Here is a 57,671-nt window from a genome sequence, read left to right on the forward strand (position 1 = left end):
TTTAGCTGGGTAAAAAGTTAGTTCCATATTATCATAAATTATAAAAGTAAGAGTGTCATCGTTTTTTGGCGCTCTTTTTATTTCTTATCTTTGCAACGTTAAAAAAGGACAAAATGTTAAATAATAAAAAAATTGCGGTAGATTTTGACGGAACTATTGTTGATGATGCTTATCCGGCAATAGGGAAACCTAAAATTTTCGCTTTTGAAACATTAAAAAGACTTCAGGCAGAAGGATTTAGATTGATTCTTTGGACATACAGACACGGAAAAACGTTAGAGGAGGCCGTAGAATTCTGCAGTAAAAACGGAATAGAGTTTTATGCAGTGAATTCTAGTTTTGAGGGAGAAGTTTTTGATGCTGAATCACAGTCCAGAAAATTGGATGCCGACTGGTTTATTGATGACAGAAACTTAGGCGGATTTCCAGGTTGGGGAGAGATCTACAATATCATTCAGGAAAGAATCGAATTCCGTGTAGAAGGAAAAGAGGTGCTGGCCTATTCAAAACTTAAAAAAGAAAAGAAAAAAGGACTTTTCTGGTAGAAAATAATATCATGCAGCAAGGTATCAATCGAACAGTTTACCAATCGTAAGTAAATATTGTTATACTGATACATTGTTATATTGTTACATTTATAAATTAAACATGATTCAATTAAAAACAATAGACGAGCTTCGTCTTATGAAAGAAAGTGCCCATTTGGTTTCCAGAACATTAGGAATGTTGGCGAAGGAGATCAAACCGGGGATTACCACTTTATATTTAGATAAATTAGCACATGATTTTATTAAAGATCATGGCGCTGAACCTGCGTTTTTAGGATATGGAGGTTTCCCTAATTCCTTATGTATTTCTCCAAACGATCAGGTTGTTCATGGTTTTCCCAACAACGAAGAGATTAAAGAAGGTGATGTCCTGTCTGTAGACTGTGGTGCTATTCTTAATGGTTTCGTGGGAGATCATGCCTACACTTTTGAAATCGGTGAAGTAAAACCTGAAGTGAAGAAATTACTGCAGGTAACGAAAGAATCATTGTACAAAGGAATTGAGCAGTGTGTAAGAGGAAAGAGAATAGGAGATATTTCCCATGCTATCCAAACCTACTGTGAAAAACAGGGTTATGGAGTGGTAAAAGAACTGGTAGGACATGGATTAGGAAGAAAAATGCATGAAGATCCTCAGGTTCCTAATTACGGAAAACAGGGAAGCGGAAAAGTGATCAAAGACGGTCTTGCTATTGCCATTGAGCCGATGATCAACCTTGGAACTGAAAAAGTAAAATTCCATAATGATGGATGGACGGTAACGACATTGGATAACCTTCCTTCTGCCCATTTTGAACATGATGTAGCAGTAATCAACGGAAAACCGGTATTGCTGTCTACTTTCAAATATGTGTACGAAGCATTAGGTATTGAAAGTGACGAAGAAAAGCCATTCCAACTGGATTTTTAATGAAAAAAGTAGCCAAACTTTTATTAAATACCATTCCGCGTCCCATGCTTATCAAAATGAGTATTTGGGCAAGGCCGCTTATCTATCAGTTTTTTAAAGGAGACAAGTTTTATGATCCTATCGATGGAAAATCATACCGCAAATTTCTGCCTTACGGCTATGGAACCCAACGGGAAAATGCACTGTCGCCGGGAACACTGAGCTTGGAAAGACACCGCCAGATGTGGCTGTATCTTCAAAATGAAACCGATTTTTTCATCAAAAACCATAAAGTGCTGCATATTGCTCCCGAACAGGAGTTTTTGAGGAAATTTAAGCTGATGAGAAACCTGGATTATATTTCAGCCGATCTCTATTCTCCGATTGTCGATGTAAAAGCCGATATTCTTGATCTTCCCTTTGCGGATGAAAGCTTTGATGTTGTTTTCTGCAACCATGTACTGGAGCATATAGAAGATGATAAAAAAGCGATGAGTGAGCTATACCGGGTAATGAAGCCAGGCGGGTGGGGAATTTTTCAGGTTCCGATGAGAAATTCACTGGAAAAAACCCACGAAGATTTCACCATTAAAGATCCTAAAGAACGCCAGAAGCATTTTGGTCAGTACGACCACGTCCGCTGGTATGGAATGGATTATTTTGACCGTCTCAGAAAAGCAGGTTTTGAAACAGAACCGAATTTCTATTCTCAGCAGTTCACCGAAGAAGAAATTAAAAAATACGGGTTAAGAAAAAATGAAATCTTACCCATTGTTTTCAAAAAATAATAAAACGCCTTCAGGTCCTGAAGGCGTTTTTTATGATATAAATACGTTACAATTAATCTGTATGTTAATGAGAAACCGCTTTCAATCCAACCACAGAACCAATTAACGTTGCAATAAAGAATATTCTCCAGAAACTTACCGGATCCTTAAAGAAAAGAATTCCTACGATTACTGTTCCTACCGCTCCAATCCCGGTCCATACCGCATAAGCCGTTCCAATAGGCAGCGTTTGGGTAGCTTTCATAAGCAGAAGCATACTGATGGTAAGAGAAGCCAGAAAGCCTGTAAACCAGTAGTACATTTCAGAACCCGATGTTTCCTTTACTTTTCCTAAACAAGCTGCAAATCCTACTTCAAAAAGCCCTGCGATAATTAATATAATCCAATTCATTGTTGATAATTTTCTCCCGCAAAGATCCGGATTAAAAAGCAGGGAACATTTTACAATTGTTAAAAAATGAATCTATTTTATTTCAGCCCGGATTCGGCTTAAGCTCACCTGTGTAATGCCCAGATAAGAAGCAATATGTCCCAGCTGAACCCTTTTTAAAAGATCGGATTTATCCCTCATTAAATCTTTATACCGTTCCAGCGCTGTCTTAAACTGCCTTGAAATAATCAGCTCTTCAGTTTTCACGAGCTCCCTTTCTGCAAACTTTCTTCCCCAGTTCGCAATATGGATATCTTCATTAAAAAGTGTTTTGAGATCTTCTGTTTTCAGTACATACAAATCACATTCTTCAAGAAGTTCGATATTCTCATAGCCGGGCTTATCCTCTACATAACTTTTCATGGAAACCACCGTTTCTCCTTCGCTGCCGAACCAGAAAGTAATATCGTTATCCGAAGTGGAAGCATAAGCACGAACAATTCCTTTTTTGATAAAACAGATAAAGGTGATTATTTTGTCGGCTTCCATCAGGCAATGTCCTTTAGAATGCGTTGTTTCGGTAATGTATTTCTTCAAGTTCTCTTTAGAAGTTTCAGGAATTTTGTAGATGTTGTCTATAATTTCGTCTATGTTCATGGAGTCTGTGCTGATAATAGGAAAATGTGAATTCCTTTCACAAAAGTATTTCTTTTCAGATATTTTTCAATACGAAAATAGCTAAATAATAAAAAGTTGAAAAAAAATAAAATTTCTTTGGATAAACGTTTAACCAAAAATTAATCTGATAGAATAGTTGAGTTTATATTTAATTCATATTCAATTAATAAAAGAAAACGACGGGTGATTTAATATATTGATTTATAATAACTTAATTTATTTTTGTTTTTGAATTTTAAAAAGGCGCGAAAATACAATAATTTCTTAAACCACCAAAAAAATCAGCTGTTGTTTTGATAGCATTTTATAAAATACTTTTGTACTTAAATAGTTCCTATGAAGCGAGTTTCCATTAAAGATATAGCCAGAATTGCCGGAGTTTCCGTTGCAACAGTTTCTTATGTCCTTAATAAGAAAGAAGGGAACAGAATCAGTGAGGCTACCAAAGAAAAAATTTTAGAAGTTGCTGAAACGATTAACTATACGCCAAACAAAATGGCAAAAAGTCTCAAAACCAGTAAAAGCAGGCTGATAGGACTTATTCTTGCCGATATTTCTAATGATTTTTATTCTACCATTGCTAGAAATATCGAAAATGAAGCGATGAAACTGGGTTATACTCTTTTAATCGGAAGTTCAGATGAAAATCCTGAAAAATTCAAAAAACTGATCGAGCTTTTCTCTGAACAGCAAGTTGACGGGATGATTGTGGCTCCGGTAGTACATTCAGAAACAATACTGGAAAAACTTATTAAAGAAGAATATCCTGTGGTGACCATTGACCGATATCTCAATAATCTGGATATCCCGGGAATCATGATCAATAATAGAGAGATTTCTGAACAGATATGTGAATTTTTAGTCAGTAAAAACTTTGAGGAAATTATATATATTGGGTATGATACCGAACTTCCGCATTTATTAGACCGCGAAAAAGGCTTTGATAAATGCATGACATCATCTGGAATACCATGCGAAAAAATTCTGGTTGGCTTGGAGAATATTACCCTGGAAGTTCAAAATGGAATTGAGAAAGTGATAAAGACTCGTTCGAGAAAAAGGGCTTTGTATTTTTCCAGTAATAAGCTTGCTGTAGCTGGGTTAGGGTATTTAATCAAACATAGCATCAATGTTCCTAATGACATTTCGGTCATTGCGTTTGATGAAACAGAAGCTTACACTCTTTTTCAGACCGAAATTACTTATGTAAAGCAGCCTTTGGAAGAAATGGCTGCAGAAGCCGTGAAAATTCTTGATAATCAAATTAATAATTATATTCCAAGTGGAAAAAAGGTCATCTTTCCTGCAAAATTAATAGAAAAAAAATCAGTACAATAAAAAATTTAGTAATTAAGTTAAACGTTTAATCTTATGATAAAAAATAATCCATATGTAGTATGTTTCGGAGAAGTGCTCTGGGATATATTTCCTGAAGGGACGAGAGCCGGAGGTGCTCCGTTTAATGCAGCGTACAATATCTATAAATCAGGTTTTGATGTCAAAATGTTGAGTAGAGTCGGGAATGATGAATTAGGAACCAAACTGACGGATCAGATTAAAGGATGGGGGCTTACTGCAGAATATATTCAGGTAGATGATGAACATCCGACCAGCACTGTTATTGCAAAAATTGATGAACATAACGAAGCGACGTATGATATCGTTAATCATGTTGCCTGGGATTATATTGATTCTTTACCGGAATATGAAACATTGATTTCCCATGCAGAAGCTTTTGTTTTTGGAAGCCTTTCGGCGAGAAATCCCAAAACCAAAGAAACGCTTATGAAGATGTTGGAATTGGCCAAACTAAAAATCTTTGATGTTAATTTCAGAGCTCCCTACATCGATGTCGACCTTATTAAAGAGCTTTTACACAAAGCAGACATCGTAAAAATGAATAAGGCTGAAATGAGACAGATCATGCAGTATTTCAGCGAAGAATATGTAAGTGAAGATGAGAGTGCTGCTTTTATACAGGATCATTTTGAGATCAAAGAAATAGTGTTGACCAAAGGAAGTAAAGGAGCAAGATATTTTGTGGGAAAAGAAAATTACGGATCTCCGGCTCTTTCCATTGAAATTGCAGACACTGTAGGAAGCGGAGATGCTTTCCTGGCAGGTTTTATTTCCAAACGAGTTCAGGGAAAAGCGCCTGAAGAAATTATGGAAGAAGCCATTGCTTTGGGAGCATTCATCACATCAAAATCGGGAGCCTGTCCGGATTATGAATATGAAGAATTCCAGGCCTTTAAAAATCAAAAGACACCCCATTAAAACAGCAGTTATGGATTCAGCTAAATTTACTGAGAAGAAATATCTTATCGTATTCTCATTCGTTATTTCACTGTTTTTTTTCTGGGCCATTGCCCTTACGATGGGCGACGTTTTGAATAAGCATTTCCAGAATGTACTTTCCATTTCCAAGTCGAAATCTGGATTGGTACAGCTTTCAATTTTCGGAGCTTACGCATTGATGGGAGTTCCTGCGGGAATTTTCATGAAGAAATTTGGGTATAAATTAGGCGTTATTTTAGGATTGGTATTGTTTGCAGGAGGATGCTTTCTTTTTATTCCTGCAGCAGATCAACAATCATTCAATTTTTTCAGGATAGCATTGTTCATTCTTGCGATGGGAATGGCGACGCTGGAAACCGTGGCACATCCATTTGTTGCAGCATTAGGAGATGAAAGGACCAGTGATCAGAGAGTAAATTTTGCTCAGTCTTTTAACGGTTTGGGAGCGATTATAGGTCCATTGTTAGGCGGATTTTTCATATTCGGTTCAGGAGGGCAGGATGATCATTCCTTAGATTCTGTAAAAAGCCTGTATATGTGGATCGGAACGATCATTCTGGTGATTACTGTTATTTTCTTTTTTATTAAGGTTCCTAACTTGAAGGACCCTCATGCTGAAGAATTGGAACTCCTTGATCATGCCACCGGTGAAGATCACCATGACAGCAATCTCAATGCGCCGCTTTGGAAGCAGAGACACTTTATTTTTGCTGTGATTGCCCAGTTTTTCAATATCGCAGCACAAGGTGGAACATGGGCGTTTTTCATTAATTATGGGGTAGAAAAAATGCATCTTCAGGAAATCCAGGCTTCATATTACTTTTCGTTAAGTATGGCGATGATGATGATCGGACGTTTTATAGGGACATTCTTAATGAAATATATTGCTCCCAATAAGCTATTGGCGATTTTTACCATGTGCAATATTGTTCTTTGTCTCATTGTTTCCCAAAGTTTTGGTTGGATATCATTCATCAGTTTGATTATGCTGAATTTATTCTTAAGCATTATGTATCCTACGATTTTCAGCCTGGGTCTTAAGAGATTGGGCAATAAAGTTCAGCAGGCATCATCTTTCCTGGTAATGGCGATGTTCGGAGGTGCAGTTTTCCCTCCAATCATGGGTAAAATAGCAGAAACAGATGTTGCTCATGCTTATTTGCTGCCGATTATTTGTTATGCAGTGATCATCTTGTTTGCGCTGAAATTCTACAAACCTAAAACACTCAAATAAAAGGGTGAAGCAAACTTTTATAATTCCATAAACAGTTACAATGAATATACAATTTGGAGCCTCCCTTCTTTCATGGATCACCCCGGTCTGGACTCCTGAAGCTGGAAAATATGCCATAGAGAAAACGGCAAAAGCCGGTTTTGATGTACTTGAAATTCTATTGCCAGCTTCCATGGAATTCAATGCAGGAGAAGTAAAACAGCAGCTTAAAAACCATGAGCTTGGTGTGGTTTGTTCTCTGAATCTTCCCAAAGAAGCACACATTGCTTTTTATCCAAAAGTGGCAGAAAGGCTAATGAAACAGGCTGTCGATAAAACTTCCGAACTGGAAACTGATTTTCTTTGTGGAGTTCTTCATGGCGGAATAGGTGTTTTTTCAGGAAATCCTCTGACAGAAAACGAAGCGGAAATCATTACCGAAGTCTGGAATAATGTGGCAGATTATGCCAGTGAAAAAGGAGTAAATATAGGCATTGAACCTATCAACAGATATGAAACCTATGTTTGCAACACGGCAGAAAATGTACTGGATCTGATTTCAAAAACCGGAAAAAACAACCTTTTCCTTCATCTGGATACCTTCCATATGAATATTGAAGAAAATAATTTTTATGATCCTGTTATTCTTGCCGGGAAAAAGCTTAAACATATTCACATGACAGAGTCTCATCGTGGTATGTTGGGAGAGGGAACCGTCAATTGGGATGAACTTTTTAATGCGTTAAAAGCAATTGATTTTGAAGGAAATCTGGTGCTGGAAAACTTTTCATCTTCCATCCCGGGAATGCAGCAGATGGTTTCTTTATGGCAGAAATCTCCCCACGATGCGGAAGAATTGGCATTGGGAAGTTTAGCATTTATGAAAAAACATGTAGTGTAAAATGTGTTTAAACTTTTTATTGTAATCCATTTTCAGTAATTCTAATTATATCGTACAATTTCACAATACCTCTCTTGATTTTCAGGGAGGTTTTTATTTGAATTGCAGGATAATTAAAAAAGATCATCATAAAAGTTGTAAACAACTCTCATATTGGGCAGAGACCAAATTTGTTTTTAGTAACTTTGCACTTTGTAATATTATTTTTTATGCACAAAGCAGGATTTGTAAATATAGTTGGAAAGCCCAATGCCGGAAAGTCTACCTTACTCAACCAATTAATGGGTGAGAAGCTGGCTATTGTAACGCAAAAGGCCCAGACTACCCGCCACAGAATTTTTGGAATTTATAATGAAGAGGACTTACAGATTGTATTTTCTGATACCCCGGGCGTTTTAGACCCAAAATACGGATTACAGGAGAAAATGATGGATTTTGTAAAGGATTCTTTACAGGATGCTGACGTTTTCCTATTCATCGTAGACGTTACCGATAAAGCAGAACCATCGGAATTTTTAATTGATAAATTAAATAAAATCCCTGTTCATGTATTGCTGTTACTGAACAAAGTAGATCAGACAGATCAGGCGGGTCTTGAAAAATTAGTTGAAGAATGGCACCAGAGGATTCCCAAAGCGGAAATTCTTCCGATCTCTGCATTGAATGCCTTTAATACAGATATTATTCTTCCGAAACTGAAATCTTTACTACCTGACAGTCCACCATATTACGACAAGGACCAATATACAGATAAGCCGGAACGATTTTTCGTCAACGAGGCTATCCGCGAGAAAATCCTTTTAAATTATGATAAAGAAATTCCTTATTCTGTAGAAGTTGTAACGGAACAGTTTAAAGAAAAAGAAGGAATCATTTTTATAGATTCGATCATCTATGTGGAAAGAGATACCCAAAAAGGAATTATCATCGGACACAAGGGAGAAGCCATCAAAAAAGTAGGAACTGAAGCAAGAATAGATCTTGAAAAATTCTTTGATAAAAAAATCCACCTGAATTTATTCGTGAAAGTGAAAAAAGACTGGCGAAAAAATGACAGAGATTTAAAAAACTTCGGGTACAGATAGACTAAAAATGTCCTGTCTCCCGTTCTATTAAAAGATTTTCATTACCTTTAATCTAAATTTTCAGTAGATGAACTATTTTAACTCAAATTCTAGCTCAGTTCTTAAAGATATTATTTTGTTAGCGGTGAGGGTTTTTGTTGGTTTTGCCATGCTTTCTCATGGATTCCCAAAACTTCAGCTATTATTAGCAGGCGGTAAGATCGAATTTTTCGATTTTATGGGATTGGGGCCTCAGATTTCCCTGATTCTGACAGTTTTTGCTGAATTTGCCTGTTCTATTCTTTTGATACTTGGATTGTTCACCAGAATATCATTGGGATTTTTGATCTTTACGATGATTATTGCTGCTTTCGTAGTACATGGAGCTGATCCGTTTGAGAAAAGAGAAATGGCTTTTATCTACCTGTCTATTTATCTTATGATTATGGCGTTTGGTGCTGGAAAGTTTTCAGTAGACCACATGATAGAGAAAAAGAAACGAGCTTCAGATTGGTAACAACACTGAGTTTACACATATAAAAGAGCATTTAACGATGCTCTTTTTTTATTAATATGTAATATCATTGCTTTAACAGAAAAAAAGGTTCACATAATAGAAATAAAGAATGAAAAACTATACATACTGGAAAAACTGTATTACTCTTTTAGAAAAAGGAGATATTGAAAATGCGACCCATTATGCTATTGATATGGCTTTACAATCAAAAGTATCTCAAGAATTGATAGACAAAATAATGGCGGTCAATCTAAAAGGATATGAAAAAAAGGTGGAAAGCAAAATGAATGAATGTATTGTCCGTGCAAATACTGAAAATGCGCAGGCTTTATGTTTATATTATAGTATAGACAATGGTTGGGACAGCACCATATATATCTGTAAGGACTATACCAAACAAAACAGTCATTGGATTTCTGAAAGTAAGAGTTGGGTTGAAGTTGGAAAAGCCAGAGGTTTTTCAGGAATATATATAAATGATGCCGGGGCAGCCTTTTTTGCGGATGCAGTAAGTGCAGGAATTTGTACACTGCTAATGTTAAGAACTACCATAGCATTTTATCATGTTGCCCAAAAATTCTCAGATTGTGGATTGAAATTGTGCATCACAGCAACCGAAAGTGATTTTGTAAGAGTGGTGTGACACACAGTGTATTGAAATTTCCAATTGCAGCAATTAAATAATCACAACTTTTTGTATTTTATGATTTACTCTTTTCATGACAGTTTAAGTAGCTTATATATCTTAAAAATTCATTAAATTCGTAAAAAATGAATATTATGAAGATAAAGTTGACGATTTGCCTTCTGGCGTTTCTTAATTTCTATGAAGCCCAGGAAAATGTTACTTATCAGAAACCATCTGCTGAAATCCTTAAGCTTGCAGATTACGAAAGACCTCCAAGCGTCTTAATGAACAGTAAAAAAGACTGGGTAGTTTTTACCTATCGTCCCACCTATAAAACACTGGATGATCTTAGCCAGCAGGAAATGAAGCTGGGCGGGCTAAGAATTAATCCTGTCACTAATATTTCAAGTTCTGCAGCATACTCAAATAACCTGAAAGTGAGAAAGATTGCTGATAAGAATGAAATTCAGGTGAAAAATCTGCCTGCTAATCCTAAAATTACGTTCACTTCATTTTCTCCCGACGAGAAAAAACTGGCGTTTACGAATACCACCAGTAAAGGAGTGGAACTTTGGATCGTAGACCTTGAAACGGCAACAGCCAAGAAGATAACGGCTGACAATCTGAATGCCAATTTAGGAAGCCCTTATATCTGGTATAAAGATTCTCAGAATTTACTCATTAAAACACTTCCTCAAAGCAGACCGACTCTGATCGACTCAAGTAAAGATCTGCCGACAGGACCTATCGTTTCTACTGCTGATGGAAAAGTTTCCCAAAACAGAACCTATCAGGATCTTCTGAAAAATCCTCAGGATGAAAAGAATTTCGAAATCCTTACAGCTTCCGAAGTATATAATGTCGACCTGAACGGAACCCTGAAAAAAGTAAAAGAACAGGATATGTATTCCGGATTAAGCCTTTCGCCGGATGGAAATTATCTGATGACGACAACGATTAAGAAACCGTTTTCTTATGTAGTTCCTTTAAACCGTTTTCCTATGACGACCACCGTGTATGATATCAATGGAAAAACCATAAAAGTCGTTAATGAAGTGCCACTGAACGAGATTATGCCGAAAGGATTTTCATCGGTAAGAACCGGAAAGAGAGATATGGGCTGGAGAAGTGATAAACCTGCAACATTAGTGTATACAGAAGCATTGGATGGGGGAGATCAATCTAAAACAGCAGAATACAGGGATGAAATTTTTACCTGGGAAGCGCCATTTAGCGCAGCTCCGAAATCTTTCTTTAAAACAAAGCAAAGATATGAAGATGTAAGCTGGACTAATGATCATTATGCCATCGTTTCGGAAGGCTGGTATGATACAAGAAATACAAAATCATTCCTGGTTGACCTTAATAACGGGGAATCTAAAGTTATTGATGACCGTAATTACCAGGATGTTTACAGCGATCCCGGAAATTTTAATACCACAAAAAATGAATACGGAAGATTTGTTGTGGATATGAAAGGAGGAAAATCATACCTGATAGGAGATGGGTTCACCAAAGATGGGCAGCATCCTTTTATTGATGAAATGGATATGAAAACCCTTACCAAGAAAAGACTGTATACTTCTAACCTGAAAAATGCCAAAGAAAGCATTATTGATATTTTAAATCCGTCAAAAGGAGAAATCCTAACGACCCAGCAGTCTGCAAGCCAGTATCCGAATTATTTTAAAAGAAATATCAAATCCAATAAAACAGAACCTGTTACGAATTTCGCCAATCCTTTTGAAAGCATCAAAGATGTGTACAAAGAAGTGATTACGTATAAAAGAAATGACGGCGTTACCCTGACAGGAACTCTTTATCTGCCTGCCAATTACGACAGAAAAGCAAAAACAGAAAAACTTCCGTTATTGATCTGGGCGTATCCTACAGAATATAAAGACAAAAATACGGCAGGACAAAATACTCAGAATCCGAATGATTTTACCTTCCCGTATTATGGATCGTTTGTCTATTGGACAACCAAAGGATATGCAGTATTGGATGATGCTGCTTTCCCGATTATCGGAGAAGGAAAAACAGAACCTAATGACACTTTTATTCCTCAATTGGTTGCCAATGCAGAAGCTGCGATCAATGCGGTGGATAAGCTGGGATATATTGATAAAAAGAAAGTAGCAGTAGGAGGGCATTCTTATGGAGCTTTTATGACGGCCAATCTTTTGACTCATTCCAAACTTTTTGCCTGTGGTATCGCGAGAAGTGGAGCGTACAACAGAACGTTAACACCTTTCGGTTTCCAGAGCGAGCAGAGAAACTATTGGGATATTCCGGAAATCTATAATGCGATGTCGCCGTTTATGAATGCGGATAAAATGAAGACACCATTGCTTTTAGTGCATGGAGATGCAGACAACAACCCGGGAACCTTTACCCTTCAAACGGAAAGATATTTCCAGGCGTTGAAAAACCTGGGAGCACCAGTAAAAATGGTATTATTACCGAAAGAAGCGCACAGCTATCAGGCGAAAGAAAACATTTTTCACCTTTTATGGGAACAGGATCAGTTCCTGGAGAAGTGTTTAAAGAAATAAATTGTGAAAACCCGTCCATTTTGGACGGGTTTTTTATAATTACAGAATCAAATGCGTTCGTATTTTATCAATACTGCTCAATTCCATAAAATGATCATGCTCCAGACGATCCTCATGCTGCTCATGGCTCCACGTTACATAATAAGGAATATGTGCCGCAAAACCTCCAATCTCAAGTACCGGCAGAATATCTGATTGTATTGAATTTCCCAGCATAAGAAAATGTTCAGGCTTACAGTCAAGGTGTTTTAATAACTTCAGATAATCACTTTCCTTTTTATTGCTCATAATTTCTATATGATGGAAGTACTTCTCAAGACCTGAATTTTTAAGTTTACGCTCTTGGTCCAGCAGATCACCTTTAGTCGCTACAACCAGTCTGTATTTTCCTTTCAAAGCTTCCAATGTTTCAGTAACACCATCCAGTAATTCTATCGGTTTCTGTAGCAGCTCCTGACCGATTTCAATGGTTCTGTTGATCAGCTTCATAGAAGCGGCACCTCCCGAAACCCTGCTTACAGTTTCAATCATACAAAGCATAAAACCCTTTACGCCATATCCGTAGAGATGGATATTCTGCATTTCGGTGGCAAATAATTCCTGAGATACAGAATGCTGTGGCAGAGAATCTTCAAGAAGTACACAAAATTCTTTTTCTGCTGCCTGAAAATAAGGCTCATTGATCCAAAGGGTATCATCTGCATCAAAGGCAATGGTCGTTATTCGATTATTCATTTTACTTTTGTAATTTTCTCCGACAAAATTCACTATAAAAATTCAACCATAAAAGGACATTTGTCCCGGATAAGCTATGTTACGAACCAATCAGTTATTTTTAAACTATATAGAAGATCTTTATGAAAAGCAGGAGCCGAAAGAAGCTATTGTAATCAGGTCCTTTTCCAAAGGGGAAAGACTATTCACTCAGGATGAGAATCCCTCTAAAATATTATTGATAAAAGAAGGGATCACCAAATGTTTTTTCGTTGAAGAAAACGGTAAAGAATATATTGTAGAATTCCTGGGGAAAGGGGAGATTCTCGGAGAAATAGAACTGATCCGGAATATTCCCTGTTTATGCAGTATTGAAGCCGTAACCGATGGAAGTGTTTATTCCGTTTCAATACATTATTTCAGATCTTTGATCAAAAATGACCTCTCATTGAATAATCATCTGCTGGACGTTTTTGCCGAACGTATTGTTAATACCTCGAAAAGAGCATCCTATCAGCAATTATATGCTGCAGAACATACCCTGAACCAGCTTCTTGAACTGCAGGCGCAGCAGGAAATTGAGATTTCAAAAGAAGATATGGCTGCTTATCTGGGAATTACAGTGAGGAGTTTGAACCGGGCTTTAAAAAAGGTAGGGAAATAAAAAATAAGGTGTAATTTTTATACAGTAAATTATTAATAAAATTCTTGCGGATAAAAGGGTGATGTCCCTTATTTTTGTAGGTAAATAAAATCAGAGTCTTAAAAAATGGAAGAGATACAGTTCAGGAATGCAGACCTGAAAGATTTGGAAAAAATAGTGGCAATCTACAATTCTACGATCCCTTCAAGAATGGTAACGGCAGATACGGAAGATGTTTCTGTGGAAAGCAGGAAGCAATGGTTTAAGGAACATAATCCCGAAACAAGACCTCTTTGGGTGATTGAAGATCGTAGCAACGGAATAATAGGCTGGGTGAGCTTTTCTTCATTTTATGGAAGACCGGCTTACAACGGAACTGTAGAAATGAGTATTTATCTGGACGAAAGCTGCAGAGGAAAAGGAGTGGGTAAAAAAGTTCTTCAATATTGTATCGATAATGCCGAAAAACATGGGATTACAACTTTACTGGGATTTATTTTTCTGCATAACGAACCAAGCTTAAAACTCTTCAGGCACTTTGGATTTGAAGATTGGGGAACACTTCCGGATGTAGCAGTATTAGACGGAATAGAAAGAAGCTTAAAGATCCTGGGTAAAAGGATTGATAACAAATAAAAAGCGGCCTTACAAGGCCGCTTTTAGTATTATGAATGCTGCTTAATTCTCTTTGCAGACATATTTAAAAATCGTTTGACAAGGAAAAAGGCTGAAATAGTCAATCCTAATCCCAGAGCAATCCACATTCCAAAAGCACCCATTTCCATGGTAACACAGAAGAAATACCCTAAAGGAATGGTTATCACCCAATAGGCGACAAAAGTGTATATGGAAGGAATTTTCACATCCTGCATACCTCTCAGCATCCCTAAAGCCGTTACCTGAACTCCGTCAGAAAGCTGGAATAAAGCTGCGATGATCATTAGTTTTGAAGCCAGCATAATCACTTCTACCTCTTCTTTTTTAGTAAAGAAAGTAGGAAGGATATTTCTGCCTAAAATAAAGATAACCCCGCAGATGCACATGAAAATAAACGCGATCTTCAGATTGTTGATTCCCATTTTTCTCAGTTCCACAAAATTTTGCTCTCCCAGTTTTCTTCCAATCATTACGGTAGAAGCCACACTGAATCCAACACATAAATTGAAGGTAAATGATGCCATACTTAACGCAATCTGGTGAGAAGCGATATCATGCGCTGAAATCAGTCCGCAGATAAATGCAGCCCCTGCAAAAGCAGTTACTTCAAAAAACATTTGTAAGGCAGTAGGCAAGCCTAATCTTACCATTTTATCAAACATCTTTTTAGAAAATACCTGAATTTTTAAAGAGAAATCTTTAATGTACCGTCTGGTTTTTTCTTCTTTAACCAACACAAAATAAAGGAACACTACCATAAAGATTCTGGATATCAGGGTTGCTAACGCAGATCCTTTGACCCCCATCGGAGGAATACCCCAAAGTCCTTTGATGAAAACGTAGTTTAAAACAATATTAATAACGTTCGCAATGATCGTCGCTTTTGTTACCCCGATCGTATAAGATAATCCTTCAGAAACCTCCCTTAACGTCTGAAATGCCATAAAAGGAATCATACTGATCGCCATAATTCCCAGGAAATGTACGGTATCAGGAATAATTTTCGCCGGCTGCCCGGAATGATAGAGTAGAGGCAGTCCTAACAGCAGTATACTCATCAAAATAATCCCTACGGCCATATTGATGATGAATCCGTGGCTGAATACAGAATTGATGGTAGCGTGGTCATGCTTGGAATGCGCCTCGGAAACCAATGGTGGAATTGCAAAGGAAAATCCTAAAGCAAGGACAAACGTTGAGAAAAACACGGCATTTCCCAGGGAAACGGATGCCAACGCATCGGCACCCAGCATTTTTCCAACGATAATATTATCAAATAAGTTTACCGAAACCTGCCCCACCTGCGTAAGCATCACAGGAAGAGCCAAAGTAAGGCACTCTTTCGTATAGTTTTTATTTAAAAAATTCATGATGGCTCAAAAAAAAATTTGCAGTATAAAGTACTGCAAATTTTTTATAATTTATTTTAATTAATAATTAAATTACTTTCTTACAAAACTTGCAACATCCTCTTCGGAAACGGTATTTCCACCAAGGATAATTAATCTTTCAACAACATTTCTCAGTTCTCTGATATTTCCGGTCCAGGAAAGAGCTTTTAATGCTTCAACAGCTTTAGTATCAAATTTTTTCACAGCAGTACCGTGCTCATCAGCAATCATTCCCGAAAAATGATCAACCAATAATTTGATGTCTTCTTTTCTGTCGTCCAATGGCGGAACGTAGATTTCAATCACAGAAAGTCTGTGATAAAGGTCTTCTCTGAATTTTCCTTCTTCAATTTCCTTCTGCATGTTTTTGTTGGTTGCTGCAATTACTCTTACATCAACCTTTATTTCTTTATCACTTCCCACAGGAGAAACTTTGCTTTCTTGTAATGCTCTCAATACTTTAGCCTGAGCGATCAGACTCATATCTCCGATTTCATCCAGGAAAATAGTACCTCCGTTAGCCTGTTCGAATTTACCTTGCTTATCTTTAATTGCACCGGTAAAAGATCCTTTCACATGTCCGAAAAGTTCAGATTCAATCAATTCAGATGGAATCGCAGCACAGTTCACTTCAATCATCGGACCTCTTGAACGGTCACTCTGATTATGGATAGCGTGGGCTACCAGCTCTTTTCCGGCCCCGTTAGGTCCCGTAATCAAAACTCTGGCATCAGACACCGCAACTTTCTCAATCATATCCTGAATCTTCTGCAGAGCAGGAGAATCACCGATCATCTGATATTTTTTGCTCACCTTTTTCTTCAGCGTTTTGTTTTCCGTCTGAAGATTTTTGTTCTCTTTTTTCAACGTTTCTTTTACCAAAGCATTTTTTACACTGGTAATCAATCTGTTGATGTCGATTGGTTTTGAAATGAAGTCATATGCACCATCCCTTAAGCAGGAAACAGCAGAATCAATATCTGCGTGGCCTGAGATCATGATAAAAGTAGTTTCAGGTTTTAGAGCTAGAGTCTGTTTTAAAAGTTCAGTACCTGATAATTTAGGCATTTTTATGTCCGAGATCACTAATGCGAAATCTTCTTTTTCTAGCTGTTTGTAGCCTTCAAGGCCATCTTCTGCGATAACAAATTCATAGTCGGTAAGTTCATCAGAAAGAATGCTGTGTAATACTCCCGAAATTGCTTTTTCGTCTTCTACAATAAGGATTTTTTGCATAGTTGCAAATTTAGATTTTTTGATTCAATTATTAGCAAAAACTATACCTAAATGTTCTATTTTGAATAATCTCTTCTTCCGAAAATAGCAGAACCCACCCTTACGGAATTGGCACCACAGTCTATAGCAATGGGAAAATCGTCGCTCATTCCCATGGATAAGGTTTTTAATTCTTTTTTATGATTTAATTCATCAAACAGACTTTTCAGCACTGAAAATTCTTTACGAACCTGTTGTTCATCATCGGTAAATGTCGCCATTCCCATTAGTCCTGTAATTTCTACATCCGGGAAATTTCCATTGATGTATTGCTGGTAAAGATCTTTGGCTTCGGCAATTTCAAGCCCGAATTTGCTTTCCTCTTCAGCAATTTTTACCTGAAGCAGAACTTTGATTTTTCTGTTATGCTTATGGGATTCCTTATTAATTTCCAATAAAAGTTTTTCAGAATCCACACTTTGAATCGTATCGATAAATTCAGCGATGTATTTTACTTTATTCGTCTGAAGATGGCCGATTAAATGCCATTGGATATCTTTCGGAAGCAATGGATATTTCTCCATAAGCTCCTGAACTTTATTTTCTCCAAAAACCCTTTGCCCAAGCTCATAAACCTCCTGAATAGCTGAAACAGGATGGGTCTTGGAAACAGCAACCAATTCCACAGAGGATGGAAGCTGTTTTTTTATCGTATTGTAGTTTTCTGTAATCTCCATACCTGCAAATTTCTGAATTTTAAAAGCAAAAAACGAATGATTTATAAAATTTTAAAGCAGGTATTATTCTTAATTAGAAAGGAGCTCGACAGACGTTTCGACTCCGGCCAGCATGAATTTCATTATTAAAATTGTCCTGCCAATCGGGGTCGAAATGTTTTATGTTCCTAAATAAGTTTAGGTTTCAGAGTGAATGCTTACAATGTATTGATATTGAATTATTGTTGAAGCATTTTAAATCAGATTAATTCAAAATCTCGTTGATTTTTGGATACTGGGAGATCTTACGGAAAACAAATTTGTTGCTTTTCTGTAATTTGTCAATAAACAATTCCAGCTCATTGATAGAATCAGAATCTGCTAAATATTGATCATGCGTAAGAAGCACCAGATGTCTTGATGTTTTTTCCAGGTCATTGAAAAAAATGCTGTCTACTTTTTTCAGCATTGCTTCATGGTTTCCTTTCAGGGCCATTTTATTGGTAGGTTTCCATTCAAGATCCCATCCGATCACTTTATATCCAGCTTTTTTAAGGCTGTTGGCTGCATTGGTAGAGCTTTTAATATCAGTTGCATTGATATTGTTAAGCCTCCAGATGTTTCTTCCGGGAGTTCTTGCAATTTTATCCGCCAATTTCAGGCTGTCTTTGGCGATATCAAAATCACGGACTACGGCATTGGAATCTTTATAAAATTCTGTGTATTTATTGTGGGCGTGGGTAAAACTGTGATTAGCCAGCTCAATCAGGGGATTTTGTCTTAAAAGCTCAAGATCATTTTTTTGTTTTCTACTTCCATAGACATGTTTTCCTACGAGGAAGGCTGTGGCGCAAACATTTTTTTTACTTAAAACTTTTATAAGATTTTCGGTACCTTGATTAGGACCGTCATCGAATGTAAGATAAATAACTCTTTTATCTGTTTCTACATTTTCATTATCAATACTGGAGGTTGGTTTTGCGTCGGGATATTCTTGCGAAATCATCTTTTCAGACTCTTTCTTATCTTTTACATCATGGCAACTGTTGAATGAAATTGAAGCTGCACTCATCAATGCAAGCATCCCAAGAAAAGTCATGTTTTTTGACTTTCCCGCAAAGTTTTTTCTCATAGTAAGGTAATGGGAATTTAAATAGTTAAAAATAGTTAAAATTTACGGATTAATGTTAACAAAATTTATGCCATTGCCTGATGTATTTTTGCTTTTTAAGGAGATTTTAATACGCTTATTTTGAGGGTTGTTTTTCAAGTTGGTAAGAGCTGGTTAATTATGAGTTTGATTCTTCATATCTTAACATTTATCAATGTAAAAAACTTCCGTTTTTGAGTTTTTTATTACATTTATTTTTATTTCAGAAAGTAAAAATTATTTTAAACTTTACTCCCGCGACATTGATATATTTGTCATTTATTCTACATGAAGGAGAATTACATGGCATATATAAGCATACCTTTTACTTCAAAATACTTTTTAAATACAGTGCATTTTTAATCGCAGCAGTTCCCCAGGTATTATTAAAGAATATAAATGTTTTCTTGTGTGACGTCCTGATCTTTTCTGCCAATGCATCAATAAATTCCTCAGAATATTCTGATTTGTAAAGAACAGGTTTTCCGTGGAGTCTGTAATAGAATATTTCCGAATGATTGATGATCACCTCTTCAGGAAGGTTTCCCGGAAAGCTGACTCCGGAGAAAACAATGTTATTCTGTTGTAAGACTTCAAAAATTTCACTGCGCCACCAGGATTCGTGACGGAATTCTACGACATTTAGAAAATTGAAATCCATATTGCTCAAAACCCGTTCAAGATTTTCCTCCGTATTTTTAAAAGATGGAGGCAGTTGGTATAAGAATCCGGCTAATTTTTCTTTGAGATGGGAATGAATATGCCTGCAAAATTCTGTGATTTCCTCTTTGCAGTTTTCAAGACGCTTTTCATGGGAAATCGCCTTTGGTATTTTAATGAAAAATTTAAAATCATCAGGAGTTTCATCATGCCATCTCAAAAGCGTTTTAGCGGTTGGCTTCCTGTAAAATGTAGAATTGATTTCCACCGAGTTGAATTCCTCGGAATATAACGTAAGAAAGTCCTTATTTTGGGCTTCTTGAGGGTATAAAGACCCTTTCCAGTCAGTATTATAAAATCCCGAGCACCCAATGTAAAGACTTTCTTTTATCATAACTTTTGTTTATCTGATTATTGTATATTCAAATCCACAGAATTTAATCTGAGTGAATTTAAGATCACAGATAATGAGCTTACACTCATGGCAGCAGCGGCAATCATCGGTGATAATAGAATTCCAAAAAATGGATACAATAATCCTGCCGCAATAGGAATTCCCAGCACATTATAGATGAATGCAAAAAACAGGTTTTCCTTAATGTTTTTCAGCAGTTTCTCACTAAGTAGTTTTGCTTTTGCAACGCCTAAAATATCTCCTTTCAATAAAGTGATAGCAGCACTTTCAATCGCAACATCCGTTCCGGTTCCCATGGCAATTCCTACATTGGCTTGTGCCAGAGCAGGGGAGTCGTTGATTCCGTCTCCGGTCATGGCAACAATCTTGCCTTCTTTCTGAAGTTTTTTCACTTCATTGAGTTTGTCTTCCGGAAGACAGTTGGCTTTATAATGCCGTATTCCCAATTCATCAGCAACGGCTTTTGCGGTATGCTCATTATCGCCGGTCATCATGACGATATCAATTCCATCCTTCATCAGATGCTCAACTGCTTTTTTAGAACTTTCTTTAATCTTATCGGTAAAACTGATGAATCCTAAAACCGTATTATCCTGGGCGATATAAGAAATGGTATGAGCTTTAGACTGTATTTCAACTGCTTTCTGTTTTATATGATCAGGGATTGATATCTGGTGGGAAGACAGCAGGCTTTCATTTCCTACATACACTGTTTTCCCATTGATGTTTCCTTTAACACCTTTTCCTGAAATATTTTCAAAATCCGTGACTTTTTCGCCTGATAACTTCTGTTCTTTGGCTTTTTTGATCACTGCATTGGATAAAGGATGTTCAGAATTTTGATTCAATGAAAAAGCTAACTGCAACATCAGATTCTGGTCTGCTCCATCTACTGATTCTATGTGTTCCAGTGAAGGTTTTCCTTCTGTTAAGGTTCCTGTTTTATCTGTAATCAGCACATTCACTTTGTGCATTTCTTCAAGGGCTTCTGCATTTTTAATAAGGATGCCGTTTTTGGCACCTTTTCCGATCCCAACCATTAATGACATTGGAGTCGCTAAGCCCAGGGCACAGGGACAGGCTACAATTAAAACCGCCACAGCATTGATGAAAGCAAATAATGATTTTTTACCTTCAGGACCGAATAGCTGCCATGAAATAAAGGTAAGGATGGCAATAACAATCACTGTCGGTACAAAAACTTTAGCGACTTTATCCGTTAATTTTTGAATCGGTGCTCTGCTTCGGCTGGCTTCATTCACCATTTTGATGATTTTCGAAAGCAGGGTTTCATCACCTACTTTTTCAGCCTTCATCATAAACACCTGATTTCCGTTAATCGTTCCGGAAGAAACTTTATCATCAACATTTTTCTCCACCGGAATAGGTTCTCCGGTAATCATACTTTCGTCTACGACTGAGTTTCCTTCAATAATCTTTCCGTCAACCGGAATTTTTTCACCCGGTTTTACTTTTAATAGATCTCCGATTTTAACCTGGGAAAGCAGTACTTTTTTTTCTTCTCCATTGACGATAAGATTGGCTTCATCAGGAGAAAGGTTCATTAATTCTTTGATGGCATTTCCTGTTTTCTTATGAGCTGCAGCCTCCATAAGCTGTCCTAAAATGACAAGGGTCAGAATCACGCATATCGCTTCAAAATACAACGGGATTTCGTGGTTGTGGCCTCTGATTTCATGCGGAATAAGATCCGGGAAAACCAAGGCGGCAAGGCTGAATATGAATGCAGCTGCAACTCCTAAAGCAATCAGACTGAACATATTCAGGTTCCATGTTTTGAATGAAATCCAGCCTCTTTTGAGCAAAAACCAGCCGGAAAAAAACAAAACAGGAAGGGTTAAAGCTAATTCAATAATTCCCTGTATGTTGTTAGAGAATGGGAAATTAATAAACATTCCTCCCATAGAAAGAATAAAAACAGGGATGGTAAATGCTAAGGAAATAATGAATTTTCTTTTTAAAATAGAGTAGGTTTCATCTTCTTCCTCGCCTTCACTGTCAGGCATTCTTACCAGATCCATTCCACAGATTGGACAGTCTCCCGGTTCATCTTTAATGATTTCCGGGTGCATGGGGCAGCTGTATTTTGCAGTTTTCTTTTCCGGATATTTTACAAGGTCCATTCCGCAGACGGGACAACCTACGTTGCTGTCATACGTTTTGTCGCCTTCGCAGTACATCGGACAGTAATATTTTCCGGCCATATCATCAGTAACTTTAGGCGCTTCATGATGATGGCTGTGGTCATGGGAATGATGATGATGTTGATGTGTTGCAGCGTTTTTAGCAAGATCTTCGGTGATTTCTTCTAAATGCATATGACAGACAGGGCAGTCTCTTTTTTCGTCATATACCGTATCTCCCTCACAAAACATCGGACAGTAATATTTTCCGATACTGTCTTTAAAATTTTCCGGTAAGTTTGTTGAAGAGAATGTGGGTTTATGATTAGGGTCTTTCGCATGTTTTTCCTCGATCGGAACTAAATACATATTGCAGACCGGACATCTCTCGCCTTGCTTAAAATAGACTTTATCCCCTTCACACTCCATTGGGCAATAATAGACCGAAGACGGAGAAACTCGGTCCTGAGGCTTTATGAAGTTTTTTTCGGGCGTATTAGGATCTTCCAATCTGTATTTTCCAATTTCTTCTAAGGCTTTATTGAGAGCATTTATTTCTATTTCTTTGTCAGAAGTGATTGTTGCCGTGCTGTTTTCCAGATTAATATCGGCTTTTATCCCTTGAATGCTGTTCAGTTTTTCAGAAATTTTCTTTTGACAGCCGGAGCAGGTCATTCCCAGTACTTTAAAAGTTCTTTCATGGCTGTTGGGATCTTCCAATCTGTATTTTCCAATTTCTGCTAAAGCTTTATTAAGAATACTTACTTCTATTTCTTTGTCAGAGGTAATGGTTGCGGTGCTGTTTTCCAGATTAATATCGGCTTTTAGACCTTCAATGCTGTTCAGCTTCTCAGAAATTTTTTTCTGACAACCGGAGCAGGTCATTCCGAGTATATTATATTGACGTTCCATAATCCTAAATTTATACTACAAATTTCATCAATGAAAATGTAAGGCTGTTATAAATTTAAGGATAATAGTTATAGAATTTGGTTGGTGGCTGATGAAAGGCAGAAAGGACCTAAAGACTGTCTAAAGGTTTTCTGTTGTGAATCTTCAGCTTTTTAAATTCAGTAGGAGTGAAGCCGGTGCTGTTTTTGAACTGTGAAGAAAGGTGCTGTACACTTTTATAACCCAATTTCCCTGCAATTTCAGTAAGGGTAAATTCATTGTACAAAAGCAATTCTTTTACTTTTTCAATCTTCTGAAGGATGAAAAACTGCTCTAGGGTAATATTTTCATTTTGGGAGAACAGTTTTGAAAGGGAGCTGTAATCCTTGTGAAGTTTTGATGTTAAAAATTCGGAAAGCAGGAAGTTTTCATCAATATCCTGTTCGGTTATTTTCAGGATAATCAGATTTTTTATTTTTTCAATAAGCTGATGGGAAGAATCTTTTATTCTTTCAAAACCCGTTTCTTCCAATTGTTTTTCGATGGCCAGAAGATGATCTTCAGAAATCTCGGATTCGAGTTCTATTTCACCCAGGCGGATGGATTTTACTTTGATATCAGCTTCGCTGAAAATATTTTCTACAGCCGAAATACATCTGCCGCAGACCATATTTTTTATAAAGACTTTCATGATTTATTGAGTCTGTCTTTCACAAATTCAACCTGTGTTTTTCCATGGGGAGCCGGGTTTCCTTCTTCATCTAAATTGACCATAACAATTTTATCAACTGTGATAATGCTTTGGTGGGTCATTTTATTTCTAACGTCACATTGTAGAGTGATAGAAGTAGAACCAAACTTAGAGACTTCGATTCCTATCTCAATAATGTCGCCCTGTTTGGCTGAGCTAACGAAATTGATTTCAGAAATAAATTTCGTAACTACCTTTGTGTTTTCCAGTTGAATAATAGCGTAAAGCGCTGCTTCTTCATCAATCCACTGTAAAAGTCTGCCTCCGAAAAGCGAATGGTTGGGATTTAAATCTTCTGGCTTTACCCATTTTCTGGTGTGATAATTCATAGGTCAATTATTTGTAATGCAAATTTAGCTTTTAAAACCGGCTTTATCAAGGGAATACCATTTAGTTATTTGAAGAAGATTATTTATTTTCTCAATCATTTTCTTTTGGATCGCATGGCTTTCACTTTAGTGATAGAACTGTTTTCCATGAATTTTTGATATTCTTCGCTTTCAACAGGAAAAACGGCCACTTTTCCTCCCGAATTATGATGAATGCCAAAACCATATCGTTTAGCCAGCGGGGAGGTGCGTAAACATGCCTGTCCTTTAGAAAAGAATTTTTCCCATTCTTCTTGTTTCTCGGTTTCAGTAATGTCATTTTTTATTGCATACCATTCAAAAATAATATCATCAGATGAAAAAATGTAAGGATTTTTGATGATCTTTTCATATTGAAAATCTGCTAATGTCTTTATCCCCTTTTCGGGTGGTATCTGTGCTTTGGAGACAGGGCAGTCTTCTGCTACTTCAATAAAAGTGTCGGTATAATTGGTGGTATGCTTCATGAAGGTGTTTTAGGGTTATATATTAAGGATAAGAATTTTTGTGTTTAGTATTTGGTATTTAGTTCTGAGATACCTTACTGCAATTATTTTTAAAATTAATATTATTTTGGCAATTTTAGAATTAATCTCTTTGCGGATTGGTGACTTCCTCTTTATATTCTAAAATATCACCAGGCTGGCAGTCTAAAGCTTTGCAAATCGCTTCAAGAGTACTGAAGCGTACTGCTTTTGCTTTCCCTGTTTTTAGTACAGAAAGATTGGAAATGGTGAGGTCCACTTTTTCGGAAAGTTCGTTCAATGACATTTTTCTTTTTGCCATGATCACATCTAAATTAACTATAATAGGCATAATTGATAAGTTAGTGGGTTTTTCTTTGAAAAATAAGAGAAATGAAAAGCAGGAGGCTGGATACAAAGCCCTGTAAATATAATCCGGAAGGAGTATTTGGCTATATTTAGGAGGTGTTGAGAGTATATTTGCATGTTAAATTTTTCTTAATTATTTTACAAATATCAGTAAATATTTATTCTTTATCAATAAATATTTACTTTTTTTCAATCTAAAATTTTCTCAAAACTTTGAAAGGCCATAAATACTTAAAAAAAATATTTTGATTTGATATTTTTAATTGTATCTTGCATACGTTTATATTTGGAATCAATATTTGTTCATTAATTTATGTTGCTTTTCTTTTATATACCAAATTTTTATTAATTTTTTAATTTTATTCAAAATGAACATTTTTGTTTCAAACATCAATTACGCAACTAAAGAATATGAGTTGCATGATCTATTCGCAGAATTTGGAGACGTATCATCAGCTAAAATCGTTACAGACAGAGAGACTGGTCGTTCCAGAGGATTTGGTTTTGTAGAAATGGGTGATGAAGAAGGAAAACAAGCTATTGAAGCTCTTAACGAAAAAGAATTCAACGGTAAGACACTTAACGTTTCTGAGGCTAAGCCAAGAGAAGAAAAACCAAGAAGAAGCTTCGACAACAACAGAAGTGGAGGTGGAAGTTATGGAAACAACCGTGGTGGCAACAACGGTGGCGGAGGTTACGGTAACAACCGTGGAAACGGCGGTGGAAATCGTTGGTAGAAAATATGAAGCGGCTTTTAAGCCGCTTTTTTTATGTAGTTATATTTCATTGACTTGTAAGGATTATTAAAAATACACTGTATTTTGGCATACTTTTAGGAATAATTTTAATTGTTAAAATTAATTACAATGAAAAAACTTTTATTAGCAATATGTGTAGTATTCGGCGGCGTGTTTTTGTTTGCACAGAATATTTATACCGGCCAGAATTTAGAACAAAACAGAAAATACTGGGCCAGTAACAGACAATATTATGTTACTTTTCAAAATGATGGAAATTTAGTCTTCAGCGACAGATCTGGAAGTTCATTATGGGATTCCCGTACTTCAAACAAAGGTTCGAGAGCCGTATTCCAGGATGATGGAAATTTGGTAGTATATGGATCTGGAAACAACGTGGTGTTCAGTACCAACACCAGTGGAAGAAGAGGGGACAAATTAACTGTTCAGGATGATGGTAATTTGGTGATCTATAGCGGTTCAAACCCTTTATGGTCTTCAAAAAGCAGTCCTTACAGCAATAATAACGGTTCATCTTCCAGAAGCGGTTCTGTAAATACCGGATATCAATTCAACAGAGGAAATAAAGTTTTCTCTTCTGACGGAAGATTTTACATTACATTCCAGCGTGACGGAAATCTGGTATTATGCAGAAGTAATGGTGATCCTATCTGGAGCAGCAGAACAGATAATAAAGGCAGCAGAGCGGAATTTCAGAACGATGGTAACCTTGTTGTATATGATTCTTACAATAGAGCATTATGGAGTTCAAATACTGTTAACAGAGGTGCTACAAAACTTACTGTTCAAAATGATGGGAACTTGGTAATTTATGACAGATATTCATCTCCAATCTGGAGTTCAAACAGTCAGCAATAATCTAAGTTTACGATAAAATACAAAAGCATTACGTTCCGTAATGCTTTTTTTATGTTGTTATTCTTTCTTCTTTTTCTTCTTCTTTTCTTTTTTGTCTTTCATATCTTTAGGTTTCTTATCCTTTTTTGGATTTAGAATTTCTTCTGCAATTTCCAGTTTCGGAGCTTTTGCTTTTACTGGTTTTACTTCTATTTTAAGGTCAAAATAGCTTTTTAAATCATCCTGGGAAATTAATTTATCATTGATTAAAAAAGTCAGAATTTCTTTACCCGAGTTGTCGAAAAAATTATGGGAAAGTTCTCTCAATAAAAATTTTCTGTACTCCTGAAATGGAACAATGACGGTATATTTAAAGATTCTTCCTTCTTTCTCAGTAGACAGATAGCCTTTTTCAACAAGTATTTTCAGATAGGTAGATACGGTGTTCTGGTGTGGTTTCGGTTCGGGATGCTGCTCCATAATGTCCTTTAAATAAAAGGAATCCAGCTTCCAAAACAGCTTCATAAAATTTTCTTCCGCTGCGGTAAGATGATTAATTTTCATATAGTTCTTAATGTTGAAATTGTATATTGCAATAAAGATAGATAAAAGATACCAGAAAAGCTATTCCGGCGCCCATAAATACTTCTTTTACGGTATGTCTTTTTAAAATAATCCGGGTAATTCCTACTAAGGCTGCAATACCCAGCCAGATAAGTCCCATTTTCCAGTCTAAGGCAAAAAAGAGGGCAGCTACAAAAACATTAAATGCTGTATGCATGGAACTTTTAATAAAAAAATTGCTGATCTGTAAGGCAAAGAGTAAAATTAATATAAACAGCATCACAAAATCAATATATCCATTTTTGATATAATTAAAAGTAATGTAACCGATAACACAAGCGGCAATAAACAGGTACAAAGTTTTTCTTTGAATGCGGTTGGAAACATCCATATTGGTATATCTTCCGGTTTTCACATTCCAAACCAGCCAGACTATAACAGGAACAATAACGATCAATAATATAGGCAGAAAATAAACTAGGGAATCTTTCAAGGAGTATTTCTGAACGCTCATATAAGCGAAAAATATAAATAAAGAAGTCAACGGATTAAAAAAGTCGGAGATGATTTTTGAAATTTTATATATGATTGAAGGGTGTTTTTCTTCCATGTTTAAGTTTAAAATTCAAATATAACACTATAACCAAAAAAACAATTGGTATGTATACAATAAAAACGAAGTTTTTTTTATAATTTTGCTCAACTATTTCATAATAAATAAGCAAGAGCTAACACATGAAAGAATTTTCTAAAGAGGTATACCTGAAGTGGTATGAAGATATGACAATGTGGAGAAGGTTTGAAGATAAATGCCGTTCTCTTTATTTAAAACAAAAAATCAGAGGTTTTTTACATTTGTATAATGGACAGGAGGCTATACCTGCTGGTTTTACGCATGCAATGGATTTAACTAAGGACAGTATGATTACTGCTTACCGATGCCATATACATCCAATGGCAATGGGAGTAGACCCTAAGAGAATCATGGCAGAACTTTGCGGAAAAGCAACAGGAACATCCAGAGGTATGGGTGGTTCTATGCACATTTTCAGTAAAGAACACCGTTTCTATGGAGGTCATGGTATTGTAGGAGGACAAATTCCTTTAGGAGCTGGTATTGCTTTCGCAGATAAATTTTTCGATAGAAAGGCTGTAAATATCTGTTTCTTCGGAGACGGTGCAGCAAGACAAGGTTCCTTACATGAAACGTTTAATATGGCAATGAACTGGAAACTTCCGGTAGTATTTGTTGTAGAAAACAATCAGTACGCTATGGGAACTTCTGTAAAAAGAACTGCTAATCACGAAGATATCTATAAATTAGGATTAGGTTACGAAATGCCTTGTCTTGCAGTAGATGCAATGGATCCTGAAAAAGTGGCAGAAGCTGCTTACGAGGCTATTGAAAGAGCAAGAAGAGGAGACGGACCTACATTCATAGAAGCAAGAACGTACCGTTACAGAGGACACTCTATGTCTGATGCAGAACCGTACAGATCAAAAGAAGAAGTAGCTGTTCATAAAAATGATGACCCTATGGAATTGGTAAAATCAAGAATTTTAGCAAACAACTGGGCTACTGAACAAGAATTGGAAGCTATGGATAATAAATCAAGAGATTTTGTTGACGAATGTATTGAGTTCATGGAAAACTCTCCGTATCCGGATGCAGAGAAAGTGTATGAATACGTATATTCTCAGGAAAACTATCCGTTCTTAGACAAATTAGAAAACTAAAAATAATATGAGATAGTGTGGTAATGTGCTAATTAGTTAATTAACATGTTCATTTCATTATCAGATTATCCAATTAATTCATTATCAAATTAACTCATTATCATATTAAATAAATTATGGCAGAAGTAATTACAATGCCTCGCCTTTCCGATACTATGACGGAAGGTAAAGTGGCGAAATGGCACAAGAAAGTAGGAGATAAAGTAAAAGAAGGAGATATTTTAGCTGAAATTGAAACAGATAAAGCTGTTCAGGATTTCGAGTCTGAGATCGAAGGAACTCTTTTATACGTAGGTGTAGAAGAAGGCGCTGCAGCTGCTGTTGATTCTATTTTGGCAATCATTGGTAATGAAGGAGAAGATATTTCAGCATTGAAAGGAGGAAGTGCTCCTGCTGCTGGAGGTTCAGAAGAAAAAAAATCTGAAGAAGAATCCAAAACAGAAAATAATGCACCAAGTGCAGAAAAAACAACTGCGGAAGTACCTGCAGGCGTAGAAGTGATTACAATGCCAAGACTTTCTGATACCATGACAGAAGGTAAAGTAGCAAAATGGCATAAAAATGTAGGCGATACCGTAAAAGAAGGAGATCTTCTTGCTGAGATCGAAACAGATAAAGCAGTTCAGGATTTTGAATCTGAATTTAATGGAGTATTATTGAAGCAAGGTGTTGAAGAAGGCGCTGGTGCTCCTGTAGATTCAGTATTAGCTATCATAGGGCCTGCAGGAACAGATGTTTCTGCGGTAGGTTCTGCAAAACCTGCGGCTCAGACTGCAGAAAAGCCGGCTGAACAAAAAGCTGAAGCTAAAACAGAAGAAAAGTCTGATGCTCCGGCAGTAAGTGCTTCATCTTCTGACAGAGTAGCAATTTCTCCTCTGGCTAAAAAAATAGCTCAGGAAAAAGGAGTTGATATTCATGGAATTCAAGGTTCCGGCGAAAACGGAAGAATTGTGAAGAAAGATATTGAAAACTATCAGCCTTCTCAAGCAACTCCTACTGCATCTGCTCCGGCAGCAAACGCAGCAGCACAGGTTGCCGTTAATTTCGTTCAGGGTCAGGATACGGAAAGCCAAAACTCTCAGGTAAGAAATATCATTGCAAAACGTCTTGCTGAAAGTAAATTCTCTGCTCCACATTACTACCTGATGGTAGAAATCAATATGGATAAAGCCATTGTGGCAAGAAAAGAAATCAATTTATTACCGGATACTAAAATTTCTTTTAATGACATGATTATTAAAGCGACAGCAGTTGCTTTGAGAAAACATCCACAGGTGAACTCTAGCTGGGCTGGAGACAAAATCATCCACAGAGGAAACATCAATGTTGGTGTAGCGGTAGCAATTCCTGACGGATTGGTAGTACCTGTACTTAAAAATACAGATCAGATGAACTATACCCAAATCTCTGCTGCGGTTAAAGATATGGCTGGAAGAGCTAAATCTAAAGGACTTAAAGCAAATGAAATGGAAGGTTCTACATTCTCAATCTCTAACCTGGGAATGTTCGGAATTGAAACATTCACAAGTATCATCAACCAGCCGAACTCAGCTATTCTATCTGTAGGAGCTATTATCGAGAAGCCTATCGTGAAAGATGGACAGATTGTGGTTGGAAATATCATGAAGCTTTCATTAGCTTGTGACCATAGAGTAGTAGATGGGGCAACAGGAGCTCAGTTCTTACAAACTTTAAAAACATATCTGGAAAATCCTTTAACTTTGTTACTGTAATTATCTAGTATATAGAATATTAAAACCTCTCATTTCGAGAGGTTTTTTGTTTTTATAATACTAAATTATATACGAAATGTTTAGTTGGAAACATTTTGTATACATCATCTATATTCACTATTTTTGATTTATGATTAAAGCAAAAAATGTCCATAAGTTTTATGGGAATTTAGAAGTATTAAAAGGTGTTGATATCCATATCAAAACAGGAGAAGTTGTTTCAATTGTTGGAGAATCAGGAGCTGGTAAATCTACGCTTTTACAAATTTTGGGAACATTAGACCTTCCCAGTAATTCCCATAAATATGGAACAGAGCTTGAAATAGCTGGAGAATCATTTATTAATATGAATGATAAACAGCTTTCTAAATTCAGAAACCAGAATATCGGTTTTGTATTTCAGTTTCATCAATTGCTTCCGGAATTTACTGCGATAGAAAATGTATTGCTGCCGACCAAAATAGGCGGAGCCAATGAAAAAGAAGCGATTGAAAAAGCATATGCTTTGTTTGAGGATCTAAAGATTGAACAAAGACTTCACCATAAACCCAACCAGTTATCGGGAGGAGAGGCACAGCGTGTAGCAGTGGCAAGAGCATTAATTAATTCCCCGAAAATTATCTTTGCGGATGAACCTACAGGTAACCTTGATTCAAAAAATGCTGATGATCTTCACCGATTATTTTTTGATTTAAGAGACAAATATGACCAGACTTTTGTTATTGTAACACATAATCCGAATCTTGCAGAAATTACGGACAGAAAACTCATAATGAAAGACGGATTGATTGTTGAATAAATACAGCTTTACCCATGATGAAACAATGTATCCTTCTGTTCCTTTTTATTATTTCCTGTACCAAAGCTGAGTCACAGAATATACATACTTTAGATATTCCTAAGTATAGAATTTTAGAAATAAGGGATTATTTGAAAGGGAAAAATTATAATCAGGATATAGCTGTTTTTATCAATTTTAAAGTACCCTCAGGAAAGTACCGTTATTTTTTCTATGATTTAAAAAATGATAAAATTCTGCAAAAAGCAGTCGTTTCACATGGTTCAGGTTCGGTAATTCCCCATTCAAATGCACTTAAATTTAGCAATATTGAAGGTTCCTATCAGTCTTCCTTAGGGAAATATGAAATCAGGGAAAGTTATGTAGGGAAATTTGGCAAATCATATCGGCTGAATGGGTTGGATACGACCAATGATAATGCGATGAGCAGGGCAATTATTCTTCATTCCTATAGCTGTATTCCAGATAAAGAAAGTGAAGCTCCGGCTTGTTTAAGTTTAGGGTGTCCGATGCTTTCACAGAATGCTTTTAACCAAACAGCAAAATATATAGACCAGTCAAAGCTGCCTATTGTTTTATATGCCTTTTATTAAGAATCTATTTCCCACCCTATAATTCAAGAAAATGTCAATAAAATTTTTAGCAGAAGACGACCGACCAAGAGAAAAATTTTTACAGAAAGGTAAGAATTCACTTTCTGATTCCGAATTATTGGCTATCATCATGGGAAGTGGAAACAAAGATGAAACAGCAGTAGAGCTGGCCAGGAAAATTTTGACTTCTGTAAATAACAGTTGGCACCATCTGAGTATGCTTTCAGCAAAAGATCTTATGAAGTTTAAAGGAATAGGAGAGGTAAAAGCTATTTCTATTGCCGTTGCGCTGGAGATCGGAAGAAGAAGAGCAAGTCAGGAAATTCCCGAAAAATCTTTAATAGCAAACAGTAATGATGCCTATGCCATTCTTAAAAACCATTTATCGGATCTCAGAACAGAAGAATTTTGGGCTATTTTTCTTAACCAGAGCAATAAAGTGATTCATATTTCTCAACTGACTCATGGTGGTATAAGCCAATCCATCGTTGATGTAAGAATTCTTTTTAAAACTGCATTGGATCACTTCTCAACAGGAATTATTATTGCACATAATCACCCTTCAGGAGGTCTAAAACCAAGCAAAGAAGATCTGAGCATTACCCAAAAAATTAAAGAAGGAGGAAAAACATTGAGTATCCAGCTGTTAGATCATCTGATTATTACACAGGACTCATATTTTAGTTTCTCAGATGAAGGATTATTATGATTAGAAGATTGAAATACCATGAAATTGATTTTGTTAAGTATCAAAAAACATTGTCCGGGGCATGCCAGCTTTCAGACTTTGCTCAAAAAGAATTTTTAAACATTGTTGCAGGTAAAAACTGGGGACTACTTGTATATGGGGATTATGAAGCTGTAATGCCTGTTGCGTGGTCAAATAATTTTGGAATCAAGATTGTACAGATGCCTATTCTCTGTCACCAATTGGGAGTTTTTTCCAAAGAAGACAATATTGAAATCAATCATCAGTTTTATCTGTTCTTAATGGAGAATTTCGCGATTTCATATTATGCTTTTAATAAAGACAATGGTTTTCCGATTGATCTTCAACAGAAAAAATCCTACAAAATTGCGAAGAATACTTATGAAAATGTAAAGAAAAACTATCATATTCACAGGCGAAGAAATGTAAGACATACAGCAGATATTAAAGAATTTGCTGATTTTAAAAAGAATATAATTCCCGGGGAAAAAATAGAAGATTTTTTTCTGGAAAATATAAAGGGAATTAAAAGCTTATCACTAAGGAAAAAATATTGGAATGTTATTAAAAAACTGATTGAAGCAGGTTTTTTTAGAACGTGCCAGTTGACCTATAAAGATGAATTAAAGTCTTTTGCCGGCATCTACAGTTCTAAACAGGCCAATTACCTAAGCATCTTTATCAGTACTGTAAAACTGGAGAATAAAAATATCCCTTCTATTATTATAGATGATGAGTTGCAGCATTCCATAGCAGATAAAGATTTTGATTTTATGGGAAGTAACGTTCCCAATGTAGCGGCCTTCAATGAAAGATTTGGGGCAGAAGTATATTATTTTTCAATTTTAGTTAATAAAAAACTGAATGTTATCATTAAAGTCATTAAGTTATACTTCAGAAAAAACAGGTAATTTTATATCAAAATAATCAATCATGCTAAAATTTATTAGAAATTACAAGCTTCCCTATATTGTTTATAATTACTTCCATAAAGATAAACTAAAACATAATATTCCCCTTTATAAAAAATATGGGGTAGATAAAAAATATTATTCTCCGATTTCAAGTTCAGACTTTTCTCATCTTCCGGATTCTGAAAGAAAAATAGATCAAAATAAGCTCACTAATACAGATTTTTTTAAAAACTTATCAAAAGAAAATCAGGAAAGTACTCTTCGGTATGATGAAAATGGATATTTGGTCCTCAGAAATTTTTTACGTCCCGAAGATGCTGATAAAATCAATGAAGAAGTAGATCAATTAGTGAAAGATGGAACATTGAAGTTCCACTACGGAGGAAAGCTGATGTTTGCCATCCATCATTCCGAAATTATCAAAAGAATTGGAGCCGACCAAAAACTGCTGGACTTTTTATCTGTTTTGCTGGATGGAAAAGCCAAACTTTTTCAAAGTATCAATTTCATTAATGGAAGCCAGCAGAAAACACATTCAGATAGCATTCACATGACCACTTATCCTCTGGGAGGACTTTTAGGGGTATGGATAGCTTTAGAGGATGTTGATGAGAATAACGGGGCTCTTCATTATATCCCTAAAAGCCATAAATTACCCTACTTTTTAAATTCTGATTATGATAATGAAGGAAATGCTTTTAGAATTGGTAAAAAGAGCTATAAAGCATACGAAGAATTCCTTGAGAATAAAGTAAAAGAGTTAGGACTTAAGAAAGAAATTTTTAAAGCAAAAAAAGGAGATTTGTTGATTTGGCACGCTAATATCTTACATGGAGGAGAACCTCATTTAGACAAGAACAGGACGAGAAAAAGCCTCGTATATCACATTTTTGATGAAAACAGTGTATGTTATCATGAAGTAACGCAAAGACCTGCTTTATTTGAGTTGTAATTCAGAAAATATTAGTAATTTTGCCACCTAAATTATGGCAAATTTTTCAGAATATCTACCATATGCTTTTGCATTGATTATCGCAATCCCTTTCCTGGTTTTGCTGAGACAGTTTGTACATTCGTATATTACCCTTAAAAATCAGGAGATCAAGCTGCTTTCGGTAAAATCAAATTCTGAAAATAAAACCCATTCCTACGAAAGAATGACCCTTTTTCTGGAACGGATGAAGCCATCCAACCTTATCCAGAATTTTGATAAAAAGCTGGCCGTTCATGAATTTATTTTCTTAACTGAAAAGACGATCAATGAAGAATTTGATTATAATTCTTCACAACAGCTTTACATCACTAAAAATTCATGGAAAAATATTGTAGATTCTAAAAATGCCATCATAGATCTGCTTCATTCAACCTACGAAGAACTTAATAACAATCCCGATCTGGAGGAGTTTAAGACTGTTTTTATCATGGGGTATATGAATGGAGACGATTATATTGCTGCAACAATAGAAGATTTAAGAAGAGAAATTTTAATAATAACATAAAAAATAACAAATAAATAATGATTCCAAATTTTAAAGCACATCCATGGCATGGAGTTTCTGCAGGAGAAGATGCGCCAAATGTTGTTAACGTATTCGTGGAAATCGTTCCTTCTGATACTATCAAATATGAAGTAGATAAAGAAACAGGATATTTAAAGGTAGACAGGCCACAAAAATTTTCAAATATTATTCCGGCATTATACGGTTTTGTTCCTAGAACATATTGTGATAATGAAGTAATGAAATTAGCTGTTGAAAGCGGTGCAAGCGATGTAACGACAGGAGATCATGATCCATTGGATATCTGTGTTTTAAGTTCTCACAATATTCACGGAGGAGGTTTATTTATGGAAGCTATTCCAATCGGTGGTTTCAAAATGATCGATGGTGGGGAAGCAGATGATAAGATCGTTGCCGTTATGGTAGGAGATCACGCTTTTGGACACTTCAGAGATATCGCTGAATTACCGGATGCTGAAGTAAAAAGATTGATGCATTATTTCTTAACGTACAAAAACTTACCGGATGAGCCTGCAAAATGCAGAATTCAGGAAGTGTACGGAGTAGAGCATGCTAAGAAAGTGATCAAAGCATCTCAGAAAGATTACGCAGACAAATTCGGAGGATAAAATTCCGTATACAGATTAATAAAAAGACAGATGAATTTCATCTGTCTTTTTTGTTTTTAAGTTTTTTGATAATAAGATTTTAATGGCCACCGGAAGGAATTAAAAAATTTACACCTACCTGAATGGCTATTCCCGCAAATCGGTTTTCAGCGGCGAAATTTTGGGTAATTCTGCCCATAAGACCAATTTTCATGGGAATGATCCAGTAAGAACCAAAGGCCCCGATTCCGGCAATCTGATCAGAAGCAAAACCTCCGTTTGTTCCTTTATCGTCACTTATCTGGGTGCTGTAATGCCCGAACATTCCTATTTCATCACCTCGTGTGTCCAATACATAAGATCCGCCGGCATCCACCGTGAAATGGCTGCCTTCTTTAAAATCAGTATTTTTCTGCCATTGATTGATTTCCAGGGTGGTAGCAATGCTGATATTGGTCTTAGAAGTGGGCTTTACTTTACCTGCAATCCGGATATTATGCGACCAATAACCATGTCCGCCATTGTCAGGATCATTAGGTTTGTACTTTCCTGTAGGCGCCCAAACCCCATAATTTAAAGCATAGCTGAATTTTCCTTTCGTCCAGGACAACCATACAGGCTGGATGTACATATCACCGATTCCAATGCTTTTATTGGTGAAAACATAGCTTCCGGAACCTGTTTGACTGGAGTAATAATCTAAAGCAATATCAGCGGTTGGACTGTTCAGGGTCGGAATAATCATCATGCCCCAATTTGCTCCTAAAATTTTACCCTTGCCACCATAAATAGCCATGAGTATAAAAGAATGGGTTTTCACATTTTGTTTAAGAGTAAGCTCCGTAGGATTTCCGGGAGTTGGATTGATCAGCTGATCTGATTTTTTACCCGAAGCATTGTGATAATTCATATCTGCATAACCATACCAGACAGGAATAATCCATCCTGGATGGGGTGCAAAATAATCATTGGGATTAAATGAGGAACCATTATAATGTCCCTGGGCAGAAATAGCTGTTCCCAGCAAAAGCGCTGCCAATAAAGTAATCTTTTGTTTCATATTGTGTGTTTTTGTATGGTGTATAAATAGAGTAAGGATTCGTTTCAGGCGTTCATACCAACAAAAAAATGTTTTATTTTCTTTTGTAGACAGAAACTCCTTCTTTTATCGTTTCCAAAACAACAATACTCCTGATTTGTTCAGGATCTATCGTTAATGGATTTTTATCAAGGATAACCAGATCAGCAAGCTTTCCGGCTTTAATAGATCCCTTTGTTTTTTCTTCCTGCAGTTGATAAGCAGCATTAATTGTTATTGCTTTTAAGGCTTCTAGAGGTGATATCCTTTCATTAGGGCCCAAAATCATTCCCGAACGGGTTTTTCGGTTAACGGCTGCATAGACGGCTGTAATTAAATCCGGTGGAGTTACAGGAGCATCATGATGGATAGTGAAAATGATTCCGGCTTGCAGTGCAGAATGGGCAGGGCTGATGAATGAAGCTCTTTCTGGACCGAAAACACTGGAATAATGCCAGTCTCCCCATAAGTAAGCATGCGTTGAAAAATAAGACGGAATAAGTCCCAGATCTTTTATTTTCTGAATATGATCGGGACGGCTGTTTTGAACATGAATAAGGGTAGCACGAAGCTCAGGTCTATAGATTTTTTCGTCCTTTAGCCTTTTAATAACCCGTAATGCCTGGTCAATAGCTGCATCACCGTTAACATGAAGCTGTGCTGTAATATTATTTTGAAATAACGTTTTCAGGTCATCATATAGAACTTCATCCGTAAAGATAGGAAACCCTTTATAATCAGCTGACTGACCTTCTGGTGGAACTAAATAAGGCTGGGTAAGCCACGCTGTTTTTCCTTGCGGAGAACCGTCATCAGAAAACTTGAACCCGCCAAGTTTAAGATGATTATTGTACTTCATATACTTTGGCTTAAAAGTATTGAGGTCTTTTTTGAAATATTCATAATCAGGAAAATAGACTATATCTGCTTTAAAAAGATGTTCAGAAGCTGCCTTTTCTAACAGGTGAACACTTTCTCCCATGGTTCGGCCATCACAAATAGTGGTTTGTCCGTAGCTGAGCCATTCATCCTGAGCTTTCATAAGATTTTTTAAAGCCAGTGTCTGAGGATCAGCAATTTCCTTATTCATTTTTTCAGTAAGAGCTAATAGAGCTAAAAAACTGGCATTTTCCTCTAATTTTCCGGTGAGCTTTCCTGTTTTTTTATCCCGTCCGTAATGTCCGCCATCAGGATCTTTTGAAGAATCAGATATCCCAAGCAGCTGCAGCATAGCAGTATTGGCAACACTTGCGTGACCTGAAGTGTGGATAACAATAATAGGATTGGTCTTGCTGACAGCATCCAGTTCTTCTTTAGTCGGATGCCTGTGCTCTTTCATGATGGCATCATCATAGCCATTGCCGATAACCGATTGGCTGTTGGATATTTTATGATCTTTAATGAAATTTTTCAGGGTGTTTTGAAGCTCCGGGATTGAATTTACAGTTCCATATGGGTCCGGGAAAAGATCAACCGCCTGCATCATGCCTGCGCGAGAGGTAAGGTGGCTATGAACATCAATAAATCCGGGTAATAAAACATTTCCTTTAAGATCAATCATTTTCGTATGAGAATCGGTATAATGATCAGCCTCGGATTTTTTTCCTGCAAAAAGGATCTTACCATTTTTTATAACAAGAGCTTCAGCTTGTGGTGCCTGGTCTTCCATGGTTAAAATGGGACCTCCAAAATACAGGGTTTCAGCTTTTTCTGTGGGGATTCTGGTTTGACAGCTACTAATGAATAATGCTGAGAGAATTAAATAAATTAATGCTTTCATAATTTGTGAATTTGTGGTGTCAATAAATATACAATAAAATACCTCTATAAAGCATTTGGAAAATTTGTTATATTTATAAAACTAATTACAATTCATTAATATAAAAATAATAAACTATGGGTTTGTTCTATTTAATTCCAATATTTGGTGTTGTTGCTTTATTGTATACATTTTTTCAAAGTAAATGGGTAAGCAGGCAAAATGCCGGAAACGAGAGAATGAAAGTAATCAGCGGACATATCGCTGACGGTGCTATGGCTTTTCTGAAAGCTGAGTACAAAATTTTGACATATTTCGTAGTGATCGTAGCCGTTCTGTTAATTATAATGGGAATGAGCAATGCCAATTCACACTGGAGCATAGGAATTGCCTTCATTGTAGGCGCTATATTTTCCGCGTTGGCTGGTTTTATCGGAATGAAGATAGCCACTAAGGCCAACGTGAGAACTGCAGAAGCAGCACGAACTTCCCTTGCCAAAGCATTAAAGGTTTCTTTTAACGGAGGAACCGTAATGGGAATGGGAGTTGCCGGATTAGCTGTTTTGGGATTAGGAACCCTGTTCTTGGTAATCAAGCAGATTTTTGCCCCGAATGCCACAGTGGATTCCCTTGAAATGGAAAGAACCATTGAAATTCTTACCGGATTTTCCTTAGGTGCTGAATCTATCGCCCTTTTTGCAAGAGTAGGCGGCGGAATTTACACCAAAGCAGCGGATGTAGGAGCCGACCTCGTAGGAAAAGTAGAAGCCGGAATTCCTGAAGATGATCCGCGAAACCCTGCAACCATTGCAGATAACGTAGGAGATAACGTAGGCGATGTGGCAGGAATGGGAGCGGATTTATTCGGTTCTTATGTGGCCACCGTTCTTGCGACAATGGTCTTGGGAAGAGAAACGGTTTCTGTAGATTCTTTCGGAGGCTTCGCACCCATCCTTTTGCCGATGCTTATTGCCGGAACAGGAATCATTTTTTCAATGATAGGAACCTTATTTGTAAGGATTAATGATAGTGAAGGACCATCAACGTCAAGCGTTCAGAATGCTTTAAATCTGGGAAACTGGGGAAGTATTGTTATTACTGCAGTGGCTTCCTATTTCTTAGTAAACTATATTCTTCCGGATAAAATGATTCTCAGAGGTCTTGAATTCACAAAAATGGGCGTGTTTGGGGCCATTATGGTAGGTTTGCTTGTAGGAACGTTAATGAGCATCATTACAGAATATTATACAGCGATGGGTAAAAGGCCCGTTTCCAGTATTGTAAGACAGTCTTCCACCGGTCATGCAACCAATATTATTGGGGGACTTTCAGTGGGAATGGAATCTACATTTCTCCCTATCCTTGTTTTAGCAGGAGGGATTTACGGGTCTTATTTATGTGCCGGATTATATGGAGTTGCGATTGCCGCTGCCGGAATGATGGCAACCACAGCAATGCAGCTTGCGATTGATGCTTTTGGTCCTATTGCAGACAATGCAGGAGGAATTGCTGAAATGAGTGAACTTCCAAAAGAAGTTCGCGAAAAAACAGATATTCTGGATGCCGTAGGAAACACTACTGCAGCCACAGGAAAAGGTTTTGCAATTGCTTCTGCAGCTTTAACGGCTTTGGCATTATTTGCAGCCTTCGTAGGCATTGCAGGCATCGATGGAATTGATATTTATAGAGCTGATGTCCTTGCAGGATTATTTGTAGGCGGAATGATTCCTTTTATCTTTTCATCATTAGCCATCACTGCCGTAGGACAGGCTGCCATGGCGATGGTAGAAGAAGTAAGAAGACAGTTTCGTGAGATCCCGGGGATTTTAGAAGGAAAAGCAGAACCAGAATATGAAAAATGTGTAGCCATTTCTACCGACGCATCCATTAGAAAAATGATGTTGCCGGGTGCCATTGCGATTATCTCACCGCTATTGATGGGATTTATTTTTGGACCTGAAGTATTGGGTGGATTTCTAGCAGGAGCTACCGTAACCGGAGTGTTGATGGGAATGTTTCAGAATAATGCAGGAGGTGCCTGGGATAATGCTAAAAAATCTTTTGAGAAAGGAGTGAATATTAACGGACAAACCTATTATAAAGGTTCGGAACCTCATAAAGCTTCCGTGACAGGAGATACCGTGGGAGATCCATTTAAAGATACATCAGGGCCATCTATGAATATTCTGATTAAATTGATGTCTATTGTTTCACTTGTTATTGCACCTACACTGGCGGTTTTGCATAAAGATAAAATTGAAGCCAACAGAAAAGCTAAGATCGAAAGCCTGATGGGTAAAACTGTTGCAGTAGGTTCAGGTACGGAACTTAAAAAGATTTCAGGTTCAAAAGAGGTGGTAGGACATCTGAATGAAAGTGGAGATTTCGTGTATGAAACAGGAGCTGTTGAAGAAATACAATTAAACTCCGGAAAGATAATTTCTTTAGGTCAGGGAAGCTATCTCTATCAGATGTATGAAGCAGTGAAGAAGAAAGATCAGACGCTATTGGATTCCAATAATTGGTTTACCATTCAGAATCTGTACTTTGAAACAGGATCAAGTGATCTGAAAGCAGGTTCGGAAATACAGTTGAATAATCTGGCAGAAATTTTAAATGCCTATCCGGATCTGAAAATAAAATTAGGCGGATATACGGACAATACAGGCAGCGAAGAAACCAATCAGAAACTATCCAATCTTAGAGCACAAACCGCCAAACTGAAACTGTTGGAAATGGGAATTGCCTCAGACAGAGTAGAAGCAGAAGGTTATGGTTCACAATATCCGGTGTGTCCGGCGAATGACACGGATGAATGTAAAGCCGAAAACAGAAGAATTGATGTAAGGGTTCTTGCTTTATAAAACTCAATTACATTAAACATATAAAAAGCACTGCAGAACGCAGTGCTTTTGTTTTATACAGAGTAATTATAAATGCTTTCTCAAATGCTCCATAGCTTGAATAATCACCTCATCCTTTTTAGCAAAACTAAACCGAATATAATCAGAATTATCCCTTGAATTGTAAAATGCAGAAAGGGGCAGACAAGCAGTCTTTTTTTCAATAGTCAGCCATTTGGAAAATTCAACGTCAGTCATTGTTTTGGAAATATTTCTGAAATTAACTGTTTGAAATACACTTCCTTCCGCTTTTTTTTCCACCTGTAGCGGCGTGTCTTTTATTAATTCATTGAAAATATTCCGCTTGTGTTCCATCATCTTCTGATTTTCAGTTGGATCAAACACTTCCAGATATTTTGCAATGGCATATTGAGCTGGTGCATTAGCGCTGTAAGAAATGTATTGCTGGTGGCATCTGAATCGTGCTGTAAGGTTTTCAGAAGCAAGCATATAACTCACTTTCCAGCCTGTAGTGTGAAACATTTTACCGAAAGAAAAAATACAAAATGTTCTTTTCCTTAACTCCGGATGCAGGAATGAGCTGTAATGTTCAATCCCGTCATAGCAATAGGTATCATAGATTTCTTCAGAAATTATATAGATTTCCTGGTCTTTAATCATGTCGTACAGTTGTTCCCATTCTGTCTGAGTCCATATTTTTCCTGTTGGATTCTGCGGGGAATTAACAATAATTGCTTTTGTTTTTTCGGAAATGCACTGTTGAATTTTTTCCCAGTCAATGGCGAAATCATTATCAAGATCATAATACACTGGAATTCCGCCATTCAGTACAACGGATGGTCCGTAAGTATAATATGAAGGCTGAATAATAATCACCTCATCATGTTGATTTAAAATAGATTTAAGGGCGGTATGTAAAGCAAAGGTTGCACAGGGTACAATACTTACTTCGTGATGAGTAATAGATATCGGATTTTTTCTCTTTCTATTGTAGCGGATAATATTTTCAATGAGAAATGGACTTCCCGCAAGAGGCTCATAATGATGGCAGTTAAGGTCTGCGGCTTCTCTTAAAAAGCTTTTTAACCGATCATCAATATCAAAATCAGGAATACCTAAAGAGAGGTCAAAGCTGTTATGTTGCACCGCTAGCTCAGACATCTCCGTGAAAAAAGAGTAATGGGTAAATCCGTAAATATTTTCCATCAATTTTGCATTTATATCAAATATAAGAAAAAATGCAATCCGGTAAAGATTAAATAAAAATTGTTATTTTTAGACAAATTATTCTAGCATGAAAAAACTACTCATTCCACTATTTTCTATCGCTGTGCTGGCAAGTTGCGGAGCATCTAAGGTATCCGACAGCGCACCGAAATCCTCTACTGTAGCCAAAGGAGATAAAGCGTTTCTGGCTGCATATAAAACAATTACAGCAGATGATCTAAAGAAAAACTTATACGTAATTGCCTCCGATGAAATGGAAGGAAGAGATACCGGAAGTCCGGGACAGAAAAGAGCGGGAGAGTACATGATCAATTATTATAAAAGCTTGGGGATTTCCTATCCAAAGGCGTTAGGATCATATTATCAGAAGGTTCCTTCAGATTTCATGAAAAAAAGAGGCGGTGGAAACCTGCCGGATTCTGAAAATATTCTGGCCTTTATAGAAGGATCGGAAAAACCGGAAGAAATTGTGGTTGTGTCTGCTCATTACGACCATGTAGGTGTTAAAAATGGGGTAGTATATAACGGGGCGGACGATGATGGAAGTGGTACCGTAGGTGTGATGGAAATTGCAAAAGCATTTCAGAGTGCTAAAAAAGCTGGAAACGGCCCAAAAAGGTCCATTCTTTTCCTACATGTAACAGGAGAGGAGCACGGCCTGTTTGGCTCGGAATACTACACGGAAAACCCGGTATTTCCGCTTGCCAATACTGTAGTTGACCTGAATATTGATATGATAGGCCGCGACGACCTTGCCAACAGAGGAAAACAATACGTATACGTTATCGGATCTGAAATGCTGAGCTCCCAGCTCAAAGTTATCAATGAAGCGGCTAATAAGAGAACTAACAACCTGGAATTGAATTACAAATACGACGACCCAAGCGATCCGGACAGATTATATTACAGATCGGATCACTATAATTTTGCTAAAAATAATGTGCCGGTCGCTTTCTTCTTTGACGGGATTCACGAAGATTATCACAAACCTACAGATGATGTAGAAAAAATTGATTACCCATTACTGCAAAAGAGAGCTCAGCTTGTCTTTGCAACGGCCTGGGAAATTGCCAATAGAGCTGAGAGAATTGTTGTAGATAAAAAACAATAATATTGAATTGGCAGAAAGATATTATAGAATTTTTTAAAGTGAAATTAACATCTTTTTAATTATAAAATAAACACATAATAGTTTTAAAAATAAATTGTTATGTGTTTTTACTAAAGTTTTAATTAAAGATTATGATTATTCGTGAAGCCAGAGCGGAAGATATTCCGGGCATCCAGTTCGTAAGAAATTCGGTAAAAGAAAATACCTTATCCGATCCTAATCTTGTAACCGACAAAGACTGTGAAGAGTTTTTGTTTGAAAGAGGAAAGGGCTGGGTATGTGAAATTGATGATAAGGTGGTTGGCTTCTCCATTGTAGATCTGGCAGAAAATAATATATGGGCGCTCTTTCTGCATCCTGATTTTGAAAAACAGGGAATTGGGAGAGAGCTTCATGATGTTATGCTCAACTGGTATTTTGAGCAAACAAAAGAAAAGGTATGGCTGGGAACCTCTCCCGGTACAAGAGCCGAAATGTTCTATAAACAATCAGGCTGGAAAGAAATCGGAACTCATGGAAAAAATGAGACGAAATTTGAAATGACTTTTGATGACTGGAAAAATAAACATTCATGAAACAAACAATGAAATCAATCCGGCCCTTCATAGGCTCTAAAGACTTTGAAATCAGCAGAAACTTTTATAAAGATTTAGGATTTGAAGAAGTGATTCTTGAGCCTAAATTATCCTTGTTTAAAAAACAGGAAATTGGGTTTTATCTTCAGGATTATTATGCCAAAGACTGGATTGATAATACCATGATTTTTATCGAAGTCAGCAATGCTGATGACTGCTGGAAAGAGCTCATATCCTTACACCTTACTGAAAAATATAAAGACGTGAGGCTTGTTCCTTTAAGAACATTGGATTGGGGAAAAGAATGCTTTGTGCATGATCCTTCCGGGATTCTCTGGCATTTTGGAGAATTTTATACCAATAATTGAGGATGATTTACGCTTTTGACACCTATTATTACGAAGATTACGCCAATACTGTCTGTATTGCATTCGAAGACTGGACTTCCGAAAGCGAATCTGAGATTTTTACCGAAAAAATGGCAATAACTGCTGCCTATGAGAGCGGTGCTTTTTACAAAAGAGAACTGCCGTGCATCATAAGTTTGTTACAGAAAATCCCTCTGAAAGATGGGGATCTTATTATTGTAGATGGTTATGTGACGCTTAATGATGAAGGTAAAACAGGACTTGGAGGCTATTTGTATAAAGCTCTGGATCAGAAATACCCTGTCATAGGAATTGCTAAAAATGAATTTAATGCACCCGATTCTCAAAGAAGGTGTGTACACCGCGGGGAAAGTAAAACAGCTCTTTTTCTTACTGTCAAAGGCGCTGATATAGATGATATACAGGTAAAAGTAGAACAGATGCATGGATCTTTCAGAATGCCGACACTACTGAAGAAGCTCGATCATTTAAGCAGAACATAAGTACATCAATCTCACCTAAAACAATATCAATTTTTTGATTAAAATAAAAATAGAGAAAATTCATGACACAGAATATACCAATTGGTATTTTTTAAGTATCTTTGTCAGGAATACTTTCAGAAAAGTAAAGAAAGTAAATTTTTTTAATTAATAATATACCGATCGGTATATAAAACAAATAGAATATGAAAGACGTATTTATTGTTGCCGCAAAACGTACTCCCATCGGTGGATTTATGGGAAGCCTGATGGAATTTACTGCAACACAGCTTGGCGCAATTGCTATTCGGAATGCATATGAAAGCTTGTCATTTTCTCCTGAATATATTGACAGCGTGTACATGGGCAATGTATTGAGTGCCGGAGTAGGACAATCGCCGGCAAGGCAGGCTGCTATTTTTTCGAACATTCCGGTGGATAAAGATGCTACCACCATCAATAAAGTTTGTGCTTCAGGAATGAAAGCCGCAATGCTCGGAGCACAGCAGATCCAGCTGGGACAGGAACATATTGTCGTTGCAGGGGGAATGGAAAGCATGAGTAATGTTCCTCATTATACCCATATCCGGAATGGTAAAAAGCTTGGAGATACCGTTCTTACAGACGGACTGATAAAAGACGGTTTATGGGATGTTTATCATGATTTCCATATGGGAAGTGCTGCTGAACTGGGCGTGAAAAAATATGGCCATACCAGAAAGGAGCTAGATGATTACGCCCTGCTTTCCTACAAAAAAGCGCAGGAGGCTTCAGCAAATAATAAGTTTGAAAATGAAATCATTCCGATACGTATAGAAGGAAAAAAAGGAGCGGTAGTTATTGATAAAGACGAAGATATCGACAAGCTTATTCCTGAAAAAGTATCCCAATTGAAACCTGCTTTTGAAAAAGACGGCTTTTTGACGGCTGCTAATTCGAGTAATCTCAACGACGGAGCAGCAGCAATTATTCTGGCATCTGAAGAAGCGATTCGTAAACACCAGCTGCAACCTTTAGCTAAAATCATTTCCTACGCAGATGCAGCCCAGGCTCCTGAATGGTTTACTACCTCTCCGGCTATTGCCATCAACAAAGCATTGGAACAGGCTGGCCTCAAGATTAGTGATATTGATTATTTTGAAATTAATGAAGCGTATTCCTCTGTTATTCTCTCCAACCAGCAGATTTTAGGATATGATCTGGAAAAAGTGAATATCTATGGCGGGGCAGTGGCCATGGGACATCCGATAGGAGCTTCAGGCGCAAGAATACTAGTAACGCTGTTAAGTGTATTACAACAGGAAAAAGGCAGATACGGGGTCGCAGCGATCTGCAATGGAGGCGGTGGTGCTTCTGCTATCATTATCGAAAATATGAATGTATAAAAAATAATAAGATTTAAACAATGGAACAATACGATGTAGCCGTTATCGGCTCAGGTCCTGGCGGATATGTTGCTGCTATACGAAGTGCACAGCTGGGATATAAAACTGTAATTATTGAAAAATACAAGACTTTGGGCGGAACCTGTACCAATGTAGGATGCATTCCTACCAAAGCTCTTTTGGACAGCACTCATCACTTCCATGATGCACTCCATAAATTCGGGGCTCATGGGATTGATGTAGGATCTGTACAACTGAATTTCGATCAACTTTATAAAAGGAAAACTGAGGTAGTGCTAAAGAATACGCAGGGCCTCGACTTTCTGATGAAAAAGAACAAAATAACCCATCTGGAAGGAACCGCTTCTTTTGCTGATAATTCGGTACTTACGGTAACCGCTGAAGATGGATCGATAATAACGATCAAAGCGGATCAGTATATTATCGCAACCGGCTCAAAACCTGCTACCATTCCCGGTGTTGTGATCGATAAAAAAAGAATCATCACCTCAACAGAAGCCTTATCACTTAAAGAACAGCCCAAATCATTAGTGATTGTTGGCGGGGGAGTAATAGGAGTGGAAATGGCTTCTATTTTCAACAGAATAGGAACAAAAGTAACGATCCTTGAGTATGCCGATAATCTGATTGCTACTATGGACCGTGATCTGGGAAAATCGCTTAAAAAAATAATGAGCAAAGAAGGAATTGATGTGCGTCTTCAACAGTCTGTCTACAAAGCAGAAAACCTGGGCAATACAGCTAAAGTCTGGTTTAAAGACCAACAAGGAAAAGAACAGGAGCTGGAAGCAGACTATATTCTGGTTGCCGTAGGAAGAAAACCGTATACTGAAAATCTTGGTCTTGAAAATACCAATATACAGCTAAGTACTAAAGGCACCATCGTGGTTAATGAAGATCTTCAGACCTGTGTTCCCGGAATCTATGCCATTGGTGATGTCATAGGAGGGGCAATGCTGGCTCATAAGGCAGAAGAGGAAGGAGTATTTGTAGTGGAAAGAATAAATGGCCAGAAACACCACATTCACTATGACAGAATTCCGTCGGTAGTGTATACGTGGCCCGAAGTATCATCGGTTGGGGCTACAGAAGAAGAATTGAAGCAGAAAGGACTCGAATATATCATTGGGAAATTTCCTTTTTCAGCAAATGCAAGGGCAAGAGCCGGAATGGATACCGAAGGCTTTGTAAAAGTAATCGCAGATCCGAAATACGGCGAATTACTGGGAGTACATATTATCGGGGCAAGAGCCGCAGACCTGATTGCGCAGGCTGTCGTAGGTCTTGAGTATGAAGTAACTACTGAGGATATGGCCAGAATATCTTACGCACATCCTACTTATGCAGAGGTCCTTAAAGAATCCTATACCATTGCTTCCGGACTTCCATCCATTAATATTTAAAAACGGTTATTTTAACCGTTTTTGTTATCTTAGGGCTTTTCCTTTATTCATGAGCTTATTCAATAAAGAAAAAAATTAGTATTCAACCTAAAAAGTAAAGCATGATCCAATTTAAATATGTGATTCTCTATGTAGCAGACGTAGAAAAATCAATGAATTTTTATAAAGACACCTTCAACTTAGAGATTAAGTTCATTACTCCCGAAAAAGATTACGGAGAACTGACGACAGGAGAAACGTCTCTGTCTTTTGCCTCACTGGAACTCGCCTCATCTAATATAAAAGAAGGTTTTTTAAAATCAGAGGGCCAGCAGAAACCTTTCGGAATAGAGTTGGGCTTTGTAACGGATGATGTAGAATCGTTGGTTCAGACTTCTATTGCCAATGGCGCATCACTATACGAAGAAATTACGGTAAAACCCTGGGGACAGAAAGTCGCTTATATCAGAGATGTGGATCATTATTTAGTTGAAATTTGTACCGAAATTAAATAGCACCGCATGAAACACCATTTTGCAGATTTATCATACAGAGAAGAAAACTATTGGACCATTGTTCCCAATTATGAAAGATTTGCCTACTCTATTAAGCATGAAATGATGGAGAAAACTGAGGTTAGAGTTTTGACGATCAGTAAGCATGATGAAAATTGGAAAGAGGTCTTTGATTGCCCCAATCTTGAAGAACTGACCTTAGATAGTCCCACTAAAGAGCAAGTAGAGGCTATAAAGGAACTCACACAGCTTAAAAGACTGCGGCTATCTTTTTTTCGGGCTAAGGATATAGAATTTATCGGCAGTTTAGAAAACTTAGAAGAAGTTGCCTTTGAATATGTCTCAGGGTTTTCAGACCTCAGCCCTATGCAGAAATTAAAGAAACTAAGATCCCTGCATCTTGAGAACCTTCGGAAAGTTTCCAACTTTGATGGATTAAGAGGTATTGACAGCTTACAGTACTTGCTTATTGATGGCACATTGGACTGGAATCAGCCTATTGATGATTTTTCATTTTTGGAAGGGCTGCCTGATCTGGAATTCTTAAACCTTGGATTCGTCGGTAATAAATCCGAGTTTCCTGCACTTCTACCTTTTTTAACCCTGAAAAAATTAAAACGTTTAATGGTTGGGATAGCAACGTTCAGCACCAAAGAATATGCATTTTTAAATATTGCTTTACCGCATGTTATAAAAGGGTATACAGATGATGAAACCTCATGGTCTCCCTACTATCAGTTCAATAATGGGGATATATACTTCCTTGGCAAAGGCTCCCGCACGGTGAAAAACAATTCCTCTACTGCTGCTGATAAAAAAGAAACCGCTCTCAGACAATTTGAAATTTATGTTCACGAAGCAGAAAAGCTCATTAAAACCCATTTGTCTCGCAAATAAATAGGAACGAATTGTATGTACGTATTCATGTAAAATGTATTTATGATTTTAAAAGTAGGGTATTTTTTAGCAAAATAGGAGGGCGGGGATGTACTCATTATGTGATAAAATAGCAGTAAATCATTTTGATTTTGATGAATAGCACAAAAAATAGTCCGGATTAAAAAAACAAAGAAGAAAATCACTTATTATGATAATCCGTGGAAAGAGGTTGATCTTCTGTGATTTATGACAGCTATTGAGATTGAAATATTTTGAGTTTATCGGTAAATCCCCATAAACTGATAAATGTCATTATGCTTGTTATTTTTATTAAGTCTAAATAAATATAAATTTGTCTCAATAAAAATAAAGAATACATGAAAAAGATCTCTATCCTTTCTGCGGTTGCTGTTACTGCGTTGTGTAATGCACAATACTGCTTACCGGCTTTTCAGTATGGAAGCGACAGTAATATGATTACCAATGTTACTTTCGGGAACATTAACAATACGTCTTCTTTTCAGGCAGGAAATGCTCCTGTTTATGAAAATTTCACGGCGATGTCTACCGATATTCAGGCAGGGGGAAGTTATGATATATCAGTGAAAGGCCCTTCCAGTACTTTTCCAAGTGATGTCGTTGTCTTTATTGATTTCAACCAAAACGGAAATTTTGATGATGCGGGAGAAAGCTTTTATATTGGGCGTTTAAGCGCTGCAAATCCGGCCAATGCTTCGAAAGTCACTAATACCATCACCGTTCCTGCCAATGCTGTAGCCGGTGCTACCAGAATGCGTGTGCTTAAAAATACAAATACTGCGGCCTATTCAAACCCTGCTGCACCCAATTCAATCAGTACAGCGTGCGATAGTACTTTAAGAGCAGGTCAGGCGGAGGATTATACCGTGATGATCCAATCTTCGACAGCCGGTTTTCCTTCACCCTATTGCGGGGATGAGAATATTACAACCCTTACAGTAAGTGAAATAAGTAAAGTAGAGTTTGCAGGTATAACCAACGACAGCAATATTGACGGATCTTCCGCAACGATTGAGAATTTCACCAGCACAGTCTTTGATGTAACCAGAGGAATTTCGTATCCTATTTCTGTAACAGGAGGTACTCAGGGACAGGCAACTGTTTCAGTCTATGCCTATATAGATTTCAATCATAACCATATTTTTGATGATCATGAAAAATTCAATCTGGGCTATTTAGATAATTCCAACCCTGTTTCTCATGCACAGTCGGGAATTATTACAGGCTCCATACAGATTCCGGTTGATGCTCTATTGGGAGAGACACGTTTCAGAATTGTAAAAGCATACGAGTCCAGCTCATGGATGGGAACTCTGGAAAATCTGCCTTGCCCGGCAGGATGGTTTATTGGGCAGGTGGAAGACTATACATTGAATGTTCAGGCATCTAACCTTGCAACGAGGGAGATTTCAAAAGATGCATCCATCAAAATATATCCTAATCCAACTACCGGGGTAATAACGATTCAAAATACAGATCACTTGGAAAAGTATGAAGTATACAGCATGTCCGGGCAGAAGGTAATGGAAGGAAATACCCATTCATTTACTTTGGAAAAACTGGTGCCGGGAACTTATCTTCTCAAAATTCAAATGAAAGGTAAGAAAATCATCACTGAAAAAATTATTAAAAAATAAAGAAACACATATCTAATCATATCCATATCAATTTTTGTTTTTTTCAACCGGCAGGTCATATCTGTCGGTTTTTTTGAATTGTATATACTTAGATGCTTTATTTATTCTAAAATTTCCAGCAGATCGTGCCTGGAAAATCCTTTCAGTTTGGACTGGTCTGTAGTAAGCAGATCCTGAGCCAGTTTATTTTTCTTTTTCTGGAGGTTCAGTATTTTTTCTTCCACCGTATTAGAACAGATCAGGCGGACAGCAATGACATTTTTCGTCTGCCCTATACGGTAACTTCGGTCTATAGCCTGGTTTTCCACAGCGGGATTCCACCAGGGATCTACCAGATAGATATAATCAGCTTCTGTCAGGTTCAGACCAATCCCTCCGGCTTTCAGGCTGATCAAAAATACACGGATGTTTTCATCTGTCTGGAAATTCTTTACTTTAGATCCTCTGTCTTTGGTTTGTCCTGTGAGATATTCAAATGCAATATCTCTGGTTTCCAGTTCCGTTTTTATCAGATCAAGCATCCCTACAAACTGTGAAAATATAAGGATTTTATGTTCTTTGGATGTATTCTGTATCTGCTCCACCAATACATTGATCTTTGCAGAATGCTCTGCCGAGTGTCCTTCCTTAAGCAATACCGGAGAGTTGCAGATCTGGCGTAGCTTGGTAAGCCCAGTCAAAACATGCATGCTGTTTTTATTCACCTCATCCTCATCGGCTGCAGAAATAAACTCGCGGAGTTCTTTTTCGTAGGCATCGTATATCTTTCGCTGTACAGCATCCATTTCGCAGTAAATCACCATTTCCGTTTTTTCGGGAAGTTCTTTGGCCACCTGCTTTTTTGTCCTGCGCAGAATGAATGGCTGTATTTTCTGCTGCAACTCGACAGCCCGTTTGGTATATTCAAATTTATCAATAGGAATAGCGTAGGTGTCTTTAAAATACTGCTTGCTTCCCAACAGTCCGGGACAAGCAAAAGAAAGCTGGCTGTAAAGATCAAAAGTACTGTTCTCTACAGGAGTTCCGGTGAGTACAATCCTGTTTCGGGACTGTAAAAGACGAGCGGCCTTATAGCGTTCCGAATTAGGATTTTTAATCGTTTGAGATTCATCAAGGAAGGTATAATTGAAATGAAACGTTTTAAAAATCCGGATATCCGAAAGCAGCATTCCATAACTGGTAAGCACAACTTCGTACTGTTCCATACCTGCTGTTGTTTTTTCCCTTTCTGCTCCGTAATACAACAGCACTTTTATAGAAGGGGCAAATTTAATGATCTCTTCCTGCCAGTTAAAAAGCAGGGAAGTAGGAACGACAATCAGGTTGGTGGTATGGCCTCTTTTTTCTCTTTGCGAAAGAATAAAAGCAATGATCTGCAGGGTTTTTCCTAGTCCCATATCATCAGCAAGACAGCCTCCGAAATTGAAACCATCCAGAAAGTTGAGCCAGTTGAGCCCATCATGCTGATAATCTCTAAGTTCGGCATTCAATCCGCTAGGAATAGGTATCGCAGGAATATTTTTTATAGATGAAAATTGATCCGTATACGCTGCTATCTCTGTTTGTACTTCCTGGCTTTGCACCTCTTTTTCAAAAAGCATTGAAACTTCACTGAAATTGGTTTTTGGAATCTTTAGCAGTTCACCATCAATTTCTCCGGCCTGAAAATACGCTGCTATTTTATGGATCCATTCATAAGGCAGAATCCCCTGGGTGCCATCATCCAGCTGAACAAATTTACTTTTATTCCGGATGGCTTTGTAGAGCTGTTTTAAGGCTGCTTCTTTCTTTCCAAAGCCTACTTTTAGTTTTGCATTAAACCAATCGATACCGCTGGTGATCTGAATATTGATCTTAGCCCGGTTGGGGTTGATGGTATTGTTTTTTAATTCGTTAAAGCCGAGTATTGTTAACCCTTCATTTTGCCAGACTTCAAAAGCATCAAGGAACCAGTCTTCATCCAGGAATTTATTTTTATGAAGATAAAAATATTCATGGCCATCCATCTGATCCTTAAAATCCGGATGCTGTCTCATAATGATAGACGTGAAAAGAGATTCCAGGCTGTCATTACGTTCTACTTTAAACAGATTGCCATTCTGATCGGTATCAAAAAGCTGCTTTCTGGAATATACGGGGATTTCGGCTTCACCATATTTCATCACCGGCGTGATGGAAACAAAATTTTCCTGCTGGCGAAGGTAGATGATCCTTTCTATCTGATAATTTTTCTCTTCAAGCTGTACCGGTGTTGCCGGCTGTATGTAGCTGTAATTGATTTGGATAATGGATTCTAAAGAAGAAAGTATAGTTTGCATCAGTTCTTCATATTTTGAAGAATGAACGAGCAGGATTTCATTATTAGCTTTAAAGAATTTAATGACCCGGAGCACGTCCGGATTGTCTACAAAATGATAAGTGTCTCGGCTGAATACAAAATATTCATTCCGGATCACTACATTTTTAAAAGGCAATGAAGTATCGCTGAATAAAAGCTCTCCCATAATTTCATAAAAAGGATCTTTTTTGAAAACATGAAGCTTTATTTCAGCATGTAAGGTCGTCAGTTTTACGGGAATCAGGGATTTGGCAGCCATTGTTTCTGCTATTTCCCGGTCATGATAGTAGACGTCCAGATCCAGCGGATTACGGACAATCAGTTGTAAGGCTTCCAGTTCTGCTTCATTGTGATCTTCGGTATATTTATTTTGGAAAGCCACAATACCTGTGTAGAATTTGATTTCCAGGGGTTGGTCTGTCTTCCAGATCAAATGCATGGCATCAACCGGATTCACAGGGTTTTTAATTTTTCCGTTTTGCGTTACAGGGGCTTCCATCAGAAAAAACATCAGATGGTTGTAATATCTGTGCCTGCCGATAACCAGAATTTGTCTTTTATCTGTATTCCGGACATTTAATTCTTTGAAAATAGAAGGCCGCTGAGGTAGCAGCTCCCTCTGAAGGGACTGTGAATCGATCGGAAGCAGTTCTTTGATTTTGGATTTTACCCTGAGTTTTCCATCTTCATATTCAAGTTCAAAATAAGCATCCAGATCGGGTTCATTTTCTAACCCATAGCTTTTAGCGTGTGCCGTAAGAAATTGTTTTCGCAGGATAGGATCAAAAAAAATCCTGAAATTTTTATACTCTATGATAGAATGAAGGATTTCCGCCTGATGGCTGCATAATTTATGTTCAGTATGATCACACGAACATGCACAAACCAATGAATGACCAATCTGGCTTATTGAAACCTCAGGAAACGACAATGAAGCTGTTTCCTTGGTAAAGACTCCTGCGTCGTTTTCTATAGCAATAGGATAGATGGTATGAAAATCCCTGTTTTCCATAAATGCACCGTTAGCGGTATGCTTCAGGAGATCATATACCGAAAGAGTAGTAATGGAAATATTGTCAAGGATGTACTCAGCCATAAAATTGATAGGGCAAACTTACAAAAAAGCGGGAGAAGACAGGCAAATATTCTCCCTATTTCCATAGCCCTATCAGCTACAAAAAAACTGAAAATTCATCTAGGTAAGAAAATACAATTTTATATTAAATTTTATGGCCTCTTATTCTAATGTCATTCTGAATGTAATGAATTGAAATGAAGAATCTAATTTATCAATAAGATTTCTCCTTCATCGGAATGACAGTAGGCGTACAATTGTATATAATAGCTTTTATTTATATAGCCGTTTCCAGTACAATACCGACTTGTGCTAAAGCCTTTTTAGTACCAATCATAGCAGTAGTACGGGCTTCCGAAGCCAACGACAAATCATCTACCCAAATATGGATTTTAAGGCGGACAGAGCTTTCTCCGAAATCATTAATATTTATACCAGGCGCAGAACTTTTAGAAATATTTGGATTTGTCGACAATTCCTCAGCAATTACTGTTCTCGCCGCCTCCAAATCTGAGTCATAAGGTACACCAATTATAAATTCAATACGCTTACGTCTATCCTGCATCGTCCAGTTGATCAAATGCTGAGAGAGCAAATCTCCGTTTGGAACAATAATATCTGCACCGTCTGCACTATGAATTTTGCTGGAACGGATACCTATTTCTTTCACCAGGCCGGCTTTGGTTCCGATTTCAATCTGATCTCCAATTTGTATGGGTCTTTCAAAAGCGATAATGACACCGGAAACCAGATTGTTGATAATATTTTGCAACCCAAACCCAATACCAACACCTAATGCTCCCAGCATAATTGATATACGATCCAAAGGAATTCCTGCGGCGGCAATGGCAATAAGAAATCCTACTGAATAAATAGCCAATCTCACCAATAGCATCATAGAATTTAAGCCGTTTCGTTTACCTTCCGTTATTGATTTCTCATATCCGAAAAAGAAATTAATAAACCCTGAGATCAGTGATGAAATCCAAATGATTATAAAAAATATAAGGACACTGGCTAATGTGAATTTGTAACTGCCAATCGCTCTTTCTTCATAAAAGAAATTGGATGAAAATTTCATCAATAAATCATAATATCCCAAACTTCGTACAAAGCCAACAAAGAATGCCATACAGGCAAGTATCCATAAATTACGCTGTATACGGTACTGAATTTCTTTAAAATTAATGTATTCCGAAATTCTGCTTGATTGAAAAGTTTCTGTCTGTAAATAAATAGCCTCAATCACAATTCTACAAAAAACCTTTAAAACAACGCCATATACTAAACATTGCAGGGCAGTAATTCCAAATGTTTTAGCGAGGGTTAAACGGCCTGTAATATTGCATAGAACTGATATAATGATTTGAAAAAGCACGAAAATAATTAATGCCCGTGCGACCGGAGATTCTTCTAAAATCCTGAAAAACTTTTCTTTCGATTTTAAAAGGAACACACAGATAAAAATCATAATGATCCCCAGAAATAATAAAAGCATACGTTCTCCGTAGGCCGATTCTAATAATAAATCATCAATAGCATATCCTGTCCAAATGATTACAATGCCCGTCCAAACTATTTTAAAAGGTTGATTGATAAATGGAGCAATTAAAAAATATAAAACAATAATTCTGGCAAACTCAAAGAGATGCAAAAATGACATTGGAGGGTTTCCAAAAAACAGGGGCATATAGGTTAAGAAACAGAATATTGACGAAAGCCACATGCTTCTTTTAATCAAATTACTAAGACTTAAAATAGTAGCACTGTCTTCTTGTTTTTTTATTCGTCTAAGGTTATAATTAAGCCAAAATGTAAGCCCGATAAAAATGAATAAAGTAAAAATAATTACCCCGGTTCTGCTCTTTAAATAAATGGTGACGATTTTAAATGAACTTGTTAAGCTATTAGTTACAACCGTGTATAAACTATTTTTGTAAGCTTTTGTTTTCAGACTAAAAAGACTTGATTCTTCAGCAGAAAACATATCCATTTTCTTTGCGATTCCCATATAGGTCATATCTGAAACCAAATCGTTGGTTTGATACATGCATACCGAAACCTTGCTGTTCCAAAAATTGACACTTGATAAAATTTTCTTTTGCTGATATTGTAAATTTTTAGCATCGACAAGAAGTTCATGAACTTGTTCATTTAAAACAGAATCACTAATACTAATATTTAAATCTTTGTCAACCAGTATTTTATCAATCTCTGTGTTGCTGTCATTAAGTTTTTTTTGATAATCAGCTAATTTTTTTTGATACGTATCTAATTTTTCTGTAGCCTCTTCCAATAAAATGATAATACTGTTTAAGTTTCTGATATTCATATTCTTACTTAAAGAATCGAATTTATTTTTGAAACCTGAAATTCCTTTTTCAATTGGGGGTACTTCTTTTTCAATACCTGTTAAATCGTAATTTTTCTTTAAAAGAAAATTATTCCTGTCGATTAAGAGTTTATAGTTTTCTATTTTATTTACCAGATTGGGGGTCTGCAGATCGGTAAGGGTATCTTGTACCACTTTTACATTTATCTTTTTCTGGGCTACTGCTAACTGAAAGGCAAATAATACAAAAAGGGAGAGGAAAATTTTTTTTAACATCATAAACTTTTTTGAAAGTTATTATTGCATAATTGTGTAAATATTTGTGTAAGGAAAATTGTGCCAAAAGTATTTTAAAGACTTCAAGGTGAGTTTCTTCCTATAACGATAGCGTAACTTGTTGCAAATTTAAACTATTTTCTGACGGATTTATATTAGAGAGAAAGAGATCATGGAATAGGCAAAATGGAATTCAGCTTTTGGATGGGAAGAGCATGAAGTGATTTTTATACCCTGAAGATAATGTGAAACAAATCATTGAATATGATTTAACAAAAAAAAACTGTCTATTGTTAAGACAGTTTTTCTGATTTTTTAAAACAGTATTAAGTGAGGGCTTCTTACATGTTTCAAGTTTTATTGTGTTATTAGAATCATTACTTTAATCATTACTTTAATCATTTTTGGATACGATAATTAACGTGGCATTTAAATTTAATTAGTTAGCGATTTTATATCCGTAAAAAGAACTTACAACCACTTGATAAATACTGCCGCTTGTTACTGCCGCAGCTGAAGCCATACTTACTGTTTCTCCGGCATTTAAATAAGTTATACATGAGACATTTGTACCCGCTAA

Annotated in this window: 56 protein-coding genes (2 of these 56 cut by a window edge); 35 read left to right on the forward strand and 21 right to left on the reverse strand. The window is 36.9% G+C overall.

Features of this window, described 5'->3' with window-relative positions:
- The 4 genes from IW15_RS18650 to IW15_RS18665 form a co-directional block, all read left to right on the forward strand.
- Nucleotides 1-21 carry the final stretch of an acyl-ACP desaturase gene (locus tag IW15_RS18650; protein WP_034714476.1) on the forward strand. 960 nt of this gene lie to the left of the window's left edge, so the window shows 21 of its 981 coding nt (coding positions 961-981); the start codon falls outside the window, past its left edge; its stop codon occupies nucleotides 19-21.
- 92 nt (nucleotides 22-113) lie between these two features.
- The gene (locus IW15_RS18655) at nucleotides 114-545 is read left to right on the forward strand and encodes a BT0820 family HAD-type phosphatase (protein ID WP_034714478.1); all 432 of its coding nucleotides are present in this window, start codon (nucleotides 114-116) and stop codon (nucleotides 543-545) included.
- Nucleotides 546-648: 103 nt separating this feature from the next.
- Complete coding sequence (gene map / locus IW15_RS18660; protein WP_034714480.1) at nucleotides 649-1,458, forward strand: type I methionyl aminopeptidase; 810 nt, start codon at nucleotides 649-651, stop codon at nucleotides 1,456-1,458.
- Nucleotides 1,458-2,225 (forward strand): class I SAM-dependent methyltransferase, encoded by a 768-nt coding sequence (locus IW15_RS18665; RefSeq protein ID WP_034714482.1) that lies wholly within the window; start codon nucleotides 1,458-1,460, stop codon nucleotides 2,223-2,225. Before map ends, IW15_RS18665 begins: the two co-directional genes overlap by 1 nt.
- 64 nt (nucleotides 2,226-2,289) lie before the next feature.
- Here the strand turns inward: IW15_RS18665 and IW15_RS18670 are convergent, their stop codons facing one another.
- Together IW15_RS18670 and IW15_RS18675 are read right to left on the reverse strand one after the other, a co-directional pair.
- Nucleotides 2,290-2,616: a DMT family transporter gene (locus tag IW15_RS18670; protein ID WP_034714484.1), complete on the reverse strand. Its 327-nt coding sequence runs from the start codon at nucleotides 2,614-2,616 to the stop codon at nucleotides 2,290-2,292.
- Between the two features lie 72 nt (nucleotides 2,617-2,688).
- Nucleotides 2,689-3,252 (reverse strand): Crp/Fnr family transcriptional regulator, encoded by a 564-nt coding sequence (locus tag IW15_RS18675; RefSeq protein WP_034714487.1) that lies wholly within the window; start codon nucleotides 3,250-3,252, stop codon nucleotides 2,689-2,691.
- Nucleotides 3,253-3,609: 357 nt separating this feature from the next.
- Here IW15_RS18675 and IW15_RS18680 point away from each other — a divergent pair, with 357 nt between their 5' ends.
- The 8 genes from IW15_RS18680 (at nucleotide 3,610) to IW15_RS18715 (ending at nucleotide 12,449) form a co-directional block, all read left to right on the forward strand.
- Complete coding sequence (locus IW15_RS18680) at nucleotides 3,610-4,611, forward strand: LacI family DNA-binding transcriptional regulator (RefSeq protein ID WP_034714489.1); 1,002 nt, start codon at nucleotides 3,610-3,612, stop codon at nucleotides 4,609-4,611.
- 33 nt (nucleotides 4,612-4,644) lie between these two features.
- Complete coding sequence (locus tag IW15_RS18685) at nucleotides 4,645-5,550, forward strand: carbohydrate kinase family protein (RefSeq protein ID WP_034714491.1); 906 nt, start codon at nucleotides 4,645-4,647, stop codon at nucleotides 5,548-5,550.
- Nucleotides 5,551-5,560: 10 nt separating this feature from the next.
- The gene (gene fucP, locus IW15_RS18690) at nucleotides 5,561-6,805 is read left to right on the forward strand and encodes an L-fucose:H+ symporter permease (protein ID WP_034714762.1); all 1,245 of its coding nucleotides are present in this window, start codon (nucleotides 5,561-5,563) and stop codon (nucleotides 6,803-6,805) included.
- 40 nt (nucleotides 6,806-6,845) lie between these two features.
- Entirely contained in the window at nucleotides 6,846-7,685 is an 840-nt protein-coding gene (locus IW15_RS18695) for a sugar phosphate isomerase/epimerase family protein (RefSeq protein WP_034714494.1), read from the forward strand.
- Nucleotides 7,686-7,894: 209 nt separating this feature from the next.
- Nucleotides 7,895-8,770 (forward strand): GTPase Era, encoded by an 876-nt coding sequence (gene era, locus IW15_RS18700; RefSeq protein WP_034714496.1) that lies wholly within the window; start codon nucleotides 7,895-7,897, stop codon nucleotides 8,768-8,770.
- Between the two features lie 67 nt (nucleotides 8,771-8,837).
- Nucleotides 8,838-9,266 carry a DoxX family protein gene (locus IW15_RS18705; RefSeq protein ID WP_034714498.1) on the forward strand — a complete coding sequence of 143 codons (429 nt, stop codon included), beginning with the start codon at nucleotides 8,838-8,840 and terminating at the stop codon, nucleotides 9,264-9,266.
- A 109-nt stretch (nucleotides 9,267-9,375) separates the two neighbouring features.
- Nucleotides 9,376-9,909: a hypothetical protein gene (locus IW15_RS18710; protein ID WP_034714500.1), complete on the forward strand. Its 534-nt coding sequence runs from the start codon at nucleotides 9,376-9,378 to the stop codon at nucleotides 9,907-9,909.
- A 137-nt stretch (nucleotides 9,910-10,046) separates the two neighbouring features.
- Nucleotides 10,047-12,449: a S9 family peptidase gene (locus IW15_RS18715; protein ID WP_117584587.1), complete on the forward strand. Its 2,403-nt coding sequence runs from the start codon at nucleotides 10,047-10,049 to the stop codon at nucleotides 12,447-12,449.
- A 39-nt stretch (nucleotides 12,450-12,488) separates the two neighbouring features.
- Here IW15_RS18715 and IW15_RS18720 read toward each other — a convergent pair whose 3' ends face one another.
- Entirely contained in the window at nucleotides 12,489-13,184 is a 696-nt protein-coding gene (locus tag IW15_RS18720) for an HAD family hydrolase (RefSeq protein ID WP_034714764.1), read from the reverse strand.
- A 76-nt stretch (nucleotides 13,185-13,260) separates the two neighbouring features.
- Here IW15_RS18720 and IW15_RS18725 point away from each other — a divergent pair, with 76 nt between their 5' ends.
- Together IW15_RS18725 and IW15_RS18730 are read left to right on the forward strand one after the other, a co-directional pair.
- Nucleotides 13,261-13,827 (forward strand): Crp/Fnr family transcriptional regulator, encoded by a 567-nt coding sequence (locus IW15_RS18725; protein ID WP_034714504.1) that lies wholly within the window; start codon nucleotides 13,261-13,263, stop codon nucleotides 13,825-13,827.
- A 105-nt stretch (nucleotides 13,828-13,932) separates the two neighbouring features.
- Nucleotides 13,933-14,442, forward strand: a complete 510-nt coding sequence (locus tag IW15_RS18730; protein ID WP_034714507.1) for a GNAT family N-acetyltransferase — start codon at nucleotides 13,933-13,935, stop codon at nucleotides 14,440-14,442.
- Between the two features lie 29 nt (nucleotides 14,443-14,471).
- Here the strand turns inward: IW15_RS18730 and IW15_RS18735 are convergent, their stop codons facing one another.
- The 10 genes from IW15_RS18735 to IW15_RS18780 form a co-directional block, all read right to left on the reverse strand.
- The gene (locus tag IW15_RS18735) at nucleotides 14,472-15,833 is read right to left on the reverse strand and encodes an MATE family efflux transporter (protein ID WP_034714510.1); all 1,362 of its coding nucleotides are present in this window, start codon (nucleotides 15,831-15,833) and stop codon (nucleotides 14,472-14,474) included.
- 72 nt (nucleotides 15,834-15,905) lie between these two features.
- Complete coding sequence (locus tag IW15_RS18740; RefSeq protein WP_034714512.1) at nucleotides 15,906-17,090, reverse strand: sigma-54-dependent transcriptional regulator; 1,185 nt, start codon at nucleotides 17,088-17,090, stop codon at nucleotides 15,906-15,908.
- 56 nt (nucleotides 17,091-17,146) lie between these two features.
- Nucleotides 17,147-17,806 (reverse strand): YggS family pyridoxal phosphate-dependent enzyme, encoded by a 660-nt coding sequence (locus IW15_RS18745; protein ID WP_034714514.1) that lies wholly within the window; start codon nucleotides 17,804-17,806, stop codon nucleotides 17,147-17,149.
- A gap of 244 nt (nucleotides 17,807-18,050) precedes the next feature.
- Nucleotides 18,051-18,917, reverse strand: a complete 867-nt coding sequence (locus IW15_RS18750; RefSeq protein WP_034714516.1) for a polysaccharide deacetylase family protein — start codon at nucleotides 18,915-18,917, stop codon at nucleotides 18,051-18,053.
- Nucleotides 18,918-19,260: 343 nt separating this feature from the next.
- A complete protein-coding gene (locus IW15_RS18755) occupies nucleotides 19,261-19,989 on the reverse strand; it encodes a DUF72 domain-containing protein (RefSeq protein WP_034714518.1) in 729 nt (242 codons plus the stop codon).
- A 17-nt stretch (nucleotides 19,990-20,006) separates the two neighbouring features.
- Nucleotides 20,007-23,066, reverse strand: coding sequence for a heavy metal translocating P-type ATPase (locus IW15_RS18760; protein WP_034714520.1), 3,060 nt, complete (start codon nucleotides 23,064-23,066; stop codon nucleotides 20,007-20,009).
- Nucleotides 23,067-23,175: 109 nt separating this feature from the next.
- Entirely contained in the window at nucleotides 23,176-23,736 is a 561-nt protein-coding gene (locus tag IW15_RS18765; protein ID WP_034714522.1) for a helix-turn-helix domain-containing protein, read from the reverse strand.
- Nucleotides 23,733-24,125: an acyl-CoA thioesterase gene (locus IW15_RS18770; RefSeq protein ID WP_034714524.1), complete on the reverse strand. Its 393-nt coding sequence runs from the start codon at nucleotides 24,123-24,125 to the stop codon at nucleotides 23,733-23,735. The genes IW15_RS18765 and IW15_RS18770 overlap by 4 nt, the downstream gene beginning before the upstream one ends.
- A 95-nt stretch (nucleotides 24,126-24,220) precedes the next feature.
- Nucleotides 24,221-24,631: a DUF6157 family protein gene (locus tag IW15_RS18775; RefSeq protein ID WP_034714526.1), complete on the reverse strand. Its 411-nt coding sequence runs from the start codon at nucleotides 24,629-24,631 to the stop codon at nucleotides 24,221-24,223.
- Nucleotides 24,632-24,752: 121 nt separating this feature from the next.
- The gene (locus tag IW15_RS18780; RefSeq protein ID WP_034714527.1) at nucleotides 24,753-24,980 is read right to left on the reverse strand and encodes a helix-turn-helix domain-containing protein; all 228 of its coding nucleotides are present in this window, start codon (nucleotides 24,978-24,980) and stop codon (nucleotides 24,753-24,755) included.
- A 385-nt stretch (nucleotides 24,981-25,365) separates the two neighbouring features.
- Here IW15_RS18780 and IW15_RS18785 point away from each other — a divergent pair, with 385 nt between their 5' ends.
- Both IW15_RS18785 and IW15_RS18790 read left to right on the forward strand, forming a co-directional pair.
- Entirely contained in the window at nucleotides 25,366-25,734 is a 369-nt protein-coding gene (locus IW15_RS18785) for an RNA recognition motif domain-containing protein (RefSeq protein ID WP_034714529.1), read from the forward strand.
- A 129-nt stretch (nucleotides 25,735-25,863) separates the two neighbouring features.
- Nucleotides 25,864-26,613, forward strand: coding sequence for a PQQ-binding-like beta-propeller repeat protein (locus IW15_RS18790; protein WP_051882213.1), 750 nt, complete (start codon nucleotides 25,864-25,866; stop codon nucleotides 26,611-26,613).
- A 57-nt stretch (nucleotides 26,614-26,670) separates the two neighbouring features.
- Here the strand turns inward: IW15_RS18790 and IW15_RS18795 are convergent, their stop codons facing one another.
- Nucleotides 26,671-27,156: a BlaI/MecI/CopY family transcriptional regulator gene (locus IW15_RS18795; protein ID WP_034714531.1), complete on the reverse strand. Its 486-nt coding sequence runs from the start codon at nucleotides 27,154-27,156 to the stop codon at nucleotides 26,671-26,673.
- Nucleotides 27,157-27,163: 7 nt separating this feature from the next.
- A complete protein-coding gene (locus tag IW15_RS18800; protein ID WP_051882214.1) occupies nucleotides 27,164-27,766 on the reverse strand; it encodes a phosphatase PAP2 family protein in 603 nt (200 codons plus the stop codon).
- Nucleotides 27,767-27,891: 125 nt separating this feature from the next.
- Between IW15_RS18800 and pdhA the strand changes: the two genes are divergently transcribed.
- The 9 genes from pdhA to IW15_RS18845 all read left to right on the forward strand — a co-directional run bounded on the left by pdhA (nucleotide 27,892) and on the right by IW15_RS18845 (nucleotide 35,769).
- A complete protein-coding gene (gene pdhA / locus IW15_RS18805; RefSeq protein WP_034714534.1) occupies nucleotides 27,892-28,893 on the forward strand; it encodes a pyruvate dehydrogenase (acetyl-transferring) E1 component subunit alpha in 1,002 nt (333 codons plus the stop codon).
- 116 nt (nucleotides 28,894-29,009) lie between these two features.
- Entirely contained in the window at nucleotides 29,010-30,626 is a 1,617-nt protein-coding gene (locus tag IW15_RS18810; protein WP_034714535.1) for a pyruvate dehydrogenase complex dihydrolipoamide acetyltransferase, read from the forward strand.
- A 130-nt stretch (nucleotides 30,627-30,756) separates the two neighbouring features.
- Nucleotides 30,757-31,425 (forward strand): ABC transporter ATP-binding protein, encoded by a 669-nt coding sequence (locus IW15_RS18815; RefSeq protein ID WP_034714536.1) that lies wholly within the window; start codon nucleotides 30,757-30,759, stop codon nucleotides 31,423-31,425.
- 14 nt (nucleotides 31,426-31,439) lie between these two features.
- Nucleotides 31,440-32,018, forward strand: coding sequence for a murein L,D-transpeptidase catalytic domain-containing protein (locus tag IW15_RS18820; protein ID WP_034714537.1), 579 nt, complete (start codon nucleotides 31,440-31,442; stop codon nucleotides 32,016-32,018).
- Between the two features lie 31 nt (nucleotides 32,019-32,049).
- A complete protein-coding gene (radC, locus tag IW15_RS18825) occupies nucleotides 32,050-32,727 on the forward strand; it encodes a RadC family protein (protein WP_034714538.1) in 678 nt (225 codons plus the stop codon).
- A complete protein-coding gene (locus IW15_RS22175) occupies nucleotides 32,724-33,638 on the forward strand; it encodes a hypothetical protein (RefSeq protein WP_051882215.1) in 915 nt (304 codons plus the stop codon). The genes radC and IW15_RS22175 overlap by 4 nt, the downstream gene beginning before the upstream one ends.
- A gap of 22 nt (nucleotides 33,639-33,660) precedes the next feature.
- Nucleotides 33,661-34,593, forward strand: coding sequence for a phytanoyl-CoA dioxygenase family protein (locus IW15_RS18835; RefSeq protein WP_034714539.1), 933 nt, complete (start codon nucleotides 33,661-33,663; stop codon nucleotides 34,591-34,593).
- A gap of 34 nt (nucleotides 34,594-34,627) precedes the next feature.
- Nucleotides 34,628-35,140, forward strand: coding sequence for a DUF7935 family protein (locus IW15_RS18840; protein ID WP_034714541.1), 513 nt, complete (start codon nucleotides 34,628-34,630; stop codon nucleotides 35,138-35,140).
- Between the two features lie 17 nt (nucleotides 35,141-35,157).
- Nucleotides 35,158-35,769 (forward strand): inorganic pyrophosphatase, encoded by a 612-nt coding sequence (locus tag IW15_RS18845; RefSeq protein ID WP_034714543.1) that lies wholly within the window; start codon nucleotides 35,158-35,160, stop codon nucleotides 35,767-35,769.
- 79 nt (nucleotides 35,770-35,848) lie between these two features.
- On the opposite strand, the gene IW15_RS18850 is transcribed toward IW15_RS18845, so the two are convergent.
- Nucleotides 35,849-36,808 carry a SphA family protein gene (locus tag IW15_RS18850; RefSeq protein ID WP_034714545.1) on the reverse strand — a complete coding sequence of 320 codons (960 nt, stop codon included), beginning with the start codon at nucleotides 36,806-36,808 and terminating at the stop codon, nucleotides 35,849-35,851.
- Between the two features lie 73 nt (nucleotides 36,809-36,881).
- Entirely contained in the window at nucleotides 36,882-38,606 is a 1,725-nt protein-coding gene (locus IW15_RS18855) for an amidohydrolase (protein ID WP_034714547.1), read from the reverse strand.
- Between the two features lie 116 nt (nucleotides 38,607-38,722).
- Between IW15_RS18855 and IW15_RS18860 the strand changes: the two genes are divergently transcribed.
- Complete coding sequence (locus tag IW15_RS18860; RefSeq protein ID WP_034714548.1) at nucleotides 38,723-41,449, forward strand: sodium-translocating pyrophosphatase; 2,727 nt, start codon at nucleotides 38,723-38,725, stop codon at nucleotides 41,447-41,449.
- A 66-nt stretch (nucleotides 41,450-41,515) separates the two neighbouring features.
- Here the strand turns inward: IW15_RS18860 and IW15_RS18865 are convergent, their stop codons facing one another.
- The gene (locus IW15_RS18865; RefSeq protein WP_034714550.1) at nucleotides 41,516-42,655 is read right to left on the reverse strand and encodes an aminotransferase class I/II-fold pyridoxal phosphate-dependent enzyme; all 1,140 of its coding nucleotides are present in this window, start codon (nucleotides 42,653-42,655) and stop codon (nucleotides 41,516-41,518) included.
- An 88-nt stretch (nucleotides 42,656-42,743) separates the two neighbouring features.
- Between IW15_RS18865 and IW15_RS18870 the strand changes: the two genes are divergently transcribed.
- The 9 genes from IW15_RS18870 (at nucleotide 42,744) to IW15_RS18910 (ending at nucleotide 51,070) form a co-directional block, all read left to right on the forward strand.
- Nucleotides 42,744-43,787, forward strand: a complete 1,044-nt coding sequence (locus tag IW15_RS18870) for a M28 family metallopeptidase (RefSeq protein WP_034714552.1) — start codon at nucleotides 42,744-42,746, stop codon at nucleotides 43,785-43,787.
- Between the two features lie 131 nt (nucleotides 43,788-43,918).
- Nucleotides 43,919-44,362, forward strand: a complete 444-nt coding sequence (locus tag IW15_RS18875) for a GNAT family N-acetyltransferase (protein ID WP_034714555.1) — start codon at nucleotides 43,919-43,921, stop codon at nucleotides 44,360-44,362.
- Complete coding sequence (locus IW15_RS18880; protein WP_034714557.1) at nucleotides 44,359-44,730, forward strand: VOC family protein; 372 nt, start codon at nucleotides 44,359-44,361, stop codon at nucleotides 44,728-44,730. The genes IW15_RS18875 and IW15_RS18880 overlap by 4 nt, the downstream gene beginning before the upstream one ends.
- Before the next feature lie 2 nt (nucleotides 44,731-44,732).
- Complete coding sequence (locus IW15_RS18885; RefSeq protein WP_034714559.1) at nucleotides 44,733-45,233, forward strand: endonuclease V; 501 nt, start codon at nucleotides 44,733-44,735, stop codon at nucleotides 45,231-45,233.
- Nucleotides 45,234-45,418: 185 nt separating this feature from the next.
- The gene (locus tag IW15_RS18890; RefSeq protein ID WP_034714561.1) at nucleotides 45,419-46,597 is read left to right on the forward strand and encodes an acetyl-CoA C-acyltransferase; all 1,179 of its coding nucleotides are present in this window, start codon (nucleotides 45,419-45,421) and stop codon (nucleotides 46,595-46,597) included.
- Between the two features lie 20 nt (nucleotides 46,598-46,617).
- Nucleotides 46,618-48,021, forward strand: a complete 1,404-nt coding sequence (gene lpdA / locus IW15_RS18895) for a dihydrolipoyl dehydrogenase (RefSeq protein WP_034714563.1) — start codon at nucleotides 46,618-46,620, stop codon at nucleotides 48,019-48,021.
- 101 nt (nucleotides 48,022-48,122) lie between these two features.
- Complete coding sequence (locus tag IW15_RS18900; protein WP_034714565.1) at nucleotides 48,123-48,515, forward strand: VOC family protein; 393 nt, start codon at nucleotides 48,123-48,125, stop codon at nucleotides 48,513-48,515.
- Between the two features lie 6 nt (nucleotides 48,516-48,521).
- A complete protein-coding gene (locus IW15_RS18905) occupies nucleotides 48,522-49,412 on the forward strand; it encodes a leucine-rich repeat domain-containing protein (protein ID WP_034714567.1) in 891 nt (296 codons plus the stop codon).
- Between the two features lie 359 nt (nucleotides 49,413-49,771).
- Nucleotides 49,772-51,070 carry a GEVED domain-containing protein gene (locus IW15_RS18910; protein ID WP_034714569.1) on the forward strand — a complete coding sequence of 433 codons (1,299 nt, stop codon included), beginning with the start codon at nucleotides 49,772-49,774 and terminating at the stop codon, nucleotides 51,068-51,070.
- Nucleotides 51,071-51,171: 101 nt separating this feature from the next.
- Here the strand turns inward: IW15_RS18910 and IW15_RS18915 are convergent, their stop codons facing one another.
- The 3 genes from IW15_RS18915 to IW15_RS18925 form a co-directional block, all read right to left on the reverse strand.
- Nucleotides 51,172-54,504 (reverse strand): DEAD/DEAH box helicase, encoded by a 3,333-nt coding sequence (locus IW15_RS18915; protein WP_034714571.1) that lies wholly within the window; start codon nucleotides 54,502-54,504, stop codon nucleotides 51,172-51,174.
- A 256-nt stretch (nucleotides 54,505-54,760) separates the two neighbouring features.
- Complete coding sequence (locus IW15_RS18920) at nucleotides 54,761-57,091, reverse strand: mechanosensitive ion channel family protein (RefSeq protein WP_165585225.1); 2,331 nt, start codon at nucleotides 57,089-57,091, stop codon at nucleotides 54,761-54,763.
- A gap of 439 nt (nucleotides 57,092-57,530) precedes the next feature.
- Nucleotides 57,531-57,671, reverse strand: partial view of a hypothetical protein gene (locus tag IW15_RS18925; RefSeq protein WP_034714575.1) — the 3' end only. The gene runs 786 nt beyond the window's last position; 141 of the gene's 927 nt are visible here — the last part of the coding sequence; the start codon falls outside the window, past its right edge — the gene reads right to left on this strand; the stop codon is at nucleotides 57,531-57,533.

This window comes from Chryseobacterium soli, from assembly GCF_000737705.1.
Taxonomy (GTDB): Bacteria; Bacteroidota; Bacteroidia; order Flavobacteriales; family Weeksellaceae; genus Chryseobacterium; species Chryseobacterium soli.

Excerpts from the sequence above, each read along its gene's own strand:
- IW15_RS18695 (WP_034714494.1), top strand. The coding sequence starts at position 6,846 with ATGAATATACAATTTGGAGCCTCCCTTCTTTCATGGATCACCCCGGTC.
- IW15_RS18875 (WP_034714555.1), top strand. The coding sequence starts at position 43,919 with ATGATTATTCGTGAAGCCAGAGCGGAAGATATTCCGGGCATCCAGTTC.
- IW15_RS18665 (WP_034714482.1), top strand. The coding sequence starts at position 1,458 with ATGAAAAAAGTAGCCAAACTTTTATTAAATACCATTCCGCGTCCCATG.
- IW15_RS18860 (WP_034714548.1), top strand. The coding sequence starts at position 38,723 with ATGGGTTTGTTCTATTTAATTCCAATATTTGGTGTTGTTGCTTTATTG.
- IW15_RS18850 (WP_034714545.1), bottom strand. The coding sequence starts at position 36,808 with ATGAAACAAAAGATTACTTTATTGGCAGCGCTTTTGCTGGGAACAGCT.
- IW15_RS18810 (WP_034714535.1), top strand. The coding sequence starts at position 29,010 with ATGGCAGAAGTAATTACAATGCCTCGCCTTTCCGATACTATGACGGAA.
- IW15_RS18790 (WP_051882213.1), top strand. The coding sequence starts at position 25,864 with ATGAAAAAACTTTTATTAGCAATATGTGTAGTATTCGGCGGCGTGTTT.
- IW15_RS18890 (WP_034714561.1), top strand. The coding sequence starts at position 45,419 with ATGAAAGACGTATTTATTGTTGCCGCAAAACGTACTCCCATCGGTGGA.
- fucP (WP_034714762.1), top strand. The coding sequence starts at position 5,561 with ATGGATTCAGCTAAATTTACTGAGAAGAAATATCTTATCGTATTCTCA.
- IW15_RS18855 (WP_034714547.1), bottom strand. The coding sequence starts at position 38,606 with ATGAAAGCATTAATTTATTTAATTCTCTCAGCATTATTCATTAGTAGC.
- IW15_RS18745 (WP_034714514.1), bottom strand. The coding sequence starts at position 17,806 with ATGGAGATTACAGAAAACTACAATACGATAAAAAAACAGCTTCCATCC.
- radC (WP_034714538.1), top strand. The coding sequence starts at position 32,050 with ATGTCAATAAAATTTTTAGCAGAAGACGACCGACCAAGAGAAAAATTT.
- IW15_RS18720 (WP_034714764.1), bottom strand. The coding sequence starts at position 13,184 with ATGAATAATCGAATAACGACCATTGCCTTTGATGCAGATGATACCCTT.
- IW15_RS18820 (WP_034714537.1), top strand. The coding sequence starts at position 31,440 with ATGATGAAACAATGTATCCTTCTGTTCCTTTTTATTATTTCCTGTACC.
- IW15_RS18865 (WP_034714550.1), bottom strand. The coding sequence starts at position 42,655 with ATGGAAAATATTTACGGATTTACCCATTACTCTTTTTTCACGGAGATG.
- IW15_RS22175 (WP_051882215.1), top strand. The coding sequence starts at position 32,724 with ATGATTAGAAGATTGAAATACCATGAAATTGATTTTGTTAAGTATCAA.
- IW15_RS18840 (WP_034714541.1), top strand. The coding sequence starts at position 34,628 with ATGGCAAATTTTTCAGAATATCTACCATATGCTTTTGCATTGATTATC.
- IW15_RS18775 (WP_034714526.1), bottom strand. The coding sequence starts at position 24,631 with ATGAAGCATACCACCAATTATACCGACACTTTTATTGAAGTAGCAGAA.
- IW15_RS18735 (WP_034714510.1), bottom strand. The coding sequence starts at position 15,833 with ATGAATTTTTTAAATAAAAACTATACGAAAGAGTGCCTTACTTTGGCT.
- IW15_RS18715 (WP_117584587.1), top strand. The coding sequence starts at position 10,047 with ATGAAGATAAAGTTGACGATTTGCCTTCTGGCGTTTCTTAATTTCTAT.
- IW15_RS18785 (WP_034714529.1), top strand. The coding sequence starts at position 25,366 with ATGAACATTTTTGTTTCAAACATCAATTACGCAACTAAAGAATATGAG.
- era (WP_034714496.1), top strand. The coding sequence starts at position 7,895 with ATGCACAAAGCAGGATTTGTAAATATAGTTGGAAAGCCCAATGCCGGA.
- IW15_RS18900 (WP_034714565.1), top strand. The coding sequence starts at position 48,123 with ATGATCCAATTTAAATATGTGATTCTCTATGTAGCAGACGTAGAAAAA.
- IW15_RS18915 (WP_034714571.1), bottom strand. The coding sequence starts at position 54,504 with ATGGCTGAGTACATCCTTGACAATATTTCCATTACTACTCTTTCGGTA.
- IW15_RS18770 (WP_034714524.1), bottom strand. The coding sequence starts at position 24,125 with ATGAATTATCACACCAGAAAATGGGTAAAGCCAGAAGATTTAAATCCC.
- IW15_RS18800 (WP_051882214.1), bottom strand. The coding sequence starts at position 27,766 with ATGGAAGAAAAACACCCTTCAATCATATATAAAATTTCAAAAATCATC.
- map (WP_034714480.1), top strand. The coding sequence starts at position 649 with ATGATTCAATTAAAAACAATAGACGAGCTTCGTCTTATGAAAGAAAGT.
- IW15_RS18680 (WP_034714489.1), top strand. The coding sequence starts at position 3,610 with ATGAAGCGAGTTTCCATTAAAGATATAGCCAGAATTGCCGGAGTTTCC.
- IW15_RS18760 (WP_034714520.1), bottom strand. The coding sequence starts at position 23,066 with ATGGAACGTCAATATAATATACTCGGAATGACCTGCTCCGGTTGTCAG.
- IW15_RS18740 (WP_034714512.1), bottom strand. The coding sequence starts at position 17,090 with ATGCAAAAAATCCTTATTGTAGAAGACGAAAAAGCAATTTCGGGAGTA.
- IW15_RS18920 (WP_165585225.1), bottom strand. The coding sequence starts at position 57,091 with ATGTTAAAAAAAATTTTCCTCTCCCTTTTTGTATTATTTGCCTTTCAG.
- IW15_RS18670 (WP_034714484.1), bottom strand. The coding sequence starts at position 2,616 with ATGAATTGGATTATATTAATTATCGCAGGGCTTTTTGAAGTAGGATTT.
- lpdA (WP_034714563.1), top strand. The coding sequence starts at position 46,618 with ATGGAACAATACGATGTAGCCGTTATCGGCTCAGGTCCTGGCGGATAT.
- IW15_RS18845 (WP_034714543.1), top strand. The coding sequence starts at position 35,158 with ATGATTCCAAATTTTAAAGCACATCCATGGCATGGAGTTTCTGCAGGA.
- IW15_RS18910 (WP_034714569.1), top strand. The coding sequence starts at position 49,772 with ATGAAAAAGATCTCTATCCTTTCTGCGGTTGCTGTTACTGCGTTGTGT.
- IW15_RS18755 (WP_034714518.1), bottom strand. The coding sequence starts at position 19,989 with ATGATAAAAGAAAGTCTTTACATTGGGTGCTCGGGATTTTATAATACT.
- IW15_RS18835 (WP_034714539.1), top strand. The coding sequence starts at position 33,661 with ATGCTAAAATTTATTAGAAATTACAAGCTTCCCTATATTGTTTATAAT.
- IW15_RS18780 (WP_034714527.1), bottom strand. The coding sequence starts at position 24,980 with ATGCCTATTATAGTTAATTTAGATGTGATCATGGCAAAAAGAAAAATG.
- IW15_RS18870 (WP_034714552.1), top strand. The coding sequence starts at position 42,744 with ATGAAAAAACTACTCATTCCACTATTTTCTATCGCTGTGCTGGCAAGT.
- IW15_RS18750 (WP_034714516.1), bottom strand. The coding sequence starts at position 18,917 with ATGAGAAAAAACTTTGCGGGAAAGTCAAAAAACATGACTTTTCTTGGG.
- IW15_RS18815 (WP_034714536.1), top strand. The coding sequence starts at position 30,757 with ATGATTAAAGCAAAAAATGTCCATAAGTTTTATGGGAATTTAGAAGTA.
- IW15_RS18685 (WP_034714491.1), top strand. The coding sequence starts at position 4,645 with ATGATAAAAAATAATCCATATGTAGTATGTTTCGGAGAAGTGCTCTGG.
- IW15_RS18905 (WP_034714567.1), top strand. The coding sequence starts at position 48,522 with ATGAAACACCATTTTGCAGATTTATCATACAGAGAAGAAAACTATTGG.
- pdhA (WP_034714534.1), top strand. The coding sequence starts at position 27,892 with ATGAAAGAATTTTCTAAAGAGGTATACCTGAAGTGGTATGAAGATATG.
- IW15_RS18765 (WP_034714522.1), bottom strand. The coding sequence starts at position 23,736 with ATGAAAGTCTTTATAAAAAATATGGTCTGCGGCAGATGTATTTCGGCT.
- IW15_RS18710 (WP_034714500.1), top strand. The coding sequence starts at position 9,376 with ATGAAAAACTATACATACTGGAAAAACTGTATTACTCTTTTAGAAAAA.
- IW15_RS18795 (WP_034714531.1), bottom strand. The coding sequence starts at position 27,156 with ATGAAAATTAATCATCTTACCGCAGCGGAAGAAAATTTTATGAAGCTG.
- IW15_RS18725 (WP_034714504.1), top strand. The coding sequence starts at position 13,261 with ATGTTACGAACCAATCAGTTATTTTTAAACTATATAGAAGATCTTTAT.
- IW15_RS18880 (WP_034714557.1), top strand. The coding sequence starts at position 44,359 with ATGAAACAAACAATGAAATCAATCCGGCCCTTCATAGGCTCTAAAGAC.
- IW15_RS18675 (WP_034714487.1), bottom strand. The coding sequence starts at position 3,252 with ATGAACATAGACGAAATTATAGACAACATCTACAAAATTCCTGAAACT.
- IW15_RS18730 (WP_034714507.1), top strand. The coding sequence starts at position 13,933 with ATGGAAGAGATACAGTTCAGGAATGCAGACCTGAAAGATTTGGAAAAA.
- IW15_RS18655 (WP_034714478.1), top strand. The coding sequence starts at position 114 with ATGTTAAATAATAAAAAAATTGCGGTAGATTTTGACGGAACTATTGTT.
- IW15_RS18885 (WP_034714559.1), top strand. The coding sequence starts at position 44,733 with ATGATTTACGCTTTTGACACCTATTATTACGAAGATTACGCCAATACT.
- IW15_RS18705 (WP_034714498.1), top strand. The coding sequence starts at position 8,838 with ATGAACTATTTTAACTCAAATTCTAGCTCAGTTCTTAAAGATATTATT.